The organism is Paraburkholderia solitsugae, from assembly GCF_013177695.1.
GTDB classification, from domain to species: domain Bacteria; phylum Pseudomonadota; class Gammaproteobacteria; order Burkholderiales; family Burkholderiaceae; genus Paraburkholderia; species Paraburkholderia solitsugae.
The window spans coordinates 1-57083 of record NZ_WOEY01000132.1 but is presented as its reverse complement, the minus strand read 5'-3'; the positions used below and the strand labels follow the sequence as shown (position 1 = coordinate 57083).

The 57083-nt window shown below is 61.5% G+C and carries 55 protein-coding genes (1 of these 55 running past the window's edge); 22 read left to right on the top strand and 33 right to left on the bottom strand.

Translation table 11 applies throughout. The features are described 5' to 3' along the window. The 5 genes in view from GNZ12_RS34100 to GNZ12_RS34080 are tightly spaced (at most 51 nt apart) and all read right to left on the bottom strand, a layout consistent with a single transcriptional unit that may run on beyond the window. Positions 1-97, bottom strand: the start of a protein-coding gene (locus GNZ12_RS34100; RefSeq protein WP_172310873.1) for a mannose-1-phosphate guanylyltransferase/mannose-6-phosphate isomerase. The gene continues 1334 nt to the left of window position 1, outside the view; the window shows 97 of its 1431 coding nt (coding positions 1-97); its start codon is at positions 95-97; its stop codon lies off the left edge, out of view. A 50-nt stretch (positions 98-147) separates the two neighbouring features. Beyond that, a complete protein-coding gene (gene galE, locus GNZ12_RS34095) occupies positions 148-1170 on the bottom strand; it encodes a UDP-glucose 4-epimerase GalE (RefSeq protein WP_172310874.1) in 1023 nt (340 codons plus the stop codon). 12 nt (positions 1171-1182) lie between these two features. Next, positions 1183-2331, bottom strand: coding sequence for a glycosyltransferase family 4 protein (locus GNZ12_RS34090; protein ID WP_172310875.1), 1149 nt, complete (start codon positions 2329-2331; stop codon positions 1183-1185). Between the two features lie 51 nt (positions 2332-2382). After that, positions 2383-3213, bottom strand: a complete 831-nt coding sequence (locus GNZ12_RS34085) for a glycosyltransferase (RefSeq protein WP_172310876.1) — start codon at positions 3211-3213, stop codon at positions 2383-2385. After that, positions 3210-4472 (bottom strand): oligosaccharide flippase family protein, encoded by a 1263-nt coding sequence (locus GNZ12_RS34080; RefSeq protein ID WP_172310881.1) that lies wholly within the window; start codon positions 4470-4472, stop codon positions 3210-3212. Before GNZ12_RS34080 ends, GNZ12_RS34085 begins: the two co-directional genes overlap by 4 nt. Positions 4473-4761: 289 nt before the next feature. Here GNZ12_RS34080 and GNZ12_RS34075 point away from each other — a divergent pair, with 289 nt between their 5' ends. From GNZ12_RS34075 to GNZ12_RS34055, 5 genes are all read left to right on the top strand, one after another. Then, complete coding sequence (locus GNZ12_RS34075) at positions 4762-6156, top strand: phosphomannomutase/phosphoglucomutase (protein WP_172316391.1); 1395 nt, start codon at positions 4762-4764, stop codon at positions 6154-6156. 162 nt (positions 6157-6318) lie between these two features. Beyond that, positions 6319-7320: a lipopolysaccharide heptosyltransferase I gene (waaC, locus tag GNZ12_RS34070; protein ID WP_172316390.1), complete on the top strand. Its 1002-nt coding sequence runs from the start codon at positions 6319-6321 to the stop codon at positions 7318-7320. Between the two features lie 52 nt (positions 7321-7372). Further along, positions 7373-8257 carry a Kdo hydroxylase family protein gene (locus tag GNZ12_RS34065; RefSeq protein WP_172316389.1) on the top strand — a complete coding sequence of 295 codons (885 nt, stop codon included), beginning with the start codon at positions 7373-7375 and terminating at the stop codon, positions 8255-8257. Between the two features lie 76 nt (positions 8258-8333). Beyond that, positions 8334-9647 carry a lipid IV(A) 3-deoxy-D-manno-octulosonic acid transferase gene (gene waaA, locus GNZ12_RS34060; RefSeq protein WP_172316388.1) on the top strand — a complete coding sequence of 438 codons (1314 nt, stop codon included), beginning with the start codon at positions 8334-8336 and terminating at the stop codon, positions 9645-9647. Between the two features lie 124 nt (positions 9648-9771). Then, positions 9772-10521, top strand: a complete 750-nt coding sequence (locus tag GNZ12_RS34055) for a Fic family protein (protein WP_172316387.1) — start codon at positions 9772-9774, stop codon at positions 10519-10521. 4 nt (positions 10522-10525) lie between these two features. On the opposite strand, the gene ureG is transcribed toward GNZ12_RS34055, so the two are convergent. From ureG to urtA, 13 genes are all read right to left on the bottom strand, one after another. Next, a complete protein-coding gene (gene ureG, locus GNZ12_RS34050) occupies positions 10526-11179 on the bottom strand; it encodes an urease accessory protein UreG (protein WP_159004835.1) in 654 nt (217 codons plus the stop codon). Positions 11180-11191: 12 nt separating this feature from the next. Then, positions 11192-11872 carry an urease accessory protein UreF gene (locus GNZ12_RS34045; protein WP_172316395.1) on the bottom strand — a complete coding sequence of 227 codons (681 nt, stop codon included), beginning with the start codon at positions 11870-11872 and terminating at the stop codon, positions 11192-11194. Further along, the gene (gene ureE, locus GNZ12_RS34040; protein WP_172316386.1) at positions 11859-12644 is read right to left on the bottom strand and encodes an urease accessory protein UreE; all 786 of its coding nucleotides are present in this window, start codon (positions 12642-12644) and stop codon (positions 11859-11861) included. The genes GNZ12_RS34045 and ureE overlap by 14 nt, the downstream gene beginning before the upstream one ends. Before the next feature lie 3 nt (positions 12645-12647). Then, positions 12648-14354, bottom strand: coding sequence for an urease subunit alpha (ureC, locus tag GNZ12_RS34035; protein WP_172316385.1), 1707 nt, complete (start codon positions 14352-14354; stop codon positions 12648-12650). 55 nt (positions 14355-14409) lie between these two features. Next, on the bottom strand, positions 14410-14715 hold the full coding sequence (locus GNZ12_RS34030) for an urease subunit beta (RefSeq protein ID WP_172316384.1): 306 nt from the start codon (positions 14713-14715) through the stop codon (positions 14410-14412). Positions 14716-14733: 18 nt separating this feature from the next. Beyond that, positions 14734-15036 (bottom strand): urease subunit gamma, encoded by a 303-nt coding sequence (ureA, locus tag GNZ12_RS34025; protein ID WP_074286085.1) that lies wholly within the window; start codon positions 15034-15036, stop codon positions 14734-14736. Between the two features lie 171 nt (positions 15037-15207). Then, complete coding sequence (locus GNZ12_RS34020) at positions 15208-16011, bottom strand: transporter substrate-binding domain-containing protein (RefSeq protein ID WP_172316383.1); 804 nt, start codon at positions 16009-16011, stop codon at positions 15208-15210. Positions 16012-16238: 227 nt separating this feature from the next. After that, positions 16239-17120, bottom strand: coding sequence for an urease accessory protein UreD (locus GNZ12_RS34015; RefSeq protein WP_172316382.1), 882 nt, complete (start codon positions 17118-17120; stop codon positions 16239-16241). A 174-nt stretch (positions 17121-17294) separates the two neighbouring features. Further along, a complete protein-coding gene (gene urtE, locus GNZ12_RS34010; RefSeq protein WP_120303490.1) occupies positions 17295-17987 on the bottom strand; it encodes an urea ABC transporter ATP-binding subunit UrtE in 693 nt (230 codons plus the stop codon). A gap of 56 nt (positions 17988-18043) precedes the next feature. After that, positions 18044-18907 carry an urea ABC transporter ATP-binding protein UrtD gene (gene urtD / locus GNZ12_RS34005; protein ID WP_172316381.1) on the bottom strand — a complete coding sequence of 288 codons (864 nt, stop codon included), beginning with the start codon at positions 18905-18907 and terminating at the stop codon, positions 18044-18046. Continuing rightward, positions 18904-20088, bottom strand: a complete 1185-nt coding sequence (gene urtC, locus GNZ12_RS34000; protein WP_172316380.1) for an urea ABC transporter permease subunit UrtC — start codon at positions 20086-20088, stop codon at positions 18904-18906. Before urtC ends, urtD begins: the two co-directional genes overlap by 4 nt. A gap of 1 nt (position 20089) precedes the next feature. Beyond that, positions 20090-21715, bottom strand: a complete 1626-nt coding sequence (urtB, locus tag GNZ12_RS33995) for an urea ABC transporter permease subunit UrtB (RefSeq protein ID WP_172316379.1) — start codon at positions 21713-21715, stop codon at positions 20090-20092. Positions 21716-21856: 141 nt separating this feature from the next. Beyond that, positions 21857-23155: an urea ABC transporter substrate-binding protein gene (urtA, locus tag GNZ12_RS33990; protein WP_172316378.1), complete on the bottom strand. Its 1299-nt coding sequence runs from the start codon at positions 23153-23155 to the stop codon at positions 21857-21859. A 350-nt stretch (positions 23156-23505) separates the two neighbouring features. Here urtA and GNZ12_RS33985 point away from each other — a divergent pair, with 350 nt between their 5' ends. Further along, entirely contained in the window at positions 23506-24837 is a 1332-nt protein-coding gene (locus GNZ12_RS33985; RefSeq protein WP_172316377.1) for an aspartate aminotransferase family protein, read from the top strand. Between the two features lie 95 nt (positions 24838-24932). Here GNZ12_RS33985 and GNZ12_RS33980 read toward each other — a convergent pair whose 3' ends face one another. The 8 genes from GNZ12_RS33980 to GNZ12_RS33945 form a co-directional block, all read right to left on the bottom strand. Beyond that, positions 24933-26267 carry a DUF3443 domain-containing protein gene (locus tag GNZ12_RS33980; RefSeq protein ID WP_172316376.1) on the bottom strand — a complete coding sequence of 445 codons (1335 nt, stop codon included), beginning with the start codon at positions 26265-26267 and terminating at the stop codon, positions 24933-24935. Between the two features lie 33 nt (positions 26268-26300). Next, on the bottom strand, positions 26301-26753 hold the full coding sequence (locus GNZ12_RS33975; protein WP_172316375.1) for a DUF2844 domain-containing protein: 453 nt from the start codon (positions 26751-26753) through the stop codon (positions 26301-26303). A gap of 186 nt (positions 26754-26939) precedes the next feature. Beyond that, positions 26940-28262 (bottom strand): DUF3443 domain-containing protein, encoded by a 1323-nt coding sequence (locus GNZ12_RS33970; protein ID WP_172316374.1) that lies wholly within the window; start codon positions 28260-28262, stop codon positions 26940-26942. Between the two features lie 25 nt (positions 28263-28287). Continuing rightward, positions 28288-28764, bottom strand: a complete 477-nt coding sequence (locus tag GNZ12_RS33965; protein WP_172316373.1) for a DUF2844 domain-containing protein — start codon at positions 28762-28764, stop codon at positions 28288-28290. 316 nt (positions 28765-29080) lie between these two features. Further along, positions 29081-30010, bottom strand: coding sequence for a TolC family protein (locus GNZ12_RS44685; RefSeq protein WP_328806101.1), 930 nt, complete (start codon positions 30008-30010; stop codon positions 29081-29083). A 163-nt stretch (positions 30011-30173) separates the two neighbouring features. Beyond that, entirely contained in the window at positions 30174-30356 is a 183-nt protein-coding gene (locus tag GNZ12_RS44680; RefSeq protein WP_172316372.1) for a hypothetical protein, read from the bottom strand. A gap of 13 nt (positions 30357-30369) precedes the next feature. Then, a complete protein-coding gene (locus GNZ12_RS33950; RefSeq protein WP_172316371.1) occupies positions 30370-30693 on the bottom strand; it encodes a rhodanese-like domain-containing protein in 324 nt (107 codons plus the stop codon). Positions 30694-30752: 59 nt separating this feature from the next. Beyond that, positions 30753-31406, bottom strand: coding sequence for a protein-L-isoaspartate O-methyltransferase family protein (locus tag GNZ12_RS33945; protein ID WP_172316370.1), 654 nt, complete (start codon positions 31404-31406; stop codon positions 30753-30755). A gap of 295 nt (positions 31407-31701) precedes the next feature. Here GNZ12_RS33945 and GNZ12_RS33940 point away from each other — a divergent pair, with 295 nt between their 5' ends. The 6 genes from GNZ12_RS33940 to GNZ12_RS33915 all read left to right on the top strand — a co-directional run bounded on the left by GNZ12_RS33940 (position 31702) and on the right by GNZ12_RS33915 (position 38795). Continuing rightward, positions 31702-32778 (top strand): LacI family DNA-binding transcriptional regulator, encoded by a 1077-nt coding sequence (locus GNZ12_RS33940; RefSeq protein ID WP_172316369.1) that lies wholly within the window; start codon positions 31702-31704, stop codon positions 32776-32778. 3 nt (positions 32779-32781) lie between these two features. After that, complete coding sequence (locus GNZ12_RS33935; RefSeq protein ID WP_172316368.1) at positions 32782-34269, top strand: sugar ABC transporter ATP-binding protein; 1488 nt, start codon at positions 32782-32784, stop codon at positions 34267-34269. Beyond that, a complete protein-coding gene (locus GNZ12_RS33930) occupies positions 34250-35263 on the top strand; it encodes an ABC transporter permease (protein ID WP_172316367.1) in 1014 nt (337 codons plus the stop codon). The genes GNZ12_RS33935 and GNZ12_RS33930 overlap by 20 nt, the downstream gene beginning before the upstream one ends. A 189-nt stretch (positions 35264-35452) precedes the next feature. Next, positions 35453-36415, top strand: a complete 963-nt coding sequence (locus GNZ12_RS33925; protein ID WP_172316366.1) for a substrate-binding domain-containing protein — start codon at positions 35453-35455, stop codon at positions 36413-36415. 105 nt (positions 36416-36520) lie between these two features. Further along, positions 36521-37570 carry a sugar phosphate isomerase/epimerase family protein gene (locus tag GNZ12_RS33920; protein ID WP_172316365.1) on the top strand — a complete coding sequence of 350 codons (1050 nt, stop codon included), beginning with the start codon at positions 36521-36523 and terminating at the stop codon, positions 37568-37570. 73 nt (positions 37571-37643) lie between these two features. Continuing rightward, positions 37644-38795, top strand: coding sequence for a Gfo/Idh/MocA family protein (locus GNZ12_RS33915; RefSeq protein WP_172316364.1), 1152 nt, complete (start codon positions 37644-37646; stop codon positions 38793-38795). Positions 38796-38838: 43 nt separating this feature from the next. Here GNZ12_RS33915 and GNZ12_RS33910 read toward each other — a convergent pair whose 3' ends face one another. Both GNZ12_RS33910 and GNZ12_RS33905 read right to left on the bottom strand, forming a co-directional pair. Continuing rightward, positions 38839-39933 (bottom strand): J domain-containing protein, encoded by a 1095-nt coding sequence (locus GNZ12_RS33910; protein ID WP_172316363.1) that lies wholly within the window; start codon positions 39931-39933, stop codon positions 38839-38841. A 41-nt stretch (positions 39934-39974) separates the two neighbouring features. Further along, on the bottom strand, positions 39975-40235 hold the full coding sequence (locus GNZ12_RS33905; protein ID WP_172316393.1) for a hypothetical protein: 261 nt from the start codon (positions 40233-40235) through the stop codon (positions 39975-39977). Positions 40236-40439: 204 nt separating this feature from the next. On the opposite strand from GNZ12_RS33905, the gene GNZ12_RS33900 reads away from it, so the two are divergent. Genes GNZ12_RS33900 through GNZ12_RS45390 form a run of 3 tightly spaced genes read left to right on the top strand, consistent with a single transcriptional unit; the run spans position 40440 to position 42331 of the window. After that, positions 40440-41504, top strand: a complete 1065-nt coding sequence (locus tag GNZ12_RS33900) for a type IV toxin-antitoxin system AbiEi family antitoxin (protein WP_172316362.1) — start codon at positions 40440-40442, stop codon at positions 41502-41504. Next, positions 41479-42093, top strand: coding sequence for a hypothetical protein (locus GNZ12_RS33895; protein WP_328806100.1), 615 nt, complete (start codon positions 41479-41481; stop codon positions 42091-42093). The genes GNZ12_RS33900 and GNZ12_RS33895 overlap by 26 nt, the downstream gene beginning before the upstream one ends. Further along, the gene (locus tag GNZ12_RS45390; protein ID WP_328806099.1) at positions 42062-42331 is read left to right on the top strand and encodes a hypothetical protein; all 270 of its coding nucleotides are present in this window, start codon (positions 42062-42064) and stop codon (positions 42329-42331) included. Before GNZ12_RS33895 ends, GNZ12_RS45390 begins: the two co-directional genes overlap by 32 nt. A gap of 93 nt (positions 42332-42424) precedes the next feature. On the opposite strand, the gene GNZ12_RS33890 is transcribed toward GNZ12_RS45390, so the two are convergent. From GNZ12_RS33890 to GNZ12_RS33875, 4 genes are all read right to left on the bottom strand, one after another. Continuing rightward, positions 42425-45634, bottom strand: coding sequence for an efflux RND transporter permease subunit (locus GNZ12_RS33890; RefSeq protein ID WP_172316361.1), 3210 nt, complete (start codon positions 45632-45634; stop codon positions 42425-42427). Positions 45635-45649: 15 nt separating this feature from the next. Beyond that, complete coding sequence (locus GNZ12_RS33885) at positions 45650-46849, bottom strand: efflux RND transporter periplasmic adaptor subunit (RefSeq protein ID WP_172316360.1); 1200 nt, start codon at positions 46847-46849, stop codon at positions 45650-45652. A 290-nt stretch (positions 46850-47139) separates the two neighbouring features. After that, positions 47140-48300, bottom strand: a complete 1161-nt coding sequence (locus tag GNZ12_RS33880) for an ABC transporter substrate-binding protein (protein WP_172316359.1) — start codon at positions 48298-48300, stop codon at positions 47140-47142. Positions 48301-48333: 33 nt separating this feature from the next. Then, a complete protein-coding gene (locus GNZ12_RS33875; protein ID WP_007175965.1) occupies positions 48334-49275 on the bottom strand; it encodes a CysB family HTH-type transcriptional regulator in 942 nt (313 codons plus the stop codon). A gap of 219 nt (positions 49276-49494) precedes the next feature. Between GNZ12_RS33875 and GNZ12_RS33870 the strand changes: the two genes are divergently transcribed. The 7 genes from GNZ12_RS33870 to GNZ12_RS33840 all read left to right on the top strand — a co-directional run bounded on the left by GNZ12_RS33870 (position 49495) and on the right by GNZ12_RS33840 (position 56647). Further along, positions 49495-51174 (top strand): nitrite/sulfite reductase, encoded by a 1680-nt coding sequence (locus tag GNZ12_RS33870; protein WP_172316358.1) that lies wholly within the window; start codon positions 49495-49497, stop codon positions 51172-51174. 22 nt (positions 51175-51196) lie between these two features. Further along, entirely contained in the window at positions 51197-51736 is a 540-nt protein-coding gene (locus GNZ12_RS33865) for a DUF934 domain-containing protein (protein ID WP_172316357.1), read from the top strand. Beyond that, positions 51733-52479 (top strand): phosphoadenylyl-sulfate reductase, encoded by a 747-nt coding sequence (locus tag GNZ12_RS33860; protein ID WP_172316356.1) that lies wholly within the window; start codon positions 51733-51735, stop codon positions 52477-52479. Before GNZ12_RS33865 ends, GNZ12_RS33860 begins: the two co-directional genes overlap by 4 nt. 115 nt (positions 52480-52594) lie before the next feature. Continuing rightward, complete coding sequence (gene cysD, locus GNZ12_RS33855) at positions 52595-53557, top strand: sulfate adenylyltransferase subunit CysD (RefSeq protein WP_172316355.1); 963 nt, start codon at positions 52595-52597, stop codon at positions 53555-53557. 21 nt (positions 53558-53578) lie between these two features. Next, positions 53579-54895, top strand: coding sequence for a sulfate adenylyltransferase subunit 1 (locus GNZ12_RS33850; RefSeq protein ID WP_172316354.1), 1317 nt, complete (start codon positions 53579-53581; stop codon positions 54893-54895). A 74-nt stretch (positions 54896-54969) separates the two neighbouring features. Next, positions 54970-55722 carry a uroporphyrinogen-III C-methyltransferase gene (gene cobA, locus GNZ12_RS33845; protein WP_172316353.1) on the top strand — a complete coding sequence of 251 codons (753 nt, stop codon included), beginning with the start codon at positions 54970-54972 and terminating at the stop codon, positions 55720-55722. Positions 55723-56404: 682 nt separating this feature from the next. Next, positions 56405-56647 carry a DUF6429 family protein gene (locus tag GNZ12_RS33840; protein WP_172316392.1) on the top strand — a complete coding sequence of 81 codons (243 nt, stop codon included), beginning with the start codon at positions 56405-56407 and terminating at the stop codon, positions 56645-56647. A gap of 188 nt (positions 56648-56835) precedes the next feature. Here the strand turns inward: GNZ12_RS33840 and GNZ12_RS43985 are convergent. After that, positions 56836-57083 (bottom strand): hypothetical protein (locus GNZ12_RS43985; RefSeq protein ID WP_216673466.1); only part of this gene is annotated, 248 nt, incomplete at its 5' end.

Here is a 57083-nt window from a genome sequence, read left to right as displayed (position 1 = left end):
CGGTCAACCTGAGATACTGCTTCGGGTATCCTCCCCGCGACATTGGCCACAGTCGTGTACCGCTTCCTCCGCAAAGAATCACCGGATGAATGTACATGGTCTCACTCCCTGTCTAAGATTTATTGTGTCCGGAGAGGTGCAGTCAATTCAGGCGAAACCGTGCGGATTCGCCGCCTGCCACCGCCAGTGATCCGCACACATCCGCTCGATCCCAAACTCCGCGCGCCAGCCGATCACGTTCAAAGCCGCCGCCGGATCAGCAAAACACGAAGCCACATCACCCGGCCGCCGCGCCACGATCTCATAAGGCACAGGCCGCCCGGACGCCTTCTCGAAGGCCTTCACGACATCGATAACGCTATACCCCTGGCCCGTCCCAAGATTCACCACAAAACTGGCATCCCGCTTAACCAGCGCATCCAGCGCCGCCAGATGCCCGCGTGCCAGATCAACAACGTGGATATAGTCCCGCACCCCCGTGCCATCCGGCGTTTCATAATCGCCGCCAAACACCCGCAGCTTTTCCAGCTTACCCACCGCCACCTGCGCCACATAAGGCATCAGGTTATTCGGAATCCCCGCCGGATCCTCCCCAATCAAACCGCTCTCATGCGCGCCAACCGGATTGAAATAGCGCAGCGTCGCGATCCGCCATGAAGCATCCGCCACTTCCAGATCACGCAGAACCTGCTCGGCAATCAGCTTCGACTGCCCATAAGGATTGGTGGCCGACAGCGGAAACGATTCATCGATCGGCGAGCTTTTCGGCACGCCATACACCGTCGCCGATGAACTGAACACGAACTGCTTCACATTGCGATCGCGCATCACGCCGAGCAGCGTCAGCAAACTGCCGACGTTATTGCTGTAGTACTCGATCGGCTTGGCGACCGATTCGCCCACCGCCTTCAGCGCGGCAAAGTGAATCGCGCCGGTGATCGGGTGTGCGTCGAAAATACGATTGAGCGCCGCTTCATCACGCGCGTCGGCTTCATAGAAGCTCACGGCCTTGCCGGTGATTTTCTCGACGCGCCGCAGCGATTCGCGGTTGCTGTTCACGAGATTGTCGATTACCACGACGTCATAGCCGCCGGTCAGCAGTTCCACACATGTGTGCGAGCCGATAAATCCTGCACCGCCCGTTACCAGAATCGTGCCCTTCGTGGTCATGCTGTAGCTCCGTTAAAGTAAAACGCCCGTCATTTTTTGCACCAGGTCCTTATACGTTTCGACGACGACGCGTTCGTCGAACTCTTGCGCGACTTTCTGTCGGCCGCGTTCAGCCATTGCGCGGCGTTCGGGGCTGCTCATGTCGAGCATGTGTGCCAGCTTTGCCGCGAGACTCTCTGCATTGCGCACTTCGCACAGCAATCCGTTGACGCCATCCGCCACCACTTCGCGGCAGCCGGGTACATCGGTCGTCACAATCGGCCGGCCCATCGCAGATGCTTCCATCAGCGTGCGCGGCACGCCTTCGCGATATGACGGCAGTACGACACAGTCCGCATCGGCGATGAAGGGCCGCACGTCGTGCGCCTCGCCAAGATACTCGATGATGCCTTCCTGTTCCCACGCGGCCACCTCTTCGCGTGTGATCGCGCTAGGGTTGTCGACGCCGACCGGGCCGAGCAATTGGAACCGCGCCTGCGGGTAACGTTCACGCACACGCCGCGCGGCTTCGACATATTCGCCGACGCCCTTGTCCCACAAGATCCGCCCGATCAGCACGAACTTGTATTCCGTGCGCTCCGGCAGCGGCGTGAAGGCGAACTGTTCGAGATCGACGCCTTCGCCGTGCAAGAGTCGCGCACGTTCAGGATGCACCAACAAATTCTGCTCGACAAACGCGGCCTGGTCGTCGCGATTCAAAAACCAGATTTCGCGCGGGAAACGGAACGCGAAACGGTACAGTTTTTTGGCCACTTGCGCAGCGCGGCTCTGCTGGATGAACACGTAGCCGAGCCCGGTCGTTACCGCCACCGATTGCACACCCGCCAGTTTCGCGGCAATCGAGCCGTAGATATTCGGCTTGATTGTGTAGTGGAACACGACGTGCGGGCGAATGCTTCTATACAAACGATACAACGACAAAAGTGTGCGCAGGTCGTCGCGCGGATTGGTGCCTTTGGACGCGACCGGCAATTCGATGCAGCGGCACCCCATCGCGGTGAGCAGTTCGAACGTACGGTCGCGCGGCGCGAGCACCGTTACATCGACGCCACGTCCGACCAGCATGCGGATCAGCCCTTGCCGATACGTATAGATTGCCCAGGCGGTGTTACAGACGAGTGTAATGCGTAGCGCGGGCGTCGATTTCAAGGCAGGCTTCATGCGGGAACGGGCTCGACGGTGAATGACGGAGTGAATGACGGGGCCACGGAATCAATGGCTCGCACGCGGCGCGAGCAACGTGCGTTTGATCCGTTGCAATGCGCGGTAAGGTGTCACGAGATGCAGCAAATTCTTGGCGAGACCTAACCAGTCGTACAGATTGGCGGCGTTGAAGTAGCGCAATTGCAACCGCAGCGTTGAGTTCACCTGCCGGCGCCGTTTGGTCGAGCTAATGCCGCCTTCGTTCAGCTCGTAATAGAGTCCGAGTTCCGGCAGATTTGCGCAGTCATAGCGCTCCATCAGCCGCACGAACAGATCGAGGTCTTCGGCGGAAGGATAGGCCGCGCGATAGTTACCGACCGCGCGGACCGCGTCGATGCGCAGCATCATCGAAGGATGCGCCAGGCATGAACGGAAGAAGCGCAGACGCTGGATCTCATTCGGTTCGGCCGGCGGCGTCAGCATGAAAAGCGGTTTGCCTTCACGCGTGACGACCTGCGTCCACATGCCGAGGCCGGCCACTTGCGGATGCAATTCCATGAACACGCGTTGTTTGGCGAGCCGCTGCGGCACGCTGCGATCGCCCGCGTCAATGCGTGCTGCGTAACGAAAACCGCGCTGTGCAAGCGCATCGATGCCGGTTTGCAGTGCGCGCTCGATGCCGCCGTTCTCCTGCATACGCAGCACGTCGATCTCCATGTTCGGGATCGCCGGTGCGACGATCGGCGGCGTGCTGCCGTCGTCGACGATCAGAACGTGGACCAGCGCGCTTTCGCTGAATGAGGCCAGCGTGAGATCGACGTCGGCCTGGCCGTTGTACGCGGGCATCAGGACAGCGACGTCGTCGAGGGACCTATGCGCGGCGGCGGATGAGTTCGTCATGGGCGCAATTTGAAACGAATGTAATAAAGATTAACTGACGCGGCGGCGAGATACCCGGCCGCGAGACCCACCAGCGCACCGTAAGCGCCAAGCCGCGGAATCGCCAGCAGATTGACGGCGAACGCCACGGCCAGCGCCAGCAGCCACTTCGAGAGCAACACGAATTTGGCCTGATATTTCAGCACGATCAGATTGCCGATCGCTTCGATGCCGGCCGGCACGGAAAGCCACACGGCCCAGCGGAAAATCTCGATGGCGCCTTCGAAATCCGGGCCGAACACGCGGCGGATGATGAACCCCGCCAGCAGATCCAGCACGATCGCGCCGCTCACCATCAGCGCGGCGGTCATGGCGGTGAGCCGCCACACGTTGCGGCGCAATTGCGCGGCGTCCTGCACGCGATAAACAAAGGCGGGCGCGATCGTCTGCGCGAGCATCAGCGCGAGCGTGATCCAGTTTTCGTTCAACTGTTGCGCGGCGGAATAGCGCCCGAGGTCGGCGAAGGAAATCGCCCGCTCGAGCATCAGTCTGTCCAGTTTCAGGAACAGATACATACAGATCAGGCCGAGCCAGAACACCGTGCCCGCGGTTGCGAAGTGCTTGAAGAGCGAACGGTCGAGGTGCCAGCCGAGCTTGCCGCCATGCCGGCGGATGTAATAGATCAGCAGTACCGCGCCGATCAACGCTGATTCGGCGGCCCACAGCCAGCCAAAGCGCGCGGGCGTCGCCGCCGCGCGCACCAGCAGATAGACGAAAGCGGCCTTCAGCACCGCGGTGCTCATGCTGGTGAGCAACTGCGGCTTGCTGTACGTCATGCTTTGCAGCCACGCATTGATCACGCCGACGAACGGTTCGCGAAACAGCATCGTCACCGCGAGACCGGCGAGCATGGCGCCCACCAGCGGGTCGAAGAAGTGCAACGCGATGCCGAGCCAGGTGAGCAGCAGCGCCGCGACGGAGACCGAAAAGCGCAGCGTGAAGGCGCTGCCGAGCACCGTGCCCAATTGAGCCGGCGGCCGGTTGACGATGGTGGGAACCAGAATTTCCGCGCCGCACACCCAGGTGATCGGCGAAAGCACCAGCAGCAGCGTGTTCGCGTACTGCCATTTGCCGAAGGTATCAGGCCCGAAGTAGCGCGCCAGCATGCCGCTGATCACGATCGCCACGCCGATTTGCGTGAGTCGCTCCAGCCCGAGCCAGACGATATTGGTGAAGGCGCGCGTGACGTCGGGGTTGGCGAAGCGTTTGAGCGTCAGCATCCGGTCGACGCTCGCCAATGCGGTTTCGCCGGCTGCGCGAGCGACGCAGTTTGCGCGGCGCCAAGGTGCGCGATCGCCCATCCGCAGGCCGGCTGTCGCGGCAACTTTACAAAAGGTGGGCGTCTAAGCATTAGAATGGGAATCTATTAGGGTATGTCCGAAAGGCGCAATTATAAGTTGGAACCGGATCGCTTCCGGCAAGGGCGCATCGCTTGGTTTAGCAGACTGTTTTACCGATCTCTCGGCGATGCGCCGGTCAAAATTTTCCATTGCACGCAAGTGAGCCAACATGATCTCCAAATCTATTTTCAAGGCGTATGACATTCGCGGCGTAATCGGCAAGACGCTCGACGCCGACGCAGCGCGTTCGATCGGCCGCGCCTTCGGCAGCGAAGTGCGGGCGCAAGGCGGCGACGCCGTGGTGGTCGCGCGTGACGGACGCCTCTCGGGTCCCGAGCTGATCCAGGCACTGTCGGACGGTCTGCGTGCGGCCGGCGTCGACGTGGTCAACGTCGGCATGGTGCCGACGCCCGTCGGCTACTTCGCGGCCAGCGTGCCGTTGCAGCTCGAGGGCGGTGAGCGCCGCGTCGATTCGTGCATCGTCGTGACCGGCAGCCACAATCCGCCTGACTACAACGGCTTCAAGATGGTCCTGCGCGGCGCGGCCATTTACGGCGAGCAGATCCTCGCGCTGCATCAGCGCATCGTCGACGAAAACTTCGCTGACGGTAGCGGCACGTACACCGAGTACGACATTGCCGACGCGTATCTGGATCGCATCGCCAGCGACGTCAAGCTCGCGCGCCCGATCAAGATCGTGGTCGACACCGGCAACGGCGTGGCAGGCGGTCTCGCGCCGAAACTCTTCAAGAAGCTCGGCTGCGAACTGGTGGAGCTGTTCACCGAGATCGACGGCACGTTCCCGAACCATCACCCGGACCCGGCTCACCCGGAAAACCTCCAGGACGTGATCCGCGCGCTGAAGGAATCGGACGCTGAAATCGGCTTCGCATTCGACGGCGACGGCGACCGCCTGGGCGTCGTCACCAAAGACGGCCAGATCATTTATCCGGACCGCCAGCTGATGCTGTTCGCCGAAGAAGTGCTGTCGCGCAACAAGGGCGCGCAAATCATTTACGACGTGAAGTGCACGCGCAATCTGGCCAAGTGGGTCAAGGAGAAGGGCGGCGAACCGCTGATGTGGAAGACCGGCCACTCGCTGGTCAAGGCGAAGCTGCGCGAAACCGGCGCGCCGCTGGCAGGCGAAATGAGCGGCCACGTGTTCTTCAAGGACCGCTGGTACGGTTTCGACGACGGCTTGTACACCGGTGCACGCCTGCTCGAGATCCTCACGCGTGTGGCCGATCCGAGCAAGTTGCTGAACTCGCTGCCGAACTCGAATTCCACGCCGGAACTGCAATTGAAGCTCGAAGAAGGCGAAAACTTCGAACTGATCGCGCGTCTGCAGCAAAACGCGAAGTTCACCGGCGCGGACGACGTCGTGAAGATCGACGGCTTGCGTGTCGAGTACCCGGACGGCTTTGGCCTCGCGCGTTCGTCGAACACCACGCCGGTGGTGGTCATGCGTTTCGAAGCCGATAGCGACGAAGCGCTCAAGCGCATCCAGGAAGACTTCCGCCGCGTGATCATGGCGGAGAAGCCGGACGCGAAGCTGCCGTTCTAAAGGCTCAAACGGCGCCGTGGTTCTTCGTGAACCGCGGCGGCCGTCGAACGCGGCGCGGGTTTCACTTACCGCGCCGCGTTTTTTCATGCCATTTACTCGTGGCGCGATAGAATTGCGGTCCTTTCACCGCTTCTTCGGGCCGGATAGCCGGTTTTCCCACACTTGAGCGTGCAAAAGATACTAATCGTGAGGGTGTCGTCCTTGGGCGACGTCGTTCACAACATGCCGGTGATCGCCGACATCCGACGCCGCCATCCCGAGGCCCAGATCGACTGGCTCGTCGAAGAAAGCTTCGTCGGGCTCGTGGAGCTCGTCAGCGGCGTGCGTCGCGCGATTCCCGTGTCGCTGCGGCGCTGGCGCAAGCGCATCCTGTCGATCGACAACTGGCGCGAGATCGGCGCGTTTCGCCGCGCGCTCGCGGCAGAGAACTACGACCTCGTAATCGACTGCCAGGGGCTCATCAAGACCGCGTGGGTCGCGAGCATGGCGCGCGGACCGCTGGTCGGCCTCGCGAACCGTACCGACGGCGCGGGCTTCGAATGGCCGGTGCGCTTCTTCTACGACAAGCGGGTGCCGATCGAGCCGCGCACCCATGTGGTCGAGCGTACGCGCCAACTGGTGGCCGCGGCGCTGAACGACCCGCAGCCGCAACCCACAGACGATATCGACTTCGGCATTGACACCGGGCGCGCGGCGCTGGCGCTCTCGGAGGCGAATCTGAACCTGCCGGTGCCGTACGTGGTGTTCGTGCATGCCACCTCGCGCGCCGATAAGCAGTGGCCGGATACCGCGTGGATCGATCTCGGTCAGTCATTGGTGCGGCGCGGCGCGTCGATCGTGTTGCCGTGGGGCAGCGAGGAAGAGCGTGTCACCAGCGAACGTCTGGCGAAGGAATTCGGCGCCGCGGCCATCGTGCCGCCGAAGCTCTCGTTGCCGGCGGTGGTCGGCCTGATCGAGGGCGCCGCCGCGACAGTCGGCGTTGACACAGGTCTAGTTCACATTGCGGCGGCGCTGAAGCGGCCGACGGTCGAGTTGTACAATTTCTCCACCGCGTGGCGTACCGGCGGCTACTGGTCGCCGAACGTTGTCAATCTCGGCACGGCCGGCAAGCCGCCCACGCTGCAAGAAGTCAAGTCCGCGCTGGCCGGTTTCGGCCTGCTCTAATGGTGTAACGCGGCGTGCTTCGCCTTATGCTCCATCCGTTTTAAGGGCGACCATGAACGAAACCCAGATCATCGAAGTAGCGAACGCTGACTGGCACGGACGCAATCTGTCCGTGCCGCGCGAGATGCTGCTGGCCGGCGTCGAACGCGGCAAAGTACTGTATTTTCCGAACCTGCGCTTTGCGATCGAAGGTGGCGAACAGGCGTTGCTCGATCCCGCACTGGCCGATCCGAGCCGCAAGAACATCAGTCTTGAGCCGAACGGCGGCGCCTTGCACGGCGTGGCCGGCGATGCGGTCACGCAATCGGCGGTGCGCGCGTTGATCGCGCGTTATCAGTCCAATGCGCGTACGTTGGTCGATGGGCTCTTTCCTGAGTACAACGGCAGGTTGCGCGTCGCGCCGACGAGTCTGCGGCTGCATCAGGTGGAAGGGCGCGAGACGTCCTGGCGTAAGGACGATAGCCGTTTGCACGTCGATGCATTTCCGTCGCGGCCGAACTATGGCGAGCGCATTTTGCGCGTGTTCACCAACGTCAATCCGCATGGTGCACCGCGCGTATGGCGCGTCGGCGAACCGTTCGAGGATATGGCCAAACGCTTCCTGCCGCGCATCAAACCGCAGATGCCGGGCTCCGCGTGGCTGCTGAACCTGCTGCACGTCACTAAATCGCCGCGCAGCGAATACGACCATCTGATGCTGAATCTGCACGACGGCATGAAGGCCGATCTCGAGTATCAGAAGTCGAGCCCGCAGGAGAACATGCCGTTTCCGCCGGGCAGCGTGTGGGTGTGTTTCTCCGACCAGACTTCGCATGCGGTGATGTCCGGCCAGTTCATGCTGGAGCAGACCTTCTTCCTGCCGGTCAAGGCGATGGCGCAGCCGGACTGCGCGCCGCTCGGCATTCTCGAGCGTCTGAAGGGCAGGGCGCTGGTTTGAGCGCCGCTGTCTTTTTCGATCGCGCTGCGAAACTCGCTTTTGCATTTGGATTCGCGCCTGAGCGCGCGGAGTCCCGATGCTGAGGGCGATTTATAACGCGCTCTGGTGGATCGTCGCGCCGCTCGCCGTGCTGCGCTTGCTGATCCGGTCGCGCAAGGAGCGTGGCTATCGCGAGCATATCGCCGAGCGTTTCGGTTACTCGCGTGGTCGGCTGCCGGAAGACAATGCGCCGCTGATCTGGGTGCACGCGGTGTCGGTGGGTGAGACGCGTGCTGCGCAACCGCTGATCGACGCGCTGATGAAGGCGCGGCCCGACGCGCGGATTCTTCTCACGCATATGACACCGAGCGGCCGCGCCACCGGCGAGGAGATTTTCGGCGACCGTGTGCTGCGCAGCTATCTGCCGTACGACATGCCGCATGTGGTGCGGCGGTTTCTGCGGGCGTGGCGGCCGTCGCTCGGTCTGGTGATGGAAACCGAAGTGTGGCCGACGCTGATCGACGAATGCCGTCGCGCGGACGTGCCGCTCGTGCTGACCAATGCGCGGATGTCGGCGCGCTCATTTAAGCGCGCTGCCAAGTTCGGGCATGCCACCAAGGATGTGTTTGGCGGATTTGCGCGGGTGCTGGCGCAGAGTCCGTCGGATGCGGAGCGGCTCACCGCACTCGGTGCGCGTAATGTCGCCGTGCTCGGCAATCTGAAGTTCGATATGAGTACACCGCCGGAACTGGCGGCACGGGGTCATGCGTGGCGTGCGGCGATCGGCACGCGGCCCGTGTGGGTCGCGGCGAGTACGCGCGAAGGCGAAGAGGAACTCGTGCTGCAAGCGTTCGCGGCGCTTGGCATCGACGATGCGTTGCTGATCCTGGTGCCGCGTCATCCACAACGGTTTAGCGAAGTGGCGGCGTTGGCCGAGAAAGCCGGTTTGCGTCTTGAGCGGCGTTCGACGTGGGCGCCGAGCGCGGCGGTAGCGTCGGCGGGCTCAGGCGCGGGCGGCGGCGTGCCTGCTTTGGCGTCAGAGGTGAACGTGCTGCTCGGCGATTCGATGGGCGAGTTGGGCGCTTACTATGCCGCTTCGGACCTCGCGTTTATCGGCGGGAGTCTGTTGCCGCTGGGCGGGCAGAATCTGATTGAGGCATGTGCGGTCGGTGTGCCGGTGCTGATTGGGCCGCATGTGTTCAACTTCACGCAAGCCACGGCGGATGCGGTCGCGGCGGGTGCGGCGGTGCAGGTGCAAGATCCGGCTGACCTGGCGCGAGCACTGCGCGAGCTCTTCGGCGACAAGGCGCGGCGGCTGGCGATGGGCGGCGCGGCCTCGGCGTTTGCTGCGCGCCATCGTGGCGCGACGGCACGGACTGTTGATGTGTTGATGGCGTTGTTGCCGGAGTAGTCGTTCGAGTGCCGCCAAGGTGGTGCTCGCGTTATCGCTTCGCGCGCTGACCATTGGGATATGCCTAAGCCGGTTTTTGCATCAGCGGCGCTGTGTGACGTGAACAACTTGATTGCGGTCTGCGATGACGCTTTTTACCGACCTCGGATTTCGATGGGACCGTGGCACGATCCCACAAAATATCCCAACTTATACGATCAATCGAGCGTGCTTCCGATTTCATCGGATGCTTGCGGAATTCGTGTGGGATGCGAGCGTACTTGAGGGAAATCCGCTCACCTTCATCGAAGTAAAAACGCTGTTGGATGGCGTAACGGTTGGCGGCCGGAAGATATCCGACCAAGGGCAAATATTGGGTCTGATCCGAGCGTCCAGACATCTGCTTGCAGTCGTTCCGGACGGTCGGTTCGTGATCGGCAAAGCGACGTTTTGCGACCTGAATCGCCTTGTCGCGTCGGATGAGATATCGAGGTGCGGCGTGTTCCGTGGCGAAGGAGAGGAAACGCGATACACGCCCGACGTAGCGTTGGGAGAGGCGGGGCGACATACCCCGCTGCCGACCTTGCCCGGCGCTCCTGAACTCAACCGGGTTTTTGCTGCGGGCACACGCGCACTGACCGATCAAATTTCCAACGCTTTCGAGAGAGCTTGCGCTTTCTTCCTGTTCGGCGCGTTGCAGCAATTCTTCTTCGACGGCAACAAGCGCACGTCACGCTTCATGATGAATGGCGTGTTGATGTCGAACGGTATCGATGCGATCAGCGTGCCAGCGCAGCGCGCGGGTGACTTCAACGAGAAGATGGTGCGCTTCTATCTATCGAAAGATGGATCCGAAATGATGGCATTCCTGCTTGAATGCCATCCGGGCGAGTAAGGCCTCAGACCTTCAACAGCCCCTTCTTCTCGATAAACTTCACCACCACATCCAACCCGTCGAGCGCCTTTAGATTGCACATCACGAAGGGCCGCTCGCCGCGCATCTTCTTGGCATCCGAAGCCATCACATCGAGATTCGCGCCGACCATCGGCGCGAGGTCGGTCTTGTTGATCACCAGCAGATCCGATTTCGTAATGCCCGGGCCGCCTTTGCGCGGAATCTTCTCGCCGCCCGCCACGTCGATCACGTAGATCGTCAGGTCGGACAGTTCCGGGCTGAACGTCGCGGCGAGATTATCGCCGCCCGATTCGATGAACACGATGTCCGCATCGGGAAACCGCGTCAGCATGCGGTCGACGGCTTCGAGGTTGATCGATGCGTCTTCACGAATCGCCGTGTGCGGGCAGCCGCCCGTTTCCACGCCCATGATCCGTTCGGCCGGCAACGCGCCCGCCACTGTCAAAAGACGCTGATCTTCTTTTGTATAGATGTCATTGGTGATCGCGACGAGGTCGTACTGCTCGCGCATCGCCTTGCAGAGCATTTCGAGCAGCGTGGTCTTGCCCGAGCCGACCGGGCCGCCGACGCCCACGCGCAGCGGCGGCAGTTTCTTCGTGCGGACGGGCGGGTGAGCCGGGTGATGAGGTGCGTTCATGATGGAAAGTTTCTATGAGCGAAAGAGCCGCGAATACTGCGACTCGTGACGCGCGGACAGAATGCCTAATTGCGGCGCGAAGGTGTTGATGTTTTCTGGTGACGTGGCCAAGGCGCGTGTGACGGCGGCATCGATCGGCTCGCGTAACGCGACGATGATGCGCTGGCCGGCGAGTTGGCCGAGCGGTACCGCCTTCAGTGCGGCGGCGGCCTGATTTTCCACCCAGCTGAAGGCGTAGGCGGCGAGGGCGGCGTCAGGCGCTGCGTCGTGCGCGAAAGCGGCGAAAGCGAACGCCGTGGGTTGGGCCAGGGGCTTGAGCGATGCCAGCGTCGTGCGCCGTTCGGCGTCGCCCCATTCTAGCGAGACGCACAACTGTCGCAGTGACCAGCCCATCTGTTCCGTTTCGCGTCTGAGTTCAGCGGACTCACGGCTTGCCAGGAATTCGCTGTTCGCTTCCTTTAAGCCGTCTGAGTCGTGTGTACGCCAGCGCTCCATCTGGTGCGCAAGAAACGGCAGCTCGCCACGCGCGAGCACATCGGTCAAACCGCTCGCGATCCAGTCGCGGGCCGAATCGGCGTCGGTGATGATCTGCGCTTCGATCGCGGCTTCGAGACCTTGCGAGTAGCTGAACGCGCCGATCGGCAGTGCCGGTGACGCAAGATGCAGCAGCGCCGTGAGTTCAGCGATGCGCATGGTGGTGATGATGCCCGTGGCCGCACGATTCGTCGTGTACGTGATCGCCGTCGTCGTGGTCATGCTCATGACCCTGCGCATGGCTATGACCGTGCTCATGATCGGAGTGGTCATGTCCATGCTCGTGATCATTCGAGGGACCGCGGCTATGTCCAGGCTCGTGATCATGCGAGGGACTGTGGTTATGTCCATGCTCATGATCATGCGAGGGACTGTGGCTACGTCCATGCTCATGATCGTGCGAATGCTCATGGCCATGATGCTCGTCGAATACCTGCTGGGCGAGCGCATAGTCTTCCGCGAAGGTCTCATCGTGACCATGCTTGTGACCGCCGCCGTAGGCGCCGGATTCCGGCTGGAACGGCATCGTCACCTGATCCACGGTGGCGCCGATGCGCTTCAGCATATCGGCCAGCACCGGATCGTATTCGAGCTTCAGATAATCCGCGCCGACTTCGACCGGCGTGTGACGATTGCCGAGGTGGTAGGCGGCACGTGTCAGCGTCAACGCGTCTTTCGCGCGGACAACCAGCACCGCTTCGGGCGCGGCGACCACGCGTACCAGGCCGCCATCGTCGACGATGAGAACATCGCCGTCGCGCAGCACGGTGCCGCGTGGCAACAGCAGCGCGATTTCTTCGCCGTTATCGAGCGTTGCGGCGAGACGGCTCTTACGACGGTCGTCGAAAGCGAGCGTCAAGGTCGGCGCACGCTTCACCAGCACGGGCGCGAGCTTCAAATGCGGTGCGATCAGTTTGTCGATAGTGCGCATGGTTTAGAACAGAAAGTAACGTTGCGCCATCGGCAGCACGGTGGCCGGTTCGCAGGTCAGCAATTGACCGTCGGCGATCACCTGATAAGTTTCCGGATCGACGCTAATCGCCGGGCGCCACGCGTTGTGACTCATGTCGGCCTTCGTGATATTGCGGCAGTTCTTTACGGCAACAATACGCTTGTTCAGGCCATAGCGTTCGCCGACGCCCGCATCCTCGGCCATCTGCGAAACGAAAGTCAGGGAAGTGCGTCCCAGCGCACCGCCACGCGTGGCGAACATCTCGCGATAGTGGACCGGTTGCGGCGTTGGAATCGACGCGTTCGGGTCACCCATTTGTGCCATCGCGATCATGCCGCCCTTCAGAATCAACGACGGCTTGATGCCGAAAAACGCCGGCTCCCAGAACACCAGATCCGCCCACTTGCCCGGCTCGATCGAGCCGACTTCATGCGAGATCCCGTGCGTGATGGCCGGGTTGATCGTGTATTTGGCGACGTAACGCTTCGCGCGGAAGTTGTCGTGCCGTGCATTGTCTTCAGGCAACGCGCCGCGTTGCACTTTCATCTTGTGCGCGGTCTGCCACGTGCGGATGATGACTTCCCCCACGCGCCCCATCGCCTGCGAATCCGACGACAACATCGACAACGCGCCGAGGTCGTGCAGGATGTCTTCGGCAGCGATGGTCTCGCGACGGATACGCGACTCGGCAAAGGCAATATCTTCCGCAATCGACGGGTCCAGGTGGTGGCACACCATCAGCATGTCGAGATGTTCTTCGAGCGTGTTGACGGTGTACGGGCGCGTCGGATTCGTGGAGGAGGGCAGCACGTTCGCTTCACCGCACACCTTGATGATGTCCGGTGCGTGGCCGCCGCCTGCGCCTTCCGTGTGATACGTGTGGATCGTGCGGCCCTTGAACGCGGCCACCGTCGCTTCCACAAAACCCGCTTCGTTCAGCGTATCCGTGTGGATCGCGACCTGCGTGTCGGTATCGTCGGCAACAGAGAGACAGTTGTCGATGGCCGCCGGCGTCGAGCCCCAGTCTTCGTGCAGCTTCAAACCGATCGCGCCTGCGGCGATCTGTTCAAGTGCCGGTTGCGGTTGGCTCACATTGCCCTTGCCGAGGAAGCCGATATTCATTGGATAACCATCGGCCGCTTGCAGCATGCGTTCGAGATGCCACGGACCCGGCGTACACGTCGTCGCGTTCGTGCCCGTTGCCGGACCGGTGCCGCCGCCGAGCATCGTCGTCACGCCGCTCGCGAGCGCTTCTTCAATCTGCTGCGGACTGATGAAGTGGATGTGCGTATCGACACCGCCCGCCGTCACGATCAGGCCTTCGCCCGCGATCACTTCGGTGGACGCGCCAATCGCGATCGTCACGTTAGGCTGGATGTCGGGGTTGCCCGCTTTGCCGATTGCGGCGATGCGGCCGTTCTTGATGCCGATGTCGGCCTTGACGATGCCCCAGTGATCGAGAATCACCGCATTCGTCACGACCGTATCGACCACGTCGGCATGCACGCGTTGCGACTGGCCCATGCCGTCGCGAATCACTTTGCCGCCGCCGAATTTCACTTCTTCGCCGTAGGTCGTGAAGTCGCGTTCGACTTCGATCAGCAATTCGGTGTCGGCGAGGCGTACGCGGTCGCCGGTCGTGGGGCCGAACATTTCCGCGTATGCGCGGCGGCCAATAAGTAATGACATGGTGTGGATCCGGAAATGAGCAGGTCGGTCAGAGCAGGCGCGCGCGGGTGGCGCATCAAAGCTTGCCCATCACCTTGCCGTTGAAGCCGTAGACGACGCGGTCGCCCGCCAGTTCGACCAGTTCGACGGTGCGTTCCTGGCCGGGCTCGAAGCGCACGGCGGTACCCGCCGCGATGTTCAGGCGGAAGCCGCGTGCCGCTTCGCGATCGAAGGAAAGCGCTTCGTTCACTTCATAGAAGTGATAGTGCGAGCCGATCTGCACCGGCCGGTCGCCGGTATTCGACACGACCACCGTGATGGTGGTGCGGCCCGCGTTGAGTTCGTGTTCGCCGTCGTCGATGAGGAGTTCGCCGGGAATCATGGGGCTGCCCTTGCGTGATTAGGGGATCGGGTGGTGAACGGTGACGAGCTTGGTGCCGTCGGGGAACGTGGCTTCGACCTGGATGTCGGGGATCATTTCCGGCACGCCTTCCATCACATCGGCGCGCGTCAGCAGCGTGGTGCCGTAGTGCATGACTTCGGCGACCGTCTTGCCGTCACGGGCCGCTTCCATCAGCGCCGCGCTGATGAAGGCGATCGCTTCCGGGTAGTTCAGTTTGAGGCCGCGTGCGCGGCGCCGTTCGGCGAGCAGCGCGGCGGTGAAGATCAGCAGCTTGTCCTTCTCGCGAGGTGTCAGCTTCATCGGATGTGTGGGTAGGGTTGCGCCGGTCCCAGCCAGGACCGGCGTCGGATGCGACCGGGGTCGCGCTTCGTTTGCGCCATTGCGGCCGCTCGAAATGCGACACGAAACGAACCGCGACAAGCTTACTGCCAGATCAGCTTACAAAGATATCAAGCTGAATTAACGACCCGCTTACAGGTTGGTCGGCAAGGGCGCGCCGAACCACTTCTTCGACATCGTGTTTAGCGTGCCGTCCGCCTTGGCTTGGGCGATGGCGGCGTTGACCTTCGCCAGCAGCCGGCTTTCATTCTTGTTCATGCCGACGAAACATGGTGAATCCTTTATAACGAACTTAGGTTCCGGACGACGCGGCGGATTCTTCGCATTGATCGCGGCGGCGACGATATTGCCGGCGGCGATCAACTGCACCTGACCCGAGAGAAACGCGGCGATGGTCGCGTTGTTGTCTTCGAAGCGCTTGATGGTGGCGTTCGGCGCCATTTGTGTGAGGGCGATTTCTTCGAGCGCGCCGCGGGTGGCGCCGACCGTCTTGCCGGTGAGATCGGCGGGACCGGTGACCTTGATGTCGGCGGGACCGAACACGCCCTGATAGTACGGCGCATAGGCCGTCGAAAAGTCGATGACCTTGTCGCGTTCAGGCGTCTTGCCGAGCGACGAGATCACCAGATCGACCTTACCTGTTTGCAGATACGGAATGCGGTTCGCGCTGTTGACCGGCACGAGTTCGAGCTTCACGTTCATCGATTTCGCGAGCATCGCGGCGGTGTCGATGTCATAGCCTTGCGGCTTCATATCCGCGCCGACCGAACCGAACGGCGGATAGTCTTCGGGAACCGCGACTTTGAGCACACCGGCTTTGGCGATGTTGTCGAGCGTATCCGCGTGAGCGGCGGGCGCATGGATGGCGAGGACGGGCGAGAGCAATAGGGCGGCAAGCCAGGCGCGACGCGCGGGGCGAAGGGTCGATCGGGTCATGTGATGTGAGCGGTGGTGGCGAGAAACGGTCGGCTGCCGTCAGGACGCGGCAACATCGTGGGGGATTTCGATGCAAGGTATGTGCCATGCCGGTGCAGCGTGGGCGGGAGGGGCGAACGACACGATGGCGCACCGACTTGGAGCAGTCGGATGCGCCGGATTGGTGCCCGTGACGTCTTACGAAGGTGAAAGGCACGCTGCGCTACCAGGCGCCTATGTCGAGCTAATCAGGTCGACCAGATTCGAAGTGGCACAGCGTCGACGCCATGCACGACCGGGCGCAACTGAAGCCAGCACTTGGTCAAAGCACGCTGCAGCGTCTCCATAGACCGCGAAACCGCTCGCACGAGCAAAACCCCTTCAGTGACACAGGAAGCCGCCGCCCGCACCGAATCATCAAACGGTAGCTGGGCAGTGAGCGCTTCAGCGAGTGCATCATCACAGGCCGCCCCGACCGCCCAGAGCGTCCCATACGCAGGAAACCCGGCAAGCCCTTGCGCGGCATCCCGCAATGAATCTTCCGCGCTGAGGCTCGCACGCTCAAGCCACAGCGCCTCGCCATTCGCCCCAACGATCCGCGATACGGCTCGCAACTGCCCCTTCGACCACCGCTCACCTGCCGCTTGCCGCCCAAGTTGAGTCGCATCCCACCCAATTGCGGTCGCCCCTTGACCAAGCGTCAGCGAAAAATCCAGCATTGCGTTGGCGTGATCGAAAACGATATTGTTTTGCGGCAACCAGTCGAGTTTCGCCTGAGGGCCGACGCGCACCGCAATATTCTGCCGTGCCGCACGGCCATTGGACTTGTACCACTTGGTTGCGCCGGGCGTGGTGATAACGGCGTGCGCACTGTCGCCGACATCCACGTCGATATCGAGCTGATCGCCGCCCGCGATTCCACCCGGCGGATGCACGATCACTGCGTGGCAGATCGCATGGCCTTCCGGATAGAGCGGCCGTTGCACGCGCAACGGCCCGTCATGCAGCCGATGCTTGAGCGTGGTCCGCTCGCCCTCTTTGACGAAGCCGAGTTCGAGGCGCGCACGCCATTGCGAGTGCGCGGTCGGTTGCGCGGTGGCGAGTGCAGCGTGATTTTCGTGAAGCGACATGCGAGCGGACTTGCGAATGAATGAGCGGCTGGGCGCGGTATTGGGCACAGTAACGGACGCGGCAACAGACGCGTCAATGCGCAGCGTGCCCGCACGCGTTAGGCAACGACGAGCCGCGTTGCCACAGGATGCGGCGAGAATAGCACGCTGCGCCGCTTGTGCTGTTTGTGCCGGTCAGACGGCGATCAATGCACGCACGCCGTCCGTATCCATGTTGGCGCCTTCGCCGCCCGCGACGATTTCACCGCGGCTCATCACCCAATACCGATCAGCGATTTCCTTGGCGAAGTCGTAATACTGTTCGACGAGCAGCACGGTCATGCCCATTTCTTCGACCAGTTGACGCAGCGTGCGGCCGATGTCCTGAATGATCGACGGCTGGATGCCTTCGGTGGGTTCATCGAGGATCAGCAATTGTGGATCGCTCATCAGCGCACGGCCGATCGCGAGCTGTTGTTGTTGACCGCCGGAGAGGTCGCCGCCGCGGCGGTTGCGCATGTCCTTCAGGACTGGGAAGAGTTCGTAAATGCGATCCGGGATTTTCTTCGGGGCCTTTTTGCTGGCAGCGCCGACCAACAGATTTTCTTCGACGGTTAGCCGCGGGAAGATGTCACGGCCTTGCGGGACGTAGGCGAGGCCTTTTTCTACACGCGAGTAGGTCGGCAGCTTGGTGATCGGCGCGCCGCGCCAGGCGATCGAGCCGCTCTTGGTTTGGACGACACCCATCAGGCATCGAAGCAAGGTTGTTTTGCCCACGCCGTTGCGACCCAGCAGGACGGTGAGCTTGCCATCGGGCACCGTGAGTTTCACATCACGAAGAATGTGGCTGCCGCCGTAGTACTGGTTCAGGTTTTCCACTTCTAGCATGTCGATCGATCCTTGAATTCTGGTGGCTTGTTGCGGCCGTGGTTTGATTGCGGCCATCACCGCCCGAGATAAGACTCGATCACCGTCTCATCTCTCTTCACCTCATCAAGCGTGCCGTGGGCGAGAACCCTCCCTTCGGCCATCACCGTGACCTTCCCCTTCTCACCCGATAGCGCCGCGACAAACTCCATATCGTGTTCGACAACCATCATCGAACAACTCCCACGCAAGTGATTGAGCAGCTCCGCCAATTGCATGGTCTCGTCATCGGTCATGCCCGCAGCCGGCTCGTCGAGCAACAGAAGCGCCGGTTGCTGCATCAGCAACATCCCGATCTCGAGCCGCTGTTTCTGCCCATGCGACAACTCACCGGCAAGCCGCCGCGCTTCGCTCTCCAAGCCAATCAAAGCCAGCGTCTCTTCAATCCGCGCTTGCGCCTCACGATCGAGCCGCGCACGCAAAGAAGCCCACCATCCCTTGTCAGCCTTCATAGCCAACTCAAGGTTTTCCCACACAGGATGCTGCTCAAAAACAGTAGGCTTCTGAAACTTGCGCCCAATCCCGGCACGCGCAATAGACGGCTCATTCATCCGCGTCAGATCGATCGATTGCCCCAGAAAAACCTTGCCGGAATCCGGCTCCGTCTTGCCGGTGATGACATCCATCATCGTCGTCTTGCCCGCGCCGTTCGGCCCGATGATGCAACGCAACTCACCCGCGTCGATCGATAAAGTCAGCGCGTTCAACGCGCGAAACCCATCGAAACTCACCGTGACGTCTTCAAGGTACAGAATCGTCCCATGCGAAATATCGATCTCGCCCGGCACCACCGCGTGCCCCATGCTGGCGACGCCGCTCAACGACCGTTCAGCAGGCTCTTCAGGCAATGCAAGATCAGGAACCATCGGGTTTTCGTTCATGAATGGTTCCTCTTGCGGGTCACCATCTCGATCAGCCCCATGATGCCGTTCGGCAACAACAGCGGGACCAGCACGAAAATCAGGCCAAGAAAGAACAGCCAGTATTCAGGGAAGTTCGCCGTAAAAAAGCTCTTCGCGCCATTTACCGCGAAGGCGCCGATGATCGGTCCGATCAACGTGCCGCGTCCACCCACCGCAACCCAGATCGCCATCTCGATCGAGTTGCCCGGCGACATCTCGCCCGGGTTGATGATGCCGACCTGCGGCACATACAACGCGCCAGCAATCCCGCACAAAATGGCGGAGACGGTCCACACGAACAACTTGTACGCGAGCGGGCTGTAGCCGAGGAACATCAAACGCGTTTCGCCATCGCGTACCGCAGTAACCACGCGGCCGAGCTTCGACGTAACGATTGCCCGCGCGCCGATAAAGGCCAGGATCAACACGGCAAACGTGATCAGCAGAAGGGCAGTGCGCGTGCCCGGATGCGTAATCGGAAAACCGCCGATACGCTTGAAGTCGGTAAAGCCGTTGTTGCCGCCGAAACCCGTTTCGTTGCGATAGAACAGCAGCATGGCGGCAAACGTCATCGCCTGCGTGATGATCGACAGGTACACGCCCTTCACCCGCGAACGGAACGTGAAGAAGCCGAACACCCACGCGACCACCGCCGGTACCAACACCACCAGCAGCAGCGCGTAACCGAGATGCTGCGTGCCTTGCCAGTACCACGGCAGTTGGTGCCAGTCGAGAAACACCATGAAGTCCGGCAGGTCGCTGCCGTACTTGCCTTCGTGGCCGATCGAGCGCATGAGGTACATGCCGATCGCGTAGCCGCCCAATGCAAAGAACAACGCGTGTCCCAAACTCAGAATGCCGCAGTAGCCCCACACGAGATCGAGTGCCAGCGCGGCGATCGCGTAGCACATGAACTTGCCGGTGATCGTCATCGCATACGCGGACAGATGGAACGCACTCGTTTCCGGCACCACCAGCGTGGCGAATGGCACGCCGAGACCGAACACGATGATCAACGCGATCAGCGCGAGCCACGCGCGGCGTGACAGCAATGCAGGACGCGGCGGCAAGCCGAGCGCGAAGCCGGACTGCGCTTCGCGTCCGGCAGAAGCGCCACTGCTCGCTGAGCCGACGTGAGCCGATGAGGTAGCCGATGTCATCTCATGCCTCCGCGCTACGGCCCTTGAGGGCGAACATCCCCTGCGGACGCTTCTGGATGAACAGCACGATCAGCACGAGCACCGCGATCTTGGCGAGCACTGCGCCCCAGAACGGTTCGATCGCCTTGCTGACGAGCCCGAGCCCGAAGCCGCCGATCACCGTGCCGGCGAGTTGGCCGACGCCGCCGAGCACCACGGCCATGAACGAATCGATGATGTAGCTCTGGCCGAGGTCGGGGCCCACATTGCCGATCTGCGACAGCGCACACCCACCCAGGCCGGCAATGCCTGCGCCGAACGCGAATGCATAGGTATCGACGCGTGCGGTTTTCACCCCGACGCACGCGGCCATCCGCCGGTTTTGCGTGACGGCTCGCACGAACAGGCCCAGACGGGTCTTAGTCAGGACAGCCCACGCAATCCCCACGACGATCAGCGAGAACGCCAGAATTGCCAGCCGGTTGTACGGCAGGATCAGATTCGGCAGCACGGTTACGCCGCCGCTCATCCATGCCGGGTTGATCACCTGGACGTTCTGCGCGCCGAACAGCATGCGTGTCGCCTGAATCAGGATCAGACTGACCCCGAAGGTGGTCAGCAGCGTTTCGAGCGGACGGCCGTAGAGGTGCTTCAACACCAGCCGTTCGAGCACGATACCGACCAGCCCGGCGGCGGCGAACGAAGCCGGTACCGCGAGCAGCGGATACCAGTCGAACGCGCCCGGCGCAAAGCGCTGGAACAGGTTCTGCACGACGTAGGTGGCGTACGCGCCGATCATCAGGAACTCGCCGTGCGCCATGTTGATCACGCCGATCAGCCCGTACGTGATCGCGAGGCCCAAGGCAGCGAGCAGCAGCACGCTGCCGAGCGACAAGCCCGCGAATAGCGTGCCCGCGATCTGGCTGCGGCGCTGGATCGAATCGAGTTCGTCGATGCCGCTTTGCGCGGCGGCGCGAACCCGCTCGTCGGTTTCGTTGAACGTGCCATCCGGTTTCTTCGCAACGAGCGGACGCAGCAGTTCGTTCATGTCGAGATCGTGCCGCGCGGCGACCAGTTGTACGGCTTCGAGACGCTTGGCCGGGTCGGCGTCGTGCAACGCGGTCATCGCCCACAGCGTGTCGAGGCGCTTCTTGAGCGCCGGGTCGGTTTCCTTCGCGCGCGCCGCATCGACGAGGGGTTTGATCGATGGATCCGGATTTTGCAGCAGCGCGGTGATGCCGGCGGCGCGTGTGGCGACGTCGGGCGAATCGAGTTGCAGACCCGAGAGCGCGCCGGCCACTTTCGAGCGCAGCAGGTTGTTCAGGGTGACTGGTTGCGCGTCGCCCGCAGCGACGGTTTTACCGGTGACGGCATCGCGCGCGGTGTCACCGTCTTGCAGCAGCACTTCGCCGGAATCGGTGGCGAGCGCGCTGTCTTCGGACAGGGCTTTGAGCACCGCGAGCGATTCTTTGTCGTGGTTGGCAATCAGCTTGTCGATTGCCGCGGATTTCGCGTCGAAGTCGTCACCGGCGAGCGGTGCGACATCGGCCGGCGTGAGCGCGAAGGCGGCCAGCGGCGCGCTAACGATAAGCGCGAGCGCGAGGCCGCCGATGCTGCGTCGTGCAAATTTCAGAAGTGAAAACGCCATGATGGCCTTTGAAGAAGAACCGGCGATGCGGCGCGGCATCACGGTGATGCACTGGTTTCGCGCCGTTGTCTTGCGACTTGCAGCGTCCTGCCGGGCAGAGCAGCGGTTCAGCCTCGGCTCTGCCCAGGTTCAGGCTTAGGCTCAGGCAACCCGCGAGCGCTTCAGGAATGCGGGAATCGAACTGACCACATCCGGCTTGCTCGAGTTGCCGGCGATGAACGGACTCCACGGTTGCGCGCGAATCGCGGTCTTGGTTCGCCACACCACGTTGAACTGGCCGTCGGCGCGCACTTCGCCGATCATCACCGGCTTGTGCAGATGGTGATTGCCATCCATTTCGAGCGTGAAGCCCGACGGCGCGGCAAACGTCTGGCCGATCATCGCCACGCGCACCTTGTCGACGTCAGCGCTCTTCGCTTTCTCGACGGCCTGCTTCCACATATGGATGCCGACGAAAGTCGCTTCCATCGGGTCATTGGTCACGCGCTTGGTGCCGCCCGGCAGGTTGTTGTCCTTGACCCATGCAGCCCATTGCTTCTTGAACTTCTCGTTGGTCGGGTTGCGCAGCGACATGAAGTAGTTCCATGCCGCGAGATTGCCGACCAGCGGCTTCGTATCGATGCCGCGCAGTTCTTCCTCGCCGACCGAGAACGCGACGACCGGCACGTCGGACGCCTTCAGCCCCTGGTTGCCGAGTTCCTTGTAGAACGGCACGTTCGAGTCGCCGTTGACGGTCGAGATCACCGCAGTCTTGCCGCCCTGCGAGAAGGTCTTGATGTTCGCGACGATGGTCTGATAGTCGCTGTGGCCGAACGGCGTGTAGACCTCCTGGATGTCGGCATCCTGCACGCCTTTCGACTTGAGGAACGCGCGCAGGATCTTGTTGGTCGTGCGGGGGTACACATAGTCGGTGCCCAGCAGGAAGAAGCGCTTGGCGCCGCCGCCTTCCGTGCTCATCAGGTATTCGGTTGCCGGAATCGCTTGCTGATTCGGTGCGGCGCCCGTGTAGAACACGTTGCGCGACATTTCTTCGCCTTCGTACTGCACCGGGTAGAACAGCAGGCCGTTCAGTTCTTCGAACACTGGCAGCACCGACTTGCGCGACACCGAGGTCCAGCAGCCGAACACGACGGCGCACTTTTCCTGGGTGATCAGCTGGCGTGCTTTTTCAGCGAACAGCGGCCAGTTCGACGCCGGGTCGACCACCACCGGCTGCAGTTGGCGGCCCATGACGCCGCCGTTCTTGTTGATGTCCGCGATGGTCATCAGCGCGGTGTCTTTGAGCGATGTCTCCGAGATCGCCATCGTGCCTGACAAGGAATGTAGAACGCCTACTTTGATCGGACCGCTATCCGATTGCGCCTGCGCAAACGGAACCTGACCAGCAAGCGCCAATGCGCCCGACATGGAGCCGAACTTCAACAGACTGCGACGTTTCATGTATTTCCCCTTGCCATTGATGGTGACTGTTTATGGGCGTCGATTTCAGCCAGCAGGGCTTATCCCGCATGACTTGCCGCTTCTGTACTGCAAGGCACATGCCATGTAGTAATTTCGACTCGAAGTCCGCGAATTGCGTGCTGCGGCGCGGTGATGCGAGACGTAAGTTATGCGTAACATGGCGCGAAATTGGTGCAGGAGCATGGCGCGCGCTTCGTTCAGGTGCGTGCCGCGCCGCAACGAAGCGTGTCCATCGGCCAGCGGGCGTCGGCGGTGCAAGACCGCTGCTCCTTTGTGCATGCGCCGCGCTCTGCCTACACTGAAAGGCCACGCACGCAAGGAGACACGACATGAATGAGCGCGCCAGCGTCAACACACCTGATATGTCCGCGTTCTGGATGCCCTTTACCGCGAACCGCCAGTTCAAGAGCGCGCCGCGGCTGCTGGCGAGCGCGAAGGGGATGTACTACACGTCACACGATGGCCGGCGCATTCTCGACGGCACCGCCGGGCTGTGGTGCGTCAATGCCGGACATTGCCGCGACGAGATCGTGGCGGCCGTGCAGGCGCAGGCGGCGGAGATGGATTTCGCGCCGACGTTTCAGATGGGACATCCGAAGGCTTTCGAAGCCGCGACGAAAATCGCGCGGCATACGCCCGGGGATCTGAAGCACATCTTCCTTGTGAACTCGGGTTCGGAGGCGGTGGATACCGCGCTGAAGATTGCTCTGGCGTACCACCGTTCGCGTGGCGAAGGGCAGCGCACGCGGTTTATCGGGCGCGAGCGTGGTTATCACGGTGTGGGCTTTGGCGGGATTTCGGTGGGTGGCATTGCGCCGAACCGCAAGGCGTTTTCGGGTGGGTTGCTGCCGGCGGTCGATCATTTGCCGCATACGCTGAATATCAAGGAGGCGGCGTTTTCAAAAGGGCAGCCGGCGTGGGGTGCGCATCTTGCCGATGAACTGGAGCGGCTAGTTACGCTGCACGATGCGTCGACGATTGCTGCGGTGATTGTTGAACCGGTTGCGGGTTCGACAGGTGTGCTGATTCCGCCGGAAGGGTATTTGCAGCGGCTGCGCGAGATTTGCGACAAGCACGGCATCCTGCTGATTTTCGATGAAGTGATCACCGGCTGGGGACGTTTAGGGGCGCCATTCGCGGCGCAGTATTTCGGTGTGACGCCGGATATGTTGACGATGGCCAAGGGCACTAACAATGCGGCCGCGCCGATGGGGGCGGTGGCGGCTAGCGGGAAGGTTCATGACTCGATCGTCAATGGCGCGCCGGCTGGGATTGAGCTGTTTCATGGGTATACGTATTCAGGACACCCGATCGCAGCTGCCGCTGCGTGCGCGACGATCGATCTGTATGAGCGGGAACAACTGTTCGAACGGGCGGCGCGGATGGCGCCGATCTTCGAGAATGCGATTCACAAGTTGCGCGGCGAGCGGCATGTGATTGATGTGCGTAATCTTGGACTGGTGGGTGGGGTGGAATTAGCGCCGCGCGTTGGAGCGCCTGGGGCGCGTGCTTATGATGTTTTTGTACGGTGCTTCGAGAAGGGGGTGTTGACGCGCTATACGGGGGATATTCTGGCGTTCTCGCCGCCTTTGATTATTGAAGAGGCGCAGATCGATGAGATCTTCAAGACGGTGGCCGAGGTTTTGAAGGAGACGGATTAGGGGTTGGGTAGGACACAGTCTTCAAGCAGAAAGACAAAAGGCCGGTGCCTTACAGCGCCGGCCTTTTGTGCTATATGTGCGCGTCCGAAGGTCAATCAGAAGGCGACGAACGGGCCGGTTTGCGTGCCTGCGCGGGAGCCGTTCAATACCGTGTACACGTTGCGGCCGTAGAAGAACGGCAACCCCCAGATAAAGTAACTGGAGGACGACGTATATACGCCGAGATCGCCATGCTCGGCGTACTGGCCTGCCATCAGATTGGCCATATTGGCCACTTGGAACGGTATGGTTACTGGGGCGGTCACGCTACTGCCGGATTTGAGTGCGGCGGACAGGCTCAGTGTGGTCGACGGCGTGTAACGGTACCACTGATCGAATGGGATCGTCCCGTCCCGGAAAGTGTTAGTGTTCGAACCGCTATCGATAGCGCCTTGGACGAACGTGCCGCCCTTATACACGGTCGTGAAGAAGCCGTCGCCGTTCAGCGGAATAATATTGGCATTCGACGGCAATGCATTGTTCTGCTGCGTGCCGATTCCGAACACCAGTTCGCCCGTGACGCTTGCCTGCCCACCTGACGGCAACGCGGGCAGGCGGATGATCGTGCCGTTGTTGTCCGACGTGAAGTTGGCGACCGGATTCATGACCTGAGTGTCGAGCGGTATGCGCGTACCCTTGCACGAGCTTGTCGATGGACAATAGTAGTAGGTTGCTGACAAGGCGACTTGGGCTGCGCGCGGCCAGTCGCGCACTGCGGAACTGATGCCGATCACACCGTTGGCACCGAGACCGGCCGCTGTGCCTAGATTCGAGAGCCCATTCGACAAGCGATCTGACGGCGTCGCATACGACCCGTCGCTGATGACCTGGATCGGCAGGTTGCCCGCTATCTTACCGCCCATCGTTACGTCGGCGCGCTTGATTGGGCCCCACGTATATCCGGATAAAAATTGCGTGCATTCAGCAATCGGTGCGCCGCTGGTTGGGTCGTCGGTTGCGCCGGTCTGCGCTGGCAGGCGGCCGGCGAGTGCCGAGCCCAAGGCGCTTGCCAAGACACGTACACCTGCTGAACCGGTGTCAACCAACATGTGGTCGATTGTTGCGCATTGGTTTGCACCCTGTGCACCAGGGATGCAGATGGTGACGGTCGCGTATGGCTGATTGGGGAAATTCCCTGTCCACCGTTCGACTATGATCGGTATCGTATTGACGTCAGCGACGGGAGTCGGAGTCGGAGTCGGAGTCGGTGTCGGAGTCGGAGTCGGTGTAGGAGTCGGAGTCGGAGTCGGTGTAGGAGTCGGCGTCGCCGGCTTTTCGTTGTCCTTGGTCGCATTCGAGTCGCCGGCGTCACCGCCGCCACCACCGCAGGCTGAAAGAGCCAAACTGTCCGTTAGCAGCGCGAAGCAAAGTTTCTTATTGAGGGTCGTCATGTTTCTTGTATCCCGTGAAATCGATGTGCCGTGTCACTGCAGATCGTCAGCACGGACGCTGGCAGGCACGAGGCGCGGCAAAACTGCCTTACCGAAGAAGCTCCCTGCTCGGCCCACCGACTCGATCTGGAAGTCGCCGCTGCGTTCGATCAATGGACCTGTGCCGCGTGGGCGGTTTTCGGCTGCTGAGACCGCAGTCTGAAAATAACTGCCAAGCAACGCGGTCATGTCGGGGCGCACTGGCCCTTGCCACGTGACAGCAAACACGACATTGGTAGGGAGCACGTATTTGCGAATCGTGACGCCGTGGGCGTTACGCGATTCGCGCACGGTATAAGCCGCAGTGGATGCCGAAGAGGAATTAGGCGCTGCCGACTGGAGCAAGGATTTCGGGGCCGAGCCCGCGCCCGGTGCCCCACCCAACGCCGCATATGACGCGAGCGGCAAAAGCGCCGACACGGCCAAGACGATCTTTACAAATTTCATCACATTGCTCCAGAAAACAGGTCGGAGCATGTTGCCTGCGGGCGATTAATGAGAGTGTCTGAAAAGTCTCAACCGTGAGTAGGAAACACCGGTGCGATTCGGCAGCTTCCGAGCGATGGCTGGAGATAACAAAGCTGGAGGCAGGCGCCTCACGACGCCGCCTCCCAAACAAGACACACCCAATCGTCAGAACGCGACGAACGGTCCGGTCAGCTTACCGATCTTGGCGTTTCCGATCACCGTATACACGCTGCGGCCATAGAAGAACGGCAGGCCCCAGAGGAACTGGCGGCTGTACGGGGAGTACGCACCGACGTTGTTGTACGCAGCGTTACCGCTTGCCATCAGGTTCAGGGCGTTGTCGATCGGGAAGGTCACGTTAACCGGCGAACTGGAACCGTCGGTGGGCTCGATCGTTGCCGTCAGGTTGAGCGGGCTCGATGGCGTGTACCACTCCCACTCGGAAGTCGTGGGAATCGCGTCATCTGGGAACAGGTACCCATTCGTACCGCTATCGATCACGCTCCTGTTAAGCACGGCGCCGTGATACTGGGTCGTCATAGTGCCGTACTCGTCGAGTGCAAAGATGTTGGCATTGGTCGGTGGCGTATTGTTCGACTGGGTGCCAACGCCGAATATCAGTTGACCGGAGACTCCCGCCTGGCCACCCGCTGGAATCGCCGGCAAGCGGATGACGATGCCGTTGTAATCGGCGTCGAACGCTGCAACGGGGTTCATCACCTGCTTGGTATACGGCATGCTCGTACTGACGCAGGAATTCGCCGACGGGCAGTAGTAGTAGAGCCCAGGTACCGCCTTCGTCAGCGCATCCTTTGAGTCGTGCGTGAAGTGTCCAACTTCTAGGATACCGTTGGCGCCTAGGCTCTTGACGGTGCTGAGGTCGGCCCCACCGCGCGCAACGCACTCTGCCGGCGTGGTAAATGCGCCGTCGCCGATCACCTGGATCGGAATGTTGTTCGCCGTCCGGTTACCGATCGTGATGTCTGCGCGCTTGACCGAGCCCCATGTGAAGCCGGAGCCGAACGGCATGCATTCGGCGATCGGGATGACACCCGTACCATCGTCGGGAGCACCGGCTTGCGTGAGCAACTGTGGATTGAGCGACTGCAGCGCGCTGGCCGCAATGCGTACGCCGGTCGACCCGGTGTCGACCAGCATGCGGTCGACGGTCACGCACGGCCCTTTGCCCTGCGTGTCGGGCGCGCACACCTGGATCGAGGTGTACAGCATGTTGATGCTGCCCATCGAGTTGTCGACGCGAACTGTTACCGTATTGTTCTTGTCGGTTTTGATGTTGCTCGTATAGCCGGCGTTACCCGAGTCGCTGGTGCTCCCAGATCCGTTGGGCGGGGTGATCCAGTCGGGAGTGGCGTTCCAGCCGATGGAGCTGCCGTCACTGTTGCTTCCGCTGCTTCCACCGCCGCAAGCCGCAAGTAGAACGCTGGCAGCCGTCATGGCCGCCCAGAACGTTTTGTGAATTGTTTTCATATTTTTCCGTAACTCGGTGGACGTCTTATTTCAGATCGCCCGGGCGGACGCTGGCGGGTTTCAGGCGAGGGAGGTAGGCGACGCCGTAGAAGCGGCCTAGGCGGCCGGCGGACCCGACGCGAAAGTCGTCATTGCCTTCGACCAAGGGGCCGGGCCCGCGCACACGGCTTTCACCCGCGTTCACGTAGTTGGGGAAATAGCTGCCGAGCAGCGCCTTCATATCCGGCCGTATCGGCCCGTCCCAGGTGACCGCAAACACGACATTGCTGGGCAGCACGTATTCGCGGATCGTGACGCCGTCGGCGTCGAGCGACTCGCGCACGGAGTAGGGCGCCGTGGCGGTTGTGCTGGCCGCGCCCATGCTTGCAGCGGCGGCAGACTTTGGCGTGGCGCGCAGCATTGACGGAGAGGATGAACTGGAGCTCGGCGCACCGCCCAAAGCCGCATACGACGCAAGCGGCAACAGCGTTGCCGCCAGCATCGCGATCTTCAAAGCTTTCATCACCTTGCTCCTCCAAAAATGGTCGGAGCATGGTGCCCGGGCTGAGCTCAGGAAACCGTACGAAAATTCAGCGGCGCAGACCGGAAGGATCGCATTGAAGGGGCGGTGTCGGGGAGGTCGAGAACGGTCAGCACTTTGAGGATGTGCGAAGCGTCACATGCGTCGGCAAATAGCGACCGTCAGCAGACCGCGACAACAAGTAACCATGGACAACAGGCAACCATCGACAAGCCGCAGATAGCCCACCCGCGCAACGAGTGAAGCGCTGCGTGGGCAAAGGGTCAATCGGGCAACGAAAAAAATGAAACGAACCGGTTTACTGCGGCGCTGCCGCATTCGGCATAGTCCGTCGTCCAAGCTTGCCAGCAGCGCCCTTAGCCGCGATACCCGGATGCGGCACCGTCGGTACCTGCGGAAGCGCGGTCAACGAACCATCGTCGACCGGCGAGAGCAGCGCGCTTAACTGGAGCACGTCCTGGTCAGTGAGATTAGCGGTGGAAGCCTTCAGCTTGAGGCTGTTGATTAGCGTGTCATAACGCGCCTTCGCCAGATCGCGGCGCGCCGAGAAAAGCTGATCCTGCGCATTGAGCACGTCGATATTGATACGCACGCCGACCTGATAGCCAAGCAGATTCGATTCAAGCGAGGTGTTCGCCGATCGCTCAGCGGTCTGCAGCGCGCGCACTTGCGCGAGCCCGCTCATCACGCCGAGAAAGGCCTGCCGCGCCGACAGCGCGGCATTGCGCCGAGCCGTATCGAGATCGGCAGCAGCCTGGTCTTCGAGTGCGAGCGTTTGACGCACACGGCTTTGCGTTGCACCGCCCGCAAAGATCGGGATCGTGACCTGCATGCCGATCGTGCTGTTCGTGTACGTGGACCCCAGGTTGCCCAGTTCCGCAGCGAGCGCCGGTGTGCCCGGCGCCGGCGTATTCGCACCGCTTCCAAAACCGCCGCCGAAATTGCCACCGAAGTTACCCGCGCCGGCCGCACCAAGACTGCTGCGCGAGCGGCTCGCGACGAGGTCGACGGTCGGCAGATGGCCGGCCTTGGTTTTCGAGGTCTCGCGCTGCGCGGTTTCCAGTGCGATCTGCTTCAACGCGACCTGATAGTTCGCGTCAGTGGCCGCATCGACCCACAGATTAATGTCGGCGGGCACGGGCGGCGGCAGCAGCGGCGCGCCGGCGGCCAATCCGTCCACTTGCTCGACCGGATGCCCAACAATCTGCTGCAACGCCGCCGGCTTCACCGCGAGATCGTTCTGCGCGGCAATTTCCTGCGAGATCGCCTGATCGTATTTAGCCTGGGCTTCGTTCGTATCAGTGATCGTCGTATAGACCCATCATGACGGATCACTCCCGTCGATCAATGTCTTCCAGGATACCGAACATTCCGAACCACGGGCGACTTTTTCAACACAATCCGCTATTGGCGGCCAGCGCCGCGCGCGCGCTTTGCAACTGCGCGTCGTTCGAGAGCGCTTCGTCGTAAAGCTGGGACAGGCCGACGGCGTGCGCCGTGATCGGAAGACCCGCGAGAACTGCGCAAGCAAGCGCCAGAGCGGCCGCGAGGGCCGGCACTCGCTGGCGGATCATCGCAACCGTGCGATCAGTAGGTAGGAACGGACGGATCGACCTGACGCGACCACGCGTCGATCCCGCCTTGCAGATTCAAGACGTTGGTGTGGCCGCGGGATTCGAGGAACATCGCGACCTGGGCGCTGCGCGCACCGTGATGGCACACGCAGACGATTTGCGCGTCGTCGTCGAGTTCTTCGCTGCGCGCGGGAATCTCACGCATCGGAATCGACACGGCGCCGGCGATCGACGCCGTCTGGATTTCCCACGGTTCGCGCACATCGAGCAGCACCGGTGCGGTGCGCGATTGATCGGCGAGCCATTCGGCGAGTGCGGGAGCGGTCAGATTTTGCATCAGCAGGACATCCAGTTCAGAGGACGGCGGCGTGCCGGCCGTCCAGAAAAACGTGCGAATTAAAACTTGAAGCGCGGCGGCTGCACGGCGTTAATCAGCGGCTCGACATAGGTTTCGAACACGTCGGCGATACGGTACTGCTTCTCGTCGATACGCGTGATGACCTGCGCCTTCATGACCGGCGCGGTACCGACAAAAGCGGCCAGACGGCCACCGACCTTCAGATGTTCGAGGATTTCCTGCGGCAGCACCGGCAGGCCGCCCGATACGCAGATCACGTCATACGGTGCGGCGTTGGCCCAGCCGCGCGAGGCGTCGCCCGTGACGACTTCGGCGTTCAGCACGCCGTTGGCGATGAGATTGTTCTTCGCCAGTTCAGCCAGTTCCGGTTCGATATCGACCGTCAGCACGTGCTGCGCGCGATGCGCGAGCAGGGCAGCCATGTAGCCCGAACCCGCACCGATTTCGAGCACGCTTTCGTGTTTCTTCATCGCCAGTTCCTGCAGCACGCGCGCTTCGACGCGCGGCGCCAGCATGTGCTGGCCGGCCGGCAGCGGCACTTCGAAGTCGACGAAGGCCAGATCGCGGTAGACGGGGGGGACGAAGTTTTCACGCTTGACGATCGAGAGCAGATTCAGCACGTCCTGGTCGAGCACCTCCCAGGGGCGGATCTGCTGTTCGATCATGTTGAAACGCGCTTGCTCGATGTTCATGGTGGATTCGGCAGTGTGGTTTGGCGAGTTTGCGATTCTTTGCCACTGACCGGCGGCCTCAGGGTACAACGCCGGGGTTCAACCCGGTATGCAGGCCACGGCAGGGTAACTGCGGAATTGTACCAAATGGCGGCGCGAATCCACGCCGTCGCGGGCAGTGCGCCGCAGCGCCGCACCCTGGACCAGCTCTCGCCATACCTGCTCGCCCCCGTGTTAATCCCTAGCGATCCGTCCTTGCGATTCCCGCTTCCATCGTTCAAAAATGTAATCGATTACATTTTCCAGGCGAATTAACTTGTCCAAGTCGGTGTCCAAAGCAGCCCCCGCGACGTCGTCGAAGACTCGCTCGCAGCCTGAGGGTCAGCCGCAGCGGCCGGCGGAGGGTCTGTCGATTGCCCAGGTGGCGGAGCAGGCGGGCGTCTCGGTGGCGACCGTGTCGCGCGTGCTGAACGGCCACGAGAACGTGCGGCCCGCGACGCGCGACAAGGTATTGGCGGCGGTCGACGCCAGCGGCTATCGCGTCAACGAACTCGCGCGCAACCTGCGTACCGCCGAAAGTCGCCTGCTGCTGACGATGGTGCCTGACGTCGGCAACCCCTTCTACGCGGAGATCGTGCGCGGTATCGACAGCGTCGCGCGTCAGCACGGCTACTTCATGCTGCTCTGCGACACAGGTGCGGATCCGGGACGCGAGCGCAGCTATTTCGATCTGCTGCGCCGCCGCCGCGCGGATGGCGCGATCTGCCTCGATCCCGCCACCATCCAGCAGGCGCTCGGTGAGGCATCCAGCGCGCTGCCTTGGGTCGCGTGCTGCGAGTTCGATCCGGCGATGGGCGTGCCGTATGTGGGCATCGACAACTATCGGGCGGCGGGCGACGCGGTGCGGCATCTGCTCGCGCGCGGCCATCGGCGCATCGGGCTGATCAATTCGGATGTCAACTATCTGTACGCGCGGCAGCGTCAGCAAGGCTATCTGGACGCGTTGACCGAAGCGGGCATTACGCCGGACGGGCGCTGGCGCATGAACCTGAACAGTCTCGACTATGAGGCGGGCGCATCGGCGGCAGCTTTGCTGATGCAGCAGCCTGACGCGCCGAGCGCGATCTTCGCCGTTTCCGATACGCTGGCGATCGGTGTGATCCATGGCTTGCGCAACGTCGGCAAGCGCGTGCCGGACGATGTCGCGGTGGTCGGCTTCGACGATATTTCCCTTGCCGCGCAAATCGATCCACCGTTGACCACCATTGCCCAGCCAATGCGCGAACTCGGCGAAACGGCCGCGCGCCTGCTGCTGCAGCGGCTCGCGAATCCGTTGGCGAACGTGCCGGGCGTGCTGCTGCCGCATCGGCTTGTGATTCGCCGGAGCGCGTGAGCCATGAGCCTCGCCATTCGCTTCGACGATATCCGCAAAGACTTCGGGCCGGTGCGCGTGCTGCACGGGGTGAGCTTCGAGCTGGCGCCGGGGCGCATCTACGGTTTGCTCGGCGAGAACGGCGCGGGCAAATCGACGCTGATGAAAATCCTCGCCGGCTACGAAACGGCGACCTCGGGTACCTTGCTGGTCGACGGCCACGCGCAGCAGTTCATCGGTTCGCGCGATGCGGAAGCGGCCGGCATCGTGCTGATTCACCAGGAGTTCAATCTTGCCGAGCATCTGACGATCGCGCAGAACATGTATCTCGGTCATGAAAAAAGGCGCGGCTGGTTCGTCGACGACGCGGCAATGCGAGTTGAAGCCGCACGTTATCTCGCGCAGGTAGGCCTTCAGAAAGCGCCGGATACGAAAGTGCGCGAGTTGATCGTCGCGGAAAAGCAGATGGTGGAGATCGGCAAGGCGCTGTCGCGCCGCGCGCGTTTGCTCATCATGGATGAACCGACCGCCACGCTCACGCCCTCCGAAACCGAACGCCTCTTCACGCTGATGGCGAAGCTGAAAGCCGATGGCGTGACCATCGTCTACATCTCGCACAAGCTCGATGAAGTCGAGCGCATCACCGACGAAGTGATCGTGATGCGAGACGGCCGCTTCGTCGCGCGCAGCGAAACCGCGGGACTCGCGCGGCAGCAGATGGCGAATCTGATGGTCGGGCGAGACGTGTCCGATATGTTCCCCGACAAGATCGCCGTGCCCGCCGACGCGCCGATCGCGTTGAAAGTCGACGGTCTCGCCGTACCAGACTGGGTGGAAGATCTGAGCTTCGAGGTGCGCGCCGGCGAAGTGCTGGGTTTTGCCGGCCTCGTCGGCGCGGGTCGCACCGAAGCGTTCGAAGCGATCATCGGCCTGCGCAAACGCACGGCGGGCCACATCGAGATCGCCGGCCGCCGCGCCGATCTGAAAAGCCCGCGCGACGCCATGCGTCACGGCCTCACTTATCTGAGCGAAGATCGCAAAGGCAAAGGCCTGCATGTGAATCTAAGCCTGCAGGACAACGTCACGCTAATGACGCTCGAACGCTACGCGCATCCGCTGCTCGATATGAAAGCGGGGCGCGCAGCCTTGACGCAAGCCGTGAGCGACTTCGGCATTCGCACGGGCGATCTATCGAGCCGCGCGCGCATGCTCTCCGGCGGCAATCAGCAGAAGCTCGCGCTCGCCAAGTTCCTGCAGCCCGATCCGAACGTGATCGTGCTCGACGAGCCGACTCGCGGCGTCGATGTCGGCGCGAAACGCGACATCTATTTCCTGATCCATCGTCTCGCCGCGCAGGGCCGCGCGGTGATCGTCATCTCATCCGAACTGATCGAGCTGATCGGCTTGTGTCACCGCGTCGCCGTGATGCGCGCGGGACGCCTGCAAGCCACGCTCACGCTCGAGCATCTGACCGAAGAGGAGTTGATCGCCCATGCGACCGGCACCCACTGAAGCCGTCCAATCCGGCCGTGCGTTGCGCTTCGCGCATCGTCTGTATGCACTCGGGCCGCTCGTTGGGCTGATCGTGTTGTGCATCGTCGGCACGCTGCTCAACCACGATTTCGCGACGCTCGACAACCTGATGAACGTGCTCACGCGCACCTCGTTCATCGGCATCATCGCGGTCGGCATGACCTTCGTGATCATTTCGGGCGGCATCGATCTGTCGGTCGGGTCGATGGCGGCGCTGATCGCGGGCAGCATGATCTGGCTGATGAACGGACTTGCTGCGGGTGTCGGCGGCCATACGCTCGCGCCTTTGCTGATTGTGACGCTCGGCATTGTGTTCGCGCTGGTGCTTGGTGGATTGTTCGGCTGCGCGCACGGGCTGCTGATTACCAAGGGGCGCATCGAGCCATTCATCGTTACGTTGGGCACGTTGGGGATTTTTCGCGCGGTACTGACATGGCTCGCGGATGGCGGCGCGCTGACTTTGGATAACTCGCTGTCCGACTTATACGGGCCGGTTTACTACGCGAGTCTGTTTGGTGTGCCGGTCCCGATCTGGGTGTTTCTGGTCGTCGCCGCGGGTGGCGCGTTGATCCTCAACCGCACCGCGTTCGGCCGCCACGTGCAAGCGATCGGTTCCAACGAGCAGGTCGCGCGCTACGCGGCGATCCGCGTCGATACCGTGAAGATCATTACGTACGTGTTGCTCGGCATCTGTGTCGGCGTGGCAACGGTGCTGTACGTACCGCGGCTCGGTTCGGCCACGCCGACCACCGGTTTGCTGTGGGAGCTCGAAGCGATTGCATCGGTGGTGGTGGGCGGCACTGCGTTGAAGGGCGGCGAAGGGCGCGTGGTCGGTACGGTGATCGGCGCGATCCTGCTTTCGGTGATCGCCAACATTCTGAATCTGACCAGCATCATCAGCGTGTATCTGAACGCGGCGGTGCAGGGCGTGGTGATTATCTTCGTCGCGTTTGTGCAGCGCGGACGGCGGTAAGTGGTAGGCGTTGAGCTTCAAGGGATACAACGGCAAGTTCCAGAATCGGGGTGCATGAACGCCTCATAACGCAACGATGTTGCATGGGACCAGAGTAAGTGCTTTGCATGGGGGCCAGAGTAAGCGCTAAAGCGCCAACTCTGGTCGACAGCTAAAGCGCTAAAACCGGTCGACATAGGAGACACAACCATGAAGCAGTTCATTCGAGCGGTCGGCGCCGGTATGCTGGCGTTGGGGATATTGGGCACGGCAAACATTGCGCGCGCCGATGAGAAGGTGATACTGGGCGTCGCGATTCCAACAGCCGACCACGGCTTCACGGGCGGTATCGTCTGGTGGGCGAACAAGGCGAAGGCCGATCTCGAGAAAGCGCATCCCGATCTTAAGGTGATCGTGAAGACCGCGGCGGGTGCGCCCGAACAGGCGAACCAGTTGCAGGATCTGGTGACGGTGAACAAGATCAACGCGCTGGTGATTTTCCCGTATGAATCGGCTTCGCTCACGCAGCCCGTCGCCCAGGTTAAGAAGAAGGGCGTGTATGTGACGGTGGTGGATCGCGGTCTGACAGATACCAGCGCACAGGACGCCTACGTTGCGGGTGACAACACCGCGTTCGGCAAGATTCCCGCCGAGTATCTGGCGAAAGCACTCGACGGCAAAGGCGACATCGTCGCGTTGCGTGGCATTCCGACCACGCTCGACAACGAACGTTGGACCGCCTTCACGAACGTGATCAAGAACTATCCGGACATGAAGATCCTCGACGCCAAATACGCGAACTGGAATCGCGACGACGCGTTCAAGGTGATGCAGGACTACCTCACGCGCTTCAAGCATATCGACGCGGTGTGGGCCGCGGACGACGACATGGCCGTGGGCGTCCTCAAGGCGATCGAGCAGGCCAAGCGCTCCGACATCAAGATTGTGTTCGGCGGTGCCGGTTCGAAGGGCATGGTGAAGAACGTGATGGACGGCGCACCGATGATCAAGGCGGACGTGTCGTATTCGCCGAAATTCATCTACGACGCGATCAAGCTCACCGCTGAAGCGCGTCTGAAGGGCGACAAACTGCCGCCGACCACGATCATTCCGTCGGTGCTGATCACGAAGGAAAACGCGCAGCAGTTCTATTTTCCTGACTCGCCGTTCTGATCGCGGGCATCCGGCGCGCGCCTGACGTGTTGTTGTCGCAGAGGCATGACGCAACCGCATAGCGCAACGGCATCACAGGCGCGCCATAGTTCGAGGAGCCGTACGATGAAAACCATCAAAGGGCCGGCAATTTTTCTCGCCCAGTTTATGGGCGACGAGGTGCCGTTCGACAACCTCGCGCATCTGGCCGGCTGGGCGGCGAGCCTCGGCTTCAAGGGGATCCAGGTGCCGTGCGATACGCGCCTGATCGATCTCGAGCAGGCGGCGGCGAGTCAAACCTATTGCGACGAGTTGCGCGAGATCGCGGAAGATGCGGGCGTGACGATCACTGAGCTATCGACGCACTTGCAAGGGCAACTCGTCGCAGTGCATCCGGCCTATGACACGTTGTTCGACGGCTTTGCGGCGCAGCGTGTGCGCGGCAATCCTGCCGCGCGCACGCAGTGGGCAATCGATCAGATGAAACTGGCGGCAAAGGCATCGCAACGTTTGGGGTTGAACACCCACGTGTCGTTTTCAGGCGCGCTCGCGTGGCCGTATCTCTATCCGTGGCCGCAGCGTCCGGCAGGATTGATAGAAGCTGCCTTCGACGAACTCGCGCGCCGCTGGACGCCGATTCTCGACGCATTCGACGAAGCCGGCGTCGACGTGTGCTATGAACTGCATCCGGGTGAGGATCTGCACGACGGCGTGACCTTCGAGCGCTTTCTGGATACGGTGAAGCAACACCCGCGCGCGAACATTCTCTACGACCCGAGCCATTTCGTGCTGCAGCAGCTCGATTGCCTCGCCTTTATCGACATCTATCACGAGCGCATCAAGGCGTTCCATGTGAAGGATGCGGAGTTTCGTCCGAACGGCAAGCAGGGCGTGTATGGCGGCTATAGTGGCTGGGTCGAACGCGCGGGGCGTTTCCGGTCCCTTGGCGACGGGCAGATCGATTTCGGCGCGATCTTCTCGAAGATGACCCAGTACGATTATCCGGGCTGGGCGGTGCTGGAATGGGAGTGCGCGCTGAAGCATCCTCACGACGGCGCGCGTGAAGGCGCGGAGTTTATTCGCCGACACATCATTCGCGTGGCCGACCATGCGTTCGATGATTTCGCGGGCAGTGGCGTGGATGCGGCGCAGCTAAAGCGCGTGCTCGGTATTTGACTGCAATCTGAACGCGGGTTGACTACGAGTTGACCGTGAAACAACTGAAATAGATCGCAAAGGAGAGGTGGCGATGCCACAAAGAAGACTCAGGCTCGGCATGGTCGGCGGCGGGCAGGGCGCGTTTATCGGCGCGGTGCATCGAATAGCGGCGCGGCTCGACGATCGGTTCGAACTGGTCGCGGGTGCGTTGTCGTCTGATCCGCAGCGTGCGCAAGCGAGCGCCGCCGAAGCCGGCATCGCACGCAGCTACGAAGACTGGCGCGAGATGGCGCGCGCCGAAGCCGCGCGCGACGACGGTATCGATGCGGTCGCGATTGTCACACCGAATCATCTGCATGCACCGGTGGCGACGGCTTTTCTCGAAACGGGCATCCATGTGATCTGCGACAAGCCGCTGGCGATTTCGCTGGCGGAAGGCGAGGCACTAGCGAAGCTCGCGCGCGAGAAGAACAGACTGTTCGCGCTGACGCATACGTATTCCGGTTATCCGCTGGTGCGCCATGCTCGCGAGCTTGTCGAAAACGGTGCACTCGGCGAAATACGCGTGGTGCAAGTCGAATACGCGCAGGACTGGCTGGCTGAACCGATAGAAACGAGCGGCGTAAACAAACAGGCGGGGTGGCGCACGGATCCGTCATTGGCGGGTCCCGCCGGTTGTCTCGGCGACATCGGCACGCATGCGTATCACCTCGCTGCCTTCATCACGGGGATGACGCCGACGTCGCTATCCGCGGAGTTGCATACCTTTGTGCCGGGACGCCGTATCGACGACCACGTGCAGGCGATGCTGCGCTATTCGAACGGCGCGCGCGGCATGCTGTGGGCGAGCCAGGTGGCGAGCGGCGCGGAGAATGCGCTGCGTCTGCGGGTGTATGGGACAAAAGCAAACCTCGCCTTCGATCAGGAGAATCCGAACGAATTGTGGTTCACGCCGCTGGGCGGAATGGCAGAGCGCCTGACGCGCGGACGTGTGAAAAGCGCGGTCGCGGCGCATGCAACGCGTGTGCCACAGGGGCATCCTGAGGGTTATCTGGAAGCGTTCGCGCAGTTGTACAAGGATGCGGCGTTACAGATTGAAGCGTTGAATGCGGGTCAACCATTACCCGCCGAAAGCCTTCTGCTCACAACGGTGGATGACGGCGTGGCGGGCCTGCGCTTCATCGACGCGGTGTTGGCAAGCAGCGCGGCGGATGGTCAGTGGCGCGCAATAGAACCCGCTTGATCGTGAACACGTGAGGCGCACGCCCAGCAGCGAAGGGATCCATTCAATTCCAACGCCGCCTGATTTTCAACCAGGCCTTGAGCGTGCCAAGGTCCTGGAACTCCACCAGATCGTACTCGAGCGACTCGATCTGCTCCTGCAGCATAAAAACGTCCGCTGTCAGCCCGTGCATTACCTTCTTCGGCGTGATGGAAGCCATCGGGTCGAGCCCGTAGCGTTCCTTGAACGCCATTTCGACAAACATAATTTCGTCGTCGAGTTCGCCTACCTGCTCCTTCAGTATCTTGTTGTAATGCTTGAGCCGGTCTTCGCTCAGGTTATCGAGCGCGTTCTGATCGATGTGTTCCAGTTCCAGCTGCAATTCGAGCAAATGCAGCAGGTTGTTCTTGCTGTAGGCCTCGTTGACGCGTTGCATCAGCGCGGTTTTCCGTTTGCGTTCCTCTGGATCGCTTTCGCGATCGGGATGCAACGCGCTGGCCAGCTTACGATACACCTCGCGAATCGAGCGGCTCAGTTGGGCTTCTTCTTCCTCGCGGCGCGTTTCGGCCGCCATCTGTTTCGCTGTCTTCTTGTTTGGGGCGCTTTGCGCCTGGCGCGCTTGATGTTCCGCCGCTTGCGCAGCGTCGTCCTGTTCGATATGCGCTTGCAGGCGATCCAGAACTTCATCGGGCGAGTTCATATCGATGTCGTCCAGTTCGACGCCTAATACCGTCTCCAACATCGATTTCATTTCGTCTAACTCGGACGCTCTTTCGTCGTCGTAGTCGGACCCGCTGTGGCGGTTGTATAGCGCTTTCAACTCGTCGCTATCTTCTTCCCCGAGACACCTCGCCGCCAGATCGACAATCACCGCTGAAAGGGTGCGCCGCTCGGTCTGCGTGATACGTTTCTGATTGCTCTGCTCATCGAGAAGGTGCGCCATCCGCGCACGCAAATGTTGCATCTTCTGTGTCAGCGGCAGCAGTTCATTCACGTACTTTTGCTGGAAAGCAGGCGCGAACTCCTCCCACGCGCTCAAACTGGCGCGCCGCTTTTCGATCTGTTTGATCAGCGTGTTGAACGCTTTCTGGCCCTTCGACAGGCTGGGTTGATTGTGGTCCGGCGCAATGCTGACGGACCTGGCGCTTGTCCTGGTCATGGAGCGGATTTCTTCGGTCGTCAAATGGGGGGCGGCGCTGCCTAGCTGCCCTTGCTCTTCTTGAGCTGCTCTTCGAAGGCAATGTCGAGCTTGCTCGCCTTGCGCGGCTTGGGCGGTCCGAAACCGTCGACAAACTTCACGAAGTCGTCGAGCGTCAGCGGATCGGAGACTTTCTTGTCCGTGCCGCTTGATTTGTCGACCAGATAAAACAGGCCGCCGGACAGGCTGATCGCGGCGAACTGCGGATTGCCGCTGCGGGTTTTCAGCCGCTCGACGGCGTGGATGGCTCGGGTGGTGCGCATGATGGGGGAAACGGCGAGTTTGAAGGTATGCACTTTAGCAGCAATCCGTCGCGCCGCCTGCCTGTCGGCGGTTGGTGAGCCGTGCCGGCATTGCGCGTGCAGTACCCCCGCACATTCCCGCGAGTAGCGAGCTGAAAGTCTGTACGATTTTTTACGTCTGTACGATTTTATGGTACATTAATAAAAATCGTACACGAGCAAACCATGCCGCGCTCCGCCAATTCGTTTCTTGAAACGCAGATTCTTGGAGAAGCGTGCGACGCATTCGGACGCTCGACCGGCGTCTACAAGGCGAAGCCGGTTCGCAAGCTCGTTCCGTACGGCGGCGCTGCAATCGAATTCAACCTCTCCGGCCGGAAATTCGAAATGCCCGTGTTCATCACAACACGGGCAAGTGCGGTGGATATCGCAAACATTCTTCTCGCGCAAAATCGTCCTTATGCAACGGAACCACGTTCGGTCCAACGCCCGCTCATGCTGGTCGCGCCCCACGTCGACCCGGAACTCGCCGGCCGTCTGATTGAGCAGAACGTGCCGTTTCTGGACGCGGCGGGCAACGCGTTTCTGAGCGAGTCTGAAGGTATGGTCATGATCAGCGGCCGGCCAAAACCGCAGCATGCGCAAAAGCCGCAGACAGGACGTGCCACCACGCGCAAAGGACTGCAGGTGATGTTCGCTATAGCGACACAGCCTGGCCTCGTCTCGCAGCCGTATAGAACTATCGCGCAAGCCTCTGGCGTGGCATTGAGCACGGCAAACCAGGTCATCGACGATCTGCAGTTCCGTGGGCTTGTCGCGCTGAAGAGCGGCGGTGATCGCATCTTTCCCGACTGGCAGAAATTTGTCTTCGAGTGGGCCAGCCTCTATCAGACCCGCCTGCGATTCAAACTTGGTGCGCGGCGCTTCGCGAGCACGACGCCTGATTGGTGGCGCGTGTTCGACTTCGCAAGTTTCGACGCTCGACTCGGTGGCGAGTCGGCGGCTGACATCCTGACGCATGAACTGAAGGCCGCGAAAGTCACCCTCTACAGCCGTGCCCCGCTTGGCAGTCAGTTCATGTTGAATGCCCGGCTGCGCCCCGATCCGCGTGGCGATGTCGAGATTCTTGAATCGTTCTGGCCGGAGTCTCTCGAGCGTGGCTGGATGGAACCTGGCCGCCAGCCGCTAGTTCACCCGTTCCTCATCTACGCGGACCTCGTCGCCTCAGGCGACAGCCGTAATCTTTCCACCGCCACGCAAATCTATGAGCAGTACATTACCCAGCCTTAAGGTTGCCGAAGAGCGGCCCGTGCACCCAGTCACCGCGGCGCTGTTTGCCCACGTCCAGGAGGCCGCGCATCAGCTTGGTGTGGAGTTTGTTGTGGCAGGCGCAACCGCACGGGATCTAGTGCTTTGGCATGTGCACGGCATTCGTGCGGAGCGTGCCACGCGCGATGTCGACGTTGCGGTTTGTGCGATTAGCTGGGATGCGTATGGCGCCCTGATTGCCGGGCTCGAGCAGACAGGACTCTTCAGGGCGAGTATCAAGGCGCAGCACACCCTGGTTTTTGATGATCCGGACGTCGGTCGGCCGGTGCCGTTGGACCTGGTTCCGTTCGGCGATCTCGAGGCCCCTGAAGGTTCGGTCACCTGGCCGCCCCGGGGCGACGTTGTGATGAATGTTCTCGGGTTCCGGGAGGCCGTCGATACGTCCGTCGAGATAGACATTGGTGAACGCCTCGTGGTGCCGGTTGTGAGCCTGCCGTGCCTCCAAGAATACCGACGCATCGGACCTGCTTCTGATTCTTCGCAACTACTGCGACGCGGGCAATACGGATCGCATCTGGGTGAACGGTGCAGACCTGCTCGAGCTGCGTGATTTCGATGTCGGTCTTGCGGCGTCGGCGCTGCTAGGCCGCGAATCGCGACAGATTGCTTCGCCCGTAACGTTCGATGCCGTCTCGGCGATCCTCTCGGACGATGCCGTGTACGACACGCTGAGGCGCGACATGCTGGCCCGTGCCGTCGTTCAGATGCTGGACGACTTCGCCGATGGATCCGACCGGACGTTGTCAGCTTTCCGGAATGCGTTCCTAGGCATATCAGGCAGCGTTTGAGCTGGTCAGGAACGGGTGACGAGGCTCTTCTTGACAGCACATTGGGAAGTACGGCGAACGCCGGATGCGCGGCGTCCGCATGATCAATCGCGGCTATTGCTTCAGTTTGACGGCTCTGACTTTGCTGAATTTTTTCCGCAACCAATCTGCCCAATCCTCCAGCACCGTGTAGACCACCGGCACCACCACCAGTGTCAAAATCGACGACGTGATCACGCCGCCAATCACCGTCTGGCCGAGCGGGCCGCGTTGCTCCCCGCCTTCGCCAAGCGCCGCCGCCAGCGGCAGCATGCCGAAGATCATCGCCAGCGTGGTCATCAGAATTGGCCGCAGACGCACCCGCGCCGCTTCGAGCAACGCTTCACGCCGCTCCATGACGCGGCCCTTGCCGGATGCGTCGAGCAGGGTGCCGCGCCGAGCCTGATTCGCGAAGTCGATCAGCAAAATCGCGTTCTTCGTCACGAGACCCATCAGCATCACGAAGCCGATGATCGAAAACATGTTCAACGTACTGCCGAACAGCAGCAGCGCGATCAGCACGCCGATCAACGTAAGCGGCAGCGACGCCATGATCGCGAGCGGCTGCGCGAAGCTCGCGAACTGCGACGCGAGAATCATATAGATGAAGATCACCGCGAGCGCCAGCGCCTCCACCGCGTACACGAACGATTCGTTCATGCTCTTGGTCGAGCCTTCGAATCGATAGTGGTAGCCCGCCGGCAGATGCATCGCGTCGAGCGCCTTGGCGACGTCCGAGGCGACTTCGCCGGGCGAGCGGCCATTGACGTTCGCCGACAGCATCACTTCACGTTGCAGGTCGCGCCGGTTCAGCACATCGGGACCGGTCGTCTTGACGATATCCGCGATCTGCCGCAGCGGCACCAGCACTGGCGCGCCGTTCGCGTCGGTGCGGTTGGTTGCGATCATCAGCCTGGCGAGATCGTCGACATCCTGACGCTGCGAGCGCGGCAAGCGCACGCTGACGTCGTAGTCCTGGTCGTCGGGCGCGCGCCATGTGCTGATGGCATCGCCGGAGAGCAGCGGCCGCAATGCGGTGCCGATATCGGCTACGCCCACCCCGAGGTCGGATGCCAGTTCGCGTTTCACATTGATCGCGACGATCGGCTTATCCGCCTTGAGACTCGAATCGAGGTCGACAAGGCCCGGGATTTTTGCCATCCGTGCCTGCGCCGCATCCGAAAGCCGGCGCAGTTCGTCGATGTTGTCGCCCTGCAAGCTCAACTGGATCGCTTTCGTGCTGCCGGCGCCATCGGGCATGCCGATTTCGGTGATCGATACACCCGCCACCGAGGCGAGCCGCGCGCGAAACGCATCGTTCAATTCGACCATGCCGGGCGTGCGGTCGCGCCGGTCTTTCAGGCGCACGGTGATCAGCGCGGTGTTTTTACCTTGCGTGTTGCCCGAGTTGACCGTCGCGTAACTGAAGCGCACTTCGGGGTAGGTGGCGAGAATCGCCTGCACCTGCTTCACTTTCTCCGACGTGGCTTCGAGCGAGGTGCCCACCGGCGAATTCAAACCGATCTGCGTTTCGGAGAAGTCCGCATTCGGCACGAACTCGGTGCCGACGAACGGCACCAGAAACAGGCTGCCGAAGAACGTGGCCGCGGCCACGACCAGTGTGATCGCGCGATGCTTCAGCGACCAGCCGAGCAGGCGCTGATAGAACGCGGTGAGCTGGTCGATCTGCTTGTCGAACAGATGCAGGGAACGTTCGATGACGCGTCCATAGCGATAGCCTTTGCGGCCGGTGTCCGCATCGTGCAGATCGGGGTCGGGCCAGATGGAGGACAGCATCGGATCGAGCGTGAACGACACGAACATCGAGATCAGCACGGCGGCGGCCACCGTAATGCCGAACTGATGGAAGAAGCGGCCGATAATGCCGCCCATGAAGCCCACCGGCAGAAACACCGCGACGATCGAGAAGGTGGTCGCCAGCACGGCGAGCGCGATTTCCTTGGTGCCGTCGAGCGCGGCAGTACGGTGGTCGGCGCCGAGTTGCACGTGCCGTACGATGTTCTCGCGCACCACGATCGCGTCGTCGATCAGCAAGCCGACGCATAAGGACAGCGCCATCAGCGTGATCACGTTGATCGTGAAGCCGCACGCGTACATCACCGCGAAGGTGCCGATCAGCGCGATCGGCAGCGTGAGGCCGGTGATCACCGTGCTGCGCCACGAGCCAAGGAACAGGAACACAATCAGCACCGTCAGCAGCGCGCCTTCGAGCAAGGTGCGTTTCACTTCGTTGACGCTTTCTTCGATGTTGATCGACGAATCGTCAGTGATGTCGAGTTTGACGCCGGGTGGCAGTTGCGGTTGCAGAAGGGCGACTGCGTCACGCACGCCGTGCGCGACATCCACGGTGTTCTCACCCTGCGCCTTGATGATCGACAGGAACAGCGCGCGCTGGCCATTGAGCAACGCCATGTTGTCGGGTTCCTGCTGACCGTCCACCACATCGGCGAGCTGATCGAGCGTGACCGGTTGCGTCGCCGACGAAGCAGTCGGGATCGCCGACTGCGCGCCGCGCCGCGCGACGATGATGCGTTTGAAGTCGTCCGGTTTCTCGAAGCGGCCTTTGACCTGCACGGTCTGTTCGACATTGCTAGATGTCAGCGGCCCAGCCGGAATCTCCTGATTCTCGTTCTGCACCGCACGGATCACCTGATCGACGCCGACCGAAAGCGCCTGCAGCTTCTCCGGATTCACGTCGATCTGCACCTGACGCTTCACGCCGCCCACCAGCGAGACCGAACCGACGCCGCGCACTGTTTCGAGCCGCTTGCGCACGATCTGATCGGCGACGGTGGTGAGATCGCGCGTGGACAACGACGCGCCCGGCGCATTCGAGATGGCCACCGTGATGATCGGCATATCCGACGGGTCATAGCGCAGCACACGCGGGTCCTTCACGCCGTCGCGCAGATCGGGGCGGATCAGCGCGATCTTGTCGCGCACGTCCTGGGCGGCCTGCACCGCGTCGACCGAAAGATCGAATTGCACGATCACGACCGACTGCGCGTCGTACGAACGCGAGGTGATTTCGTCGATGCCGCTGATCGTGTTGACCGCCTCCTCGATCTTGCGCGTGACGTCCGATTCGACCGATTCCGGCGACGCCCCCGGATAGGCGGTCTGCACGACTACGACGGGGAACGCGATGTCCGGGAACTGATCGACCTTGAGCCGCTGATAAGAGAACAGACCGATGACGAGAAGCGCCATCATCATCATCGTGGCGAGCACCGGATTGCCGATGCTGACGCGGGTGAACCACATAGGCGAGGGCTCCGGTCAGCGCGCGTTGCTTGCGCTCGGCACGCTGGCCGCTTGCGGGGCAGCTTGTCCAGGCTGCCCAGGCTGAGCGGGCTGCACCACATGCACCGTGCTGCCGATCCGCAATGAGCCGAGATTGTTCTTCACGATCTGTTGGCCAAGCGCCAATGGACCGCCGGCGATCTCGGTCCATGTGTCGTCGTCAGCATCGCCGGTCGCGCCGGTCTCCACCGCTTGCTCGGCCAGTTTGCCGTCGACGAGCGCATAGACGCTGTGACGCGTGCCGTCCGTACGGATGGCGGTGGCTGGGACGACCAGCACGTTCTGCCGGCTACCGACTGAAATCGTGCCAGTGCCGAACATGCCGACCCGCAGCGTGCCCGATGGGTTCGCGACCTGCACATACACCATGATCGAACGCGAACCGGCTTGCGCGGCCGGGTTGATGCGCGTGATCGCGCCCTGGATGGGGGTGTCGATACCGTCGAAAGCGATCTGGATCGGCTGGCCGATGCGAACGCGGCCGATCTCGCCGACCGGCACCGGCGCTTCCAGTTCGAGTGTGCGCAGATCGACCACGTCGAACAGCTTGGTATCGACGGCGAGTTTCTCGCCCGGTTCAACCGAGCGCGAGGCGATCTGTCCATCGAGCGGCGAGCGCACAACGGTATCGTCCAAAGACAGATTCGACGACGCCAGCGCCGCCTTCGCCGCATCGAGATTCGCGCGGGCGATTTGATACTGGCTTTGCGCGGTGTCGAAGGCGTTTTTCGAAATGAAGCCTTTCTCGACCAGCACGCGGTTGTTGTCGAGCGTCTGTTTGGCGATGTCGAGCTGACCGGCCATGGCCGCCATCTGACCGCGGGTCTGTTCGGCGCGGGCGACATAGTCGCGGGCGTCGATCTTCGCGAGGATCTGGCCGGTCTTGACCGAATCGCCTTCACGCACCATGACGTCGAGCGCGGAGCCGGCGACTTTCGATTTGACCGCGGCTTGCGTGACCGCGCGTAGCGAACCGGTCAGCGGCAGCGTTTCGGAGAGCGTGCGGCGGCTGACGGTGGTGAGATCGTCCGGGGCGAATTCGACAACGGAAGAGGGGGCCTCGACGCCGGCGGCAACGGCGTCGCTGCGCTTCCTGATGGCGTGGCCGATCGAGATGGCGAGGATCACAACGGCTACAACGGCGGCGATGATGATGCGTTTTCTGGTTTTTAGCATGCACGCTCTGACGGACTTCACGAACTGGCGATACGCGGTGGTGGCCCTGTGGTCTCAAGGCGCCCCGCGCTCGCACGGAATCGGCAAATTAGCCAGAACTTACCGTTCACTGCAAGCTGGCCGTCAGCATGTTACACGCAGCTTGCATGGCGCGCGCCGCTCGAGCGGTGTGCTCGGGCGGCAGGCGTGCAGATTGACTAAAAGTGACAAATTCAGACGGACAGACGGTGGCGGTGGGCAGTGGAATGTGCGCGGCTGAACCGGAACGGAACCCGCCGCGCATGCCATGCTCACTGACTCAGGTAAACGAACTTGCCGTTCTTGATGATGCCCATCACGCTCGCGCGCTGATCCAGACCGACGTGGTCCTTCGGGCTGGTGTTGACCACACCGTTCGGCACGACCAATTCATGCGCGTGCTCCAGTTCGTCGCGCAACGCAACGCGGAAAGCCGGCGTGCCCGGCTGCGCCGTCTTCAACGCACGCGCCACGGCGTCTTGCAAACGCGGATACACGCCTGCTGCGTCGCCCGCGAACTGGGTCACACTGCCCGGACCGTACTTCGCTTCGTATTCGTTGGTGAACGCGAGCGCCGCCTTCTTCGCCGGATGATCGGCCGGCAGCGTGCGCGCCACCACGACCGGCTGGGTCGGGAACAGCGTGCCTTCCACATCTTTGCCGCCCAGCTTGATGAACTCGGGCGTGGCGATGCCGTGCGTCTGATAGATCGGGCCTTTGAAGCCGCGTTCGATCAGCGTGCGCTGCGGCAGCACGGTCGGCGTGCCGGCCCCGGCGATCAGGATCGCGTCGGGCTTGGCGGCCATCAGCTTGAGGATCTGACCGGTCACGCTGGCGTCGGTGCGGTTATAGCGTTCCGTCGCCACCAACTGAATATGCCGCAAGGCCGCGAATTTGCTGAACTCGTTGAGCCAGCTCTCGCCGTAACCGTCCGCGAAACCGATGAAGCCCACCGTCTTCACGTTGTGGTTCGACATGTAGCGCGTCATCACGTCGGCCATCGCGCTGTCGGTCTGCGCCATCTTGTAGGCCCACACCTTCTTGCCTTCCTGCGGTTCGACCACGCTCGCCGAGCCGATCAGCGTGATCATCGGGGTCTGGCTTTCGGCAACCGGATCGAGTGCGGCCATCGCCGCCGGCGTGATATTCGGGCCGACGATCACGTCGACGTGGTCTTCATTGATCAGCTTGTGGATGTTGCGCACCGCGTTGCCCGGATCGGAGCCGTCGTCGAGGAAGATGTAATCGGCTTTCTGGCCGGCGATCGTGGCGGGCCACATCAGCATCGCGTTCTTGCTGGTGATGCCGATCACGGCCGCGGGGCCGGTGCTCGACAGATCGATGCCGACCTTGATGTCGGCCTGTGCTGCGGTGGCGAGCAGGAGCGCGCCAAGAGCGGCGAGGCCGCTGATTTTTTTCTTATACGACGTCATCGAAGGGTCTCCGTAGCGGGAAGCGGGGTGATATCAAAGTTCGTAGGTTTCGTGCTCGCCTTTGAGTGCCTGTTCGATCAGCTTGCGGTTCATGCTCGGCGACAGCAGTTCGACGAGCGTATACACATAGCTGCGCAAATAAGCGCCCTGTTTCAGCGCGACCCGCGTCACGTTGCTGCCGAACAGGTGGCCGACCGGCATCGCCCGCAGATGGCGGTCGCGCTCGGCGTTGAACGCGATGTCCGCCATAATGCCGACGCCCAGACCCAGTTCGACGTAGGTCTTGATCACATCGGCGTCGATCGCCTCCAGCACGATGTCCGGATGCAAGCCGCGCAGGCGGAACGCCTCGTTGATCTTGGTGCGGCCGGCGAACGCGTTGTCGTAGGTAATCAGCGGATATTGGGTCAGATCATCCAGCGACAAAAGTTTGCGGTCGAGCAACGGATGATCCGGCTGCATCACGGCGACGTGGTGCCACTGGAAGCAGGGCAGCGAGACCAGTTCCTTATAGTTAGCGATCGCTTCGGTGGCGATGCAGAGGTCGGCCTGGTCGTGAATCACCATCTCGGCGACCTGCGTCGGGCTACCTTGCAGAATTGAAAGGTGAACTTTGGGGAAGCGCTTCTTGAATTCGGCGATGGCGGCCGGAAGTGAGTAGCGTGCCTGGGTGTGGGTGGCAGCGATCACCAGATTGCCCTGATCCTGGGCTGCGTAATCTTTACCGACCCGCTTGAGGCTCTCCACTTCCTGCAGAATCTTCTCAACCGACTGAAGAATGATGCGCCCCGGCTCGGTCAGGGAGCGCACGCGCTTGCCGTGGCGGGTGAAGATTTCGACGCCCAGCTCGTCTTCCAGCTCGATGATCGCCTTGGAGACGCCCGGCTGGCTTGTAAACAGTGCTTTGGCCGCTTCGGTCAGGTTGAAATTCTGCCGCACAGCCTCACGGACGAAGCGGAATTGGTGCAGGTTCATATATAACCTCTCCGCATATCAAAAGAATTTTTTAGTCGTTTGAAATATAAGGCGAGTTTATTACGATCTGTCCATCTTTTTCAATATGGATATCTGCATTTGTCATAAGCAAATGAGAGATGGGTCTAAACCCTGACTCGGCTGGACTGACAAATAGAGGTATCCGGAGCGCGGCGTAACCGGAACGCCACGTGTAACGCAAAAAATTGGGGTCCCCGAATGTACCAATACGATCAGTACGACCAGACCATCGTCGATGAGCGGGTCGCGCAATACGCCGATCAGGTTCGCCGCCGCTTGTCGGGCGAATTGAGCGAAGAGGAGTTCCGTCCGCTGCGCTTGCAGAACGGCCTGTACATGCAGCGTCACGCGTACATGCACCGCATCGCGATTCCGTACGGCAACCTGCGCAGCGACCAGATGCGCGTGCTGGCCCAGATCGCGCGCGAGCACGATCGCGGCTACGGCCACTTCTCGACGCGCTCGAACATCCAGTACAACTGGATCAAGCTTGAAGAAACGCCGGAGATCCTGCGCAAGCTTGCGGCCGTCCAGATGCACGGCATCCAGACCTCGGGCAACTGCATCCGTAACATCACGGCCGACCAGTTCGCCGGTGTGGCGCCGGACGAAGTGGTTGATCCGCGTCCGTGGGCTGAAATCCTGCGCCAATGGTCGACGTTCCACCCGGAATTCGCCTGGTTGCCGCGTAAGTTCAAGATCGCCGTGTCGGGTTCGAAGGAAGACCGCGCTGCCGTGCAGATCCACGACATGGGCGTGTATCTGAAGAAGAACGAGCAGGGCGAGCTGGTGGCCGACATTCTGGCCGGAGGCGGCATGGGCCGTACGCCGATCATCGGCGCGATCATCCGTAAAGATCTGCCGTGGCAACACCTGTTGACCTACTGCGAAGCCGTGCTGCGTGTGTACAACCGCTATGGCCGCCGCGACAACATGTACAAGGCGCGGATCAAGATTCTCGTGAAGGCATTGAGCCCGGAGAAATTCTCGGCGCAAGTCGAAGAAGAATGGCAACACCTGAAGGACGGTCCGGCGACGCTCACGCAAGCGGAAGTGGATCGCGTGTCGCAATACTTCCAGCCGCCGGTGTATGAAAAGCTGCCGGATACGGATGCTTCGTTCGAGAACCATCTGCTGGAAAGCCGTGCGTTCGCCCGTTGGGTCGAACGTAACGTGCGTCCGCACAAGGTGACGGGCTATTCGTCAGTCACGTTGTCGCTGAAGCCGACCACGATCGCCCCGGGCGACGCCACCGATGCGCAGATGGAAGCAGTCGCCGATTGGGCCGACGAATACTCGCTCGGCGAGATCCGCGTGTCGCACGAACAGAACCTGATTCTCGCGAACGTGAAGAAGCGTGACCTGTTCGCGGTGTGGGAAAAGGCCAAGGCGCAAGGTTTCGCGACGCCGAACATCGGTTTGCTGACCGACATCATCGCGTGCCCGGGTGGCGATTTCTGCTCGCTCGCGAATGCGAAGTCGATTCCGATCGCGCTGGCGATTCAGGAACGTTTCAACGATCTCGACTACGTGTACGACCTCGGCGACGTGTCGCTGAACATCTCGGGTTGTATCAATGCTTGCGGTCACCACCACGTCGGCAACATCGGCATTCTGGGCGTCGATAAGGACGGCTCGGAGTGGTATCAGGTGACGCTCGGCGGCGAGCAGGGTACGGGCGCCACGGGCGCGCATCTCGGCCGCGTAATCGGCCCGTCGTTCTCGGCGGAAGAAATGCCGGACGTGATCAGCAAGGTGATCGATACGTTCGTGGAAAACCGCCACGAAGGCGAACGCTTCGTCGAAACGTACAACCGCATCGGCATGACCCCGTTCAAGGAACGCGTGTACGCCTCGCGTCAACCGGCTCACGCGTAACCGCGAAAAGGATACTGAACAGATGGCTTCTATCATCAAGAACCGCGCGATCGTCAACGATGACTGGACGGTGGTGCGCGCCGCTGAAGACGGCACGCTGCCCGCAGTCGATGCCTTGCCGGCCGGTAAAGTGCTGGTGCCGCTCGCGCTGTGGCAGGCTGAGCGCGATGCGCTGATCGCTTCGCGCAGCGCCGCTGAAATCGGCGTATGGCTCGCGCCGGATAGCGAACCGGCGGATATCGTCGGCGACTTCGACACGATCGCGCTGATCGGCGTGGACTTCCCGGTGTTCCGCGACGGCCGTGGCTATAGCATCGGCCGCCTATTGCGCGAGCGTTATGGCTACAAGGGCGAACTGCGTGCGATCGGCGACGTGCTGCGCGATCAACTGACGTTTATGTTCCGCTGCGGCTTCGACGCTTACGCATTGCGTGAAGACAAAGACTTCGACGACGCGCTGAAGGCTTTCGACGAATTCAGCTTCAACTATCAGGGCGCGGTGAACTCGTCGCCGCTGTTCCGCCGCCGCGAAGCAGGCGAACTGGCAAAGGCCTCGGCATGAGCGCCGCACAATCGCTCACGCCGGAGTTCGCTGCGAAGGTCGAGCGCCTCGATGCGCTGCTCGACTCAATCGCCGCGCGCCACGCGAACGTGAAGCTCGCCAGCAGCCTTGCAGCGGAAGACATGTTGCTCACGCACGCGATTCTGTCGCGTGGCGTGAAGATCGGCATTTTCTCGCTGAACACGGGCCGTTTGCATGCGGAAACGCTCGGGATGCTTGATCGTGTGAAAGAGCGCTACGGGTATGATATCGAGCAGTTTCATCCGAAAATTGCAGCGGTTGAAGAATATGTCGGTTCGCATGGTCTGAACGCGTTTTACGAAAGCGTCGATCTGCGCAAGCGTTGCTGCGAAATCCGTAAGGTCGAGCCGTTGAACCGCGCGCTGTCGGACGTCAGCGCATGGGTGACGGGCCAGCGCCGCGAGCAGTCGGTGACGCGTGCCGAACTGCACGAGGAAGAACACGATGCGGCGCGCAATATCGCCAAGTTCAATCCGCTGACGGACTGGACCGAAGCTGAGGTGTGGGACTATCTGAAAGCGTTTGACGTGCCGGTCAATCCGCTGCATGCGCGCGGTTACCCGAGCATCGGCTGCGAGCCATGTACCCGCGCTATCCGTCCCGGTGAAGACAGCCGGGCGGGTCGCTGGTGGTGGGAGTCGCGTGATACGAAGGAATGTGGACTGCACATCACGACGATTACACCGATTCCCGTCAGCAGCAGCGAGAACGCTTCGGCATAAAGCATTCAGGAGGTTCAGGCCTTGGTTTTTAGCTTGAACGCCGCACATACCGATTTGAATACTTCCGTATGAGCCGGCAACCGCCGGCCCAGACGAATCAACGAAGGACCCCAACATGAGCACCACGCTCGATTCCACTGTGAATGCACCGCTTACCAACACGGCAAACCGGATGGATCACCTCGATTGGCTCGAAGCCGAATCGATTCATATCCTGCGCGAACTGGTCGCCGAATGCAGCAAGCCCGCGCTGCTGTTTTCGGGCGGCAAGGATTCGGTGGTGGTGCTGCACCTCGCGCTGAAGGCCTTTGGCATTGGCGCGGATCGCAAGACCGTGCTGCCGTTCCCGCTCGTGCACATCGACACCGGCCATAACTATGACGAAGTGATTGACTTCCGCGATCGCCGCGCGAAAGAAATCGGCGCCGAACTGGTGGTGGGCCACGTCGAAGATTCGATCAAGCGCGGCACGGTGCGTCTGCGCCGCGAACTGGATTCGCGCAACGCTGCGCAAGCCGTGACGCTGCTCGAAACGATCGCGGAACATGAGTACACCGCGTTGATCGGCGGCGCGCGCCGCGACGAAGAAAAGGCCCGTGCGAAAGAACGGATCTTCTCGTTCCGCGACGAATTCGGCCAATGGGATCCGAAGGCACAGCGCCCGGAACTGTGGAGCCTGTATAACGCGCGTCTGCATAACGGCGAACACCTGCGTGTGTTCCCGATCTCGAACTGGACCGAACTCGATGTGTGGCAATACATCGCCCGCGAACAGCTCGAACTGCCGTCGATCTATTACGCGCATCAACGCGAGATCGTGCGCCGCAACGGCCTGCTCGTACCGGTTACGCCGCTCACGCCGATGCGTGAAGGCGAGACCAGCGAAACCGCGCTGGTGCGTTTCCGCACCGTGGGCGATATCAGCTGCACGTGCCCGGTGGAAAGCGATGCCGATGATCTCGAGAAGATCATCGCCGAAACGGCCGTGACCGAAATCACGGAACGCGGCGCGACGCGGATGGACGATCAGGTCTCCGAAGCCGCGATGGAACAGCGTAAGAAGCAAGGTTATTTCTAAGCACACGAGGGCAAGACAATCATGAGCGGTATTCACCAACCAGAAGACCTCGGCGTGCTGCGTTTCATTACTGCGGGCAGCGTCGACGACGGCAAGAGCACGTTGATCGGCCGCCTGCTGTACGACAGCAAGGCAGTGCTTTCCGATCAGCTCTCGGCACTGTCGCGCGCGAAGAATAAGCGTACTGTTGGCGACGAAATCGATCTGTCGCTGCTGACCGACGGCCTCGAAGCCGAACGCGAGCAGGGCATTACGATCGACGTCGCCTACCGTTACTTTGCAACGGCAAAGCGCAAGTTCATCATTGCCGACACGCCGGGCCACGAGCAATACACGCGCAACATGGTGACGGGCGCATCGACCGCGCACGCAGCGATCATCCTGGTCGACGCGACCCGTGTGACGTTCGTCGATGGCGTGGCGCAACTGCTGCCGCAAACCAAGCGTCATAGTGCGATCGTGAAGCTGCTCGGCTTGCAGCACGCGATCGTCGCGATCAACAAGATGGACCTCGTCGACTACAGCGAAACGCGCTTCAACGAGATTCGTGATGCGTATGTCGAACTCGCGCGCCAACTTGGTCTGGACGATGTGCGCTTCGTGCCGGTGTCGGCGCTCAAGGGCGACAACATCGTGACGGCTAGCGAAAGCATGCCGTGGTACGCGGGCGAGCCGCTGCTCGATTTGCTCGAAGCGTTGCCTGTCGATGTTCCGACGGGGCAGGCGCTGCGTTTCCCGGTGCAATGGGTCGCGCGTCAGGACGGCAGCCAGGCCGACGATTTCCGCGGCTACATGGGGCGTGTCGAAGCGGGTGAAGTGAAGGTCGGCGACACCATCGTCGTGCTGCCGGCAAACCGCGAAGCAACGGTTGCCGAGATCATTGCGCCGGTGGTGGGCGGCACGGCGGCAGTGGACCGCGCGTTTGCCGGTCAAACCGTGACGATCCGTTTGGCGGAAGACGTCGACGTGTCGCGTGGCGATACCTTCGTGCTGCGCGAAGCGGCGCCGGAGCCGGCGAAGAAGCTGGAAGCCGATCTGTGCTGGTTCGACGACACGCCGCTGTCGACGCAACGCAAGTATCTGTTGAAGCAGACCACTAACACGGTGTTCGCGCGGATCGGTGCGATCAAGGAAGTGCTCGACGTGCATACGCTGTCGCAGGCGACCGATCGCAAGGACCTGACGATGAACGACATCGGCCGCGTATCGCTGACGTTGCAAAAGCCGCTGGTATGCGACGTGTACGATTCGCATCAGGGCACGGGTGCATTCGTGCTGATCGACGAAGCGACGCATCACACGGTCGCCGCCGGGATGATTCGGGCGTTTTCGGCTTGAGTCACCGACTGGGTCACTAACGAGCGCTCGCGGCTTCGGGTTTCGCACGAACCGGACGAATGGGGTTGAGGCAAATGGGTAAGGTGTATCTGATCGGTGCAGGGCCGGGGGCCGCGGATCTCATCACGGTGCGCGGCGCGCGGCTGCTCGGCACGGCGGATGTGGTGTTGCATGACGCGCTTGTCGAGCCTGCAATGCTCGACTACGCGCCTTCCCACGCGCGGCAGATTGCGGTGGGTAAGCGCTGTGGGCAGTTGTCGACGGCGCAGCAGTTCATCAACAAGCAGATCGTGGATGCGGCTTTGGAGCACGACGTCGTGGTGCGTCTGAAGGGTGGCGATCCGATGTTGTTCGGGCGTGCCGATGAGGAGATGCGGGCGCTGGAAGCTGCTGGCATCGAGTATGAGGTGGTGCCTGGGATTACGGCTGCGCTGGCTAGTGCGGCTACTTTGAAGCGGTCGTTGACGCTTCGCGGTGTGTCTCGTAGTGTTGCGTTGGCTACGCATAGCCGGGCGGCTGATACTGCGGCGATTCGTGAGCAGGTGAATGCTGATTCGCTCGTGTTTTACATGGGGCGGGATAGTGGGCCTGAGATAGCGCAGGAGTTGATTGATGCTGGGCGCGATGGCGATACGCCGGTGGCGATTGTTGAAGCCTGTAGTACGCCTCGTGAGCGGATGCTCACTCTCACGCTTTCGGAGCTCGCCTGCGGTGAGGCCCAGCAGTGGCTTGATGCTTCGCAGCCTAGTCTTCTCATGATCGGGGAGGCTTTTGCTGCTCGGCAGCAGGTGGTCCGCTCCGCGGATGGGCTTTTGGTCGCGGCTTAAGGTTTGGTTTTTTGTTTTTTGCCTTCGCGGCGCTTGTTTGTCTGTATGCCTGCGGCGTTGGGCTTTGCCTGATTTGGTTGCTTGCGCGGCGCTTTCTGCCTGTATGCCTACGGCGTTGGCCTTTCCTTGATTTGATATTGGATTATTAGTGTTGCCCCTGTGCGGGGCGGCACTTACTTTCTTTGCCGCCGCAAAGAAAGATGAGCAAAGAAAGCGGCTCACACCGCAAATTCTTAAGCGGGTCCCCCGCGCAGCCACGGTAGTGGTGCATCTGGAATCTGTGCCCTCGCGCATTCTGCGTGAGTGACAAGGCAGTCATACTTCCGGCGGCGCTGCGCGCGCCGACGCGGTACTTCATCAAGCCAAACGTTGTTGCCAGCACGCAGCGGAAATCCGGCAAACCACTAGCTATCGTTGTACTCACTGCTGCTTCATTAGATCAATAGCTGCTTCCGGCGTTAGGACATACTTGCGATCGCCAGCGTCTTGAGTTAAAAATTCATTGAATGATGCCGATCACGTTCTAAAGTGTTTTGTCTGGCACTTGATACGAGGAGGCTACGATGAGCAGACGGCGGTCACGCAAACGGTTCGTCTGGAGCAAGTCAGCTGATGAGACACCCGCTAGCCTCGAACGGTTTTATGCGCGGGTCCGGAAGGCTGCAGCAGGAACACCATGAATATGAATATCAATACCGATGCAATTGACGAAGTCGCCTTGGCCCTTCTCTACTTGACCCTGCATGACCGATTCCGCGCATGGAAGGGTTTCGACTGGGATGTGCTGAACCGACTCCATGAAAGAGGCTTCATCGAGGACCCGGTCAACAAGACGAAGTCCGTGATCTTTACGGACGAAGGACTACGCGAGTCCGAGCGGCTTTTTAATCAACACTTCGTCATTCCGGAAAGCACGGAGAATTGACTCAACGACCTTCTAACTCACGACACTAGCTGCTTGATTCACCAAGCGTCAGTTCAAAAGATCGGTATTTTCAGCGCATCGCCGAGGCGAAGCCGATGGCCCCCACCACGTCCAAACGAAGCCACGGGTTTGCATGATGAACCCTTCCGGCGAGCACGTAGTGCGAGGCGGGAAGCATGACTGCCTTGTCACGAACGTTGACTGCGCGAGGGCACAGATTCCAGATGCACCACTACCGCGACTGCGCGGGGGACCCGCTTATGAGCTGGCGGTTTGAGCCGCTTTCTTTGCTTATCTTTCTTTGCGGCGGCGTAACTATTCAGCAGTTGTAAACCGGAGCCAGGCACTGCATAGTGCTGGACATGACGAAGATGCCTGACATCGAAGACCTGACGCACGAGCAAAAAGACGCGCTCATCATCGATCTGGTGAGGCG

Coding starts and splice junctions, on each gene's coding strand:
- GNZ12_RS34055 (WP_172316387.1), top strand. CDS start 9,772: ATGACGCTTTTTACCGACCTCGGATTTCGATGGGACCGTGGCACGATC.
- GNZ12_RS34080 (WP_172310881.1), bottom strand. CDS start 4,472: ATGCTGACGCTCAAACGCTTCGCCAACCCCGACGTCACGCGCGCCTTC.
- cysD (WP_172316355.1), top strand. CDS start 52,595: ATGAGCACCACGCTCGATTCCACTGTGAATGCACCGCTTACCAACACG.
- GNZ12_RS33900 (WP_172316362.1), top strand. CDS start 40,440: ATGCCGCGCTCCGCCAATTCGTTTCTTGAAACGCAGATTCTTGGAGAA.
- urtC (WP_172316380.1), bottom strand. CDS start 20,088: ATGACATCGGCTACCTCATCGGCTCACGTCGGCTCAGCGAGCAGTGGC.
- GNZ12_RS33920 (WP_172316365.1), top strand. CDS start 36,521: ATGAAAACCATCAAAGGGCCGGCAATTTTTCTCGCCCAGTTTATGGGC.
- GNZ12_RS33840 (WP_172316392.1), top strand. CDS start 56,405: ATGAATATCAATACCGATGCAATTGACGAAGTCGCCTTGGCCCTTCTC.
- GNZ12_RS34030 (WP_172316384.1), bottom strand. CDS start 14,715: ATGATTCCCGGCGAACTCCTCATCGACGACGGCGAACACGAACTCAAC.
- GNZ12_RS34065 (WP_172316389.1), top strand. CDS start 7,373: ATGAACGAAACCCAGATCATCGAAGTAGCGAACGCTGACTGGCACGGA.
- GNZ12_RS33860 (WP_172316356.1), top strand. CDS start 51,733: ATGAGCGCCGCACAATCGCTCACGCCGGAGTTCGCTGCGAAGGTCGAG.
- urtD (WP_172316381.1), bottom strand. CDS start 18,907: ATGAACGAAAACCCGATGGTTCCTGATCTTGCATTGCCTGAAGAGCCT.
- ureG (WP_159004835.1), bottom strand. CDS start 11,179: ATGAACGCACCTCATCACCCGGCTCACCCGCCCGTCCGCACGAAGAAA.
- GNZ12_RS34075 (WP_172316391.1), top strand. CDS start 4,762: ATGATCTCCAAATCTATTTTCAAGGCGTATGACATTCGCGGCGTAATC.
- GNZ12_RS33975 (WP_172316375.1), bottom strand. CDS start 26,753: ATGAAATTTGTAAAGATCGTCTTGGCCGTGTCGGCGCTTTTGCCGCTC.
- GNZ12_RS33945 (WP_172316370.1), bottom strand. CDS start 31,406: ATGAACATCGAGCAAGCGCGTTTCAACATGATCGAACAGCAGATCCGC.
- GNZ12_RS33875 (WP_007175965.1), bottom strand. CDS start 49,275: ATGAACCTGCACCAATTCCGCTTCGTCCGTGAGGCTGTGCGGCAGAAT.
- galE (WP_172310874.1), bottom strand. CDS start 1,170: ATGACCACGAAGGGCACGATTCTGGTAACGGGCGGTGCAGGATTTATC.
- urtA (WP_172316378.1), bottom strand. CDS start 23,155: ATGAAACGTCGCAGTCTGTTGAAGTTCGGCTCCATGTCGGGCGCATTG.
- GNZ12_RS33865 (WP_172316357.1), top strand. CDS start 51,197: ATGGCTTCTATCATCAAGAACCGCGCGATCGTCAACGATGACTGGACG.
- GNZ12_RS33890 (WP_172316361.1), bottom strand. CDS start 45,634: ATGTGGTTCACCCGCGTCAGCATCGGCAATCCGGTGCTCGCCACGATG.
- GNZ12_RS33980 (WP_172316376.1), bottom strand. CDS start 26,267: ATGACGACCCTCAATAAGAAACTTTGCTTCGCGCTGCTAACGGACAGT.
- urtB (WP_172316379.1), bottom strand. CDS start 21,715: ATGGCGTTTTCACTTCTGAAATTTGCACGACGCAGCATCGGCGGCCTC.
- ureE (WP_172316386.1), bottom strand. CDS start 12,644: ATGCGCACTATCGACAAACTGATCGCACCGCATTTGAAGCTCGCGCCC.
- ureA (WP_074286085.1), bottom strand. CDS start 15,036: ATGAAGCTGACACCTCGCGAGAAGGACAAGCTGCTGATCTTCACCGCC.
- ureC (WP_172316385.1), bottom strand. CDS start 14,354: ATGTCATTACTTATTGGCCGCCGCGCATACGCGGAAATGTTCGGCCCC.
- GNZ12_RS33910 (WP_172316363.1), bottom strand. CDS start 39,933: ATGACCAGGACAAGCGCCAGGTCCGTCAGCATTGCGCCGGACCACAAT.
- GNZ12_RS33985 (WP_172316377.1), top strand. CDS start 23,506: ATGAATGAGCGCGCCAGCGTCAACACACCTGATATGTCCGCGTTCTGG.
- GNZ12_RS33930 (WP_172316367.1), top strand. CDS start 34,250: ATGCGACCGGCACCCACTGAAGCCGTCCAATCCGGCCGTGCGTTGCGC.
- GNZ12_RS33925 (WP_172316366.1), top strand. CDS start 35,453: ATGAAGCAGTTCATTCGAGCGGTCGGCGCCGGTATGCTGGCGTTGGGG.
- GNZ12_RS33880 (WP_172316359.1), bottom strand. CDS start 48,300: ATGACGTCGTATAAGAAAAAAATCAGCGGCCTCGCCGCTCTTGGCGCG.
- GNZ12_RS34015 (WP_172316382.1), bottom strand. CDS start 17,120: ATGTCGCTTCACGAAAATCACGCTGCACTCGCCACCGCGCAACCGACC.
- waaA (WP_172316388.1), top strand. CDS start 8,334: ATGCTGAGGGCGATTTATAACGCGCTCTGGTGGATCGTCGCGCCGCTC.
- GNZ12_RS33935 (WP_172316368.1), top strand. CDS start 32,782: ATGAGCCTCGCCATTCGCTTCGACGATATCCGCAAAGACTTCGGGCCG.
- GNZ12_RS34085 (WP_172310876.1), bottom strand. CDS start 3,213: ATGACGAACTCATCCGCCGCCGCGCATAGGTCCCTCGACGACGTCGCT.
- GNZ12_RS44680 (WP_172316372.1), bottom strand. CDS start 30,356: ATGATCCGCCAGCGAGTGCCGGCCCTCGCGGCCGCTCTGGCGCTTGCT.
- urtE (WP_120303490.1), bottom strand. CDS start 17,987: ATGCTAGAAGTGGAAAACCTGAACCAGTACTACGGCGGCAGCCACATT.
- cobA (WP_172316353.1), top strand. CDS start 54,970: ATGGGTAAGGTGTATCTGATCGGTGCAGGGCCGGGGGCCGCGGATCTC.
- GNZ12_RS34090 (WP_172310875.1), bottom strand. CDS start 2,331: ATGAAGCCTGCCTTGAAATCGACGCCCGCGCTACGCATTACACTCGTC.
- GNZ12_RS33965 (WP_172316373.1), bottom strand. CDS start 28,764: ATGAAAGCTTTGAAGATCGCGATGCTGGCGGCAACGCTGTTGCCGCTT.
- GNZ12_RS33850 (WP_172316354.1), top strand. CDS start 53,579: ATGAGCGGTATTCACCAACCAGAAGACCTCGGCGTGCTGCGTTTCATT.
- GNZ12_RS34045 (WP_172316395.1), bottom strand. CDS start 11,872: ATGCGCATCGCTGAACTCACGGCGCTGCTGCATCTTGCGTCACCGGCA.
- GNZ12_RS34020 (WP_172316383.1), bottom strand. CDS start 16,011: ATGACCCGATCGACCCTTCGCCCCGCGCGTCGCGCCTGGCTTGCCGCC.
- GNZ12_RS33915 (WP_172316364.1), top strand. CDS start 37,644: ATGCCACAAAGAAGACTCAGGCTCGGCATGGTCGGCGGCGGGCAGGGC.
- GNZ12_RS33885 (WP_172316360.1), bottom strand. CDS start 46,849: ATGCTAAAAACCAGAAAACGCATCATCATCGCCGCCGTTGTAGCCGTT.
- GNZ12_RS33895 (WP_328806100.1), top strand. CDS start 41,479: ATGAGCAGTACATTACCCAGCCTTAAGGTTGCCGAAGAGCGGCCCGTG.
- GNZ12_RS33905 (WP_172316393.1), bottom strand. CDS start 40,235: ATGCGCACCACCCGAGCCATCCACGCCGTCGAGCGGCTGAAAACCCGC.
- GNZ12_RS33950 (WP_172316371.1), bottom strand. CDS start 30,693: ATGCAAAATCTGACCGCTCCCGCACTCGCCGAATGGCTCGCCGATCAA.
- GNZ12_RS33870 (WP_172316358.1), top strand. CDS start 49,495: ATGTACCAATACGATCAGTACGACCAGACCATCGTCGATGAGCGGGTC.
- GNZ12_RS33970 (WP_172316374.1), bottom strand. CDS start 28,262: ATGAAAACAATTCACAAAACGTTCTGGGCGGCCATGACGGCTGCCAGC.